The organism is Bradyrhizobium sp. WSM1417 (assembly GCF_000515415.1).
In the GTDB taxonomy this organism is placed as follows: domain Bacteria; phylum Pseudomonadota; class Alphaproteobacteria; order Rhizobiales; family Xanthobacteraceae; genus Bradyrhizobium.
Window position 1 is genome coordinate 3441802 of sequence record NZ_KI911783.1, and the last position, 57207, is coordinate 3499008.

At 64.0% G+C, this 57207-nt stretch carries 52 protein-coding genes and 1 pseudogene (2 of these 53 cut by a window edge); 37 read left to right on the top strand and 16 right to left on the bottom strand.

Annotation, left to right across the window (positions count from 1 at the left end; genetic code table 11):
- The 5 genes from BRA1417_RS0116585 to BRA1417_RS0116605 all read left to right on the top strand — a co-directional run.
- On the top strand, window positions 1-718 hold the 3' portion of the coding sequence (locus BRA1417_RS0116585; RefSeq protein ID WP_371260021.1) for an ABC transporter ATP-binding protein. It extends 113 nt beyond the left edge of the window; the window shows 718 of its 831 coding nt (coding positions 114-831); its start codon lies beyond the left edge, outside the window; it ends in the stop codon at window positions 716-718.
- A 216-nt stretch (window positions 719-934) separates the two neighbouring features.
- A complete protein-coding gene (locus BRA1417_RS0116590; RefSeq protein WP_027516716.1) occupies window positions 935-2332 on the top strand; it encodes a hypothetical protein in 1398 nt (465 codons plus the stop codon).
- Window positions 2329-3480, top strand: a complete 1152-nt coding sequence (locus tag BRA1417_RS0116595; RefSeq protein ID WP_018457058.1) for a Gfo/Idh/MocA family protein — start codon at window positions 2329-2331, stop codon at window positions 3478-3480. The genes BRA1417_RS0116590 and BRA1417_RS0116595 overlap by 4 nt, the downstream gene beginning before the upstream one ends.
- Window positions 3481-3490: 10 nt before the next feature.
- Window positions 3491-4681, top strand: coding sequence for a dihydrodipicolinate synthase family protein (locus BRA1417_RS0116600; protein WP_027516717.1), 1191 nt, complete (start codon window positions 3491-3493; stop codon window positions 4679-4681).
- Window positions 4681-5544 carry a sugar phosphate isomerase/epimerase gene (locus BRA1417_RS0116605; protein ID WP_027516718.1) on the top strand — a complete coding sequence of 288 codons (864 nt, stop codon included), beginning with the start codon at window positions 4681-4683 and terminating at the stop codon, window positions 5542-5544. The genes BRA1417_RS0116600 and BRA1417_RS0116605 overlap by 1 nt, the downstream gene beginning before the upstream one ends.
- Before the next feature lie 137 nt (window positions 5545-5681).
- On the opposite strand, the gene BRA1417_RS0116610 is transcribed toward BRA1417_RS0116605, so the two are convergent.
- Window positions 5682-6902 carry a cytochrome P450 gene (locus BRA1417_RS0116610; RefSeq protein WP_027516719.1) on the bottom strand — a complete coding sequence of 407 codons (1221 nt, stop codon included), beginning with the start codon at window positions 6900-6902 and terminating at the stop codon, window positions 5682-5684.
- Window positions 6903-7009: 107 nt separating this feature from the next.
- Between BRA1417_RS0116610 and BRA1417_RS0116615 the strand changes: the two genes are divergently transcribed.
- The 9 genes from BRA1417_RS0116615 to BRA1417_RS0116655 all read left to right on the top strand — a co-directional run bounded on the left by BRA1417_RS0116615 (window position 7010) and on the right by BRA1417_RS0116655 (window position 17913).
- Entirely contained in the window at window positions 7010-7552 is a 543-nt protein-coding gene (locus BRA1417_RS0116615; RefSeq protein WP_027516720.1) for a phosphonopyruvate decarboxylase, read from the top strand.
- Window positions 7549-8139 (top strand): thiamine pyrophosphate-dependent enzyme, encoded by a 591-nt coding sequence (locus BRA1417_RS0116620; RefSeq protein ID WP_027516721.1) that lies wholly within the window; start codon window positions 7549-7551, stop codon window positions 8137-8139. Before BRA1417_RS0116615 ends, BRA1417_RS0116620 begins: the two co-directional genes overlap by 4 nt.
- A 134-nt stretch (window positions 8140-8273) precedes the next feature.
- On the top strand, window positions 8274-8975 hold the full coding sequence (locus BRA1417_RS0116625) for a TetR/AcrR family transcriptional regulator (RefSeq protein ID WP_084462253.1): 702 nt from the start codon (window positions 8274-8276) through the stop codon (window positions 8973-8975).
- Between the two features lies 1 nt (window position 8976).
- Window positions 8977-10170 carry an efflux RND transporter periplasmic adaptor subunit gene (locus tag BRA1417_RS0116630; protein WP_027516723.1) on the top strand — a complete coding sequence of 398 codons (1194 nt, stop codon included), beginning with the start codon at window positions 8977-8979 and terminating at the stop codon, window positions 10168-10170.
- Window positions 10171-10246: 76 nt separating this feature from the next.
- Window positions 10247-13342 carry a MexW/MexI family multidrug efflux RND transporter permease subunit gene (locus tag BRA1417_RS0116635; protein ID WP_027516724.1) on the top strand — a complete coding sequence of 1032 codons (3096 nt, stop codon included), beginning with the start codon at window positions 10247-10249 and terminating at the stop codon, window positions 13340-13342.
- 133 nt (window positions 13343-13475) lie between these two features.
- Window positions 13476-15524: a sensor histidine kinase gene (locus tag BRA1417_RS0116640; protein WP_027516725.1), complete on the top strand. Its 2049-nt coding sequence runs from the start codon at window positions 13476-13478 to the stop codon at window positions 15522-15524.
- Entirely contained in the window at window positions 15521-15910 is a 390-nt protein-coding gene (locus BRA1417_RS0116645) for a response regulator (RefSeq protein ID WP_027516726.1), read from the top strand. The genes BRA1417_RS0116640 and BRA1417_RS0116645 overlap by 4 nt, the downstream gene beginning before the upstream one ends.
- Window positions 15907-17157 carry an adenylate/guanylate cyclase domain-containing protein gene (locus BRA1417_RS0116650; protein ID WP_027516727.1) on the top strand — a complete coding sequence of 417 codons (1251 nt, stop codon included), beginning with the start codon at window positions 15907-15909 and terminating at the stop codon, window positions 17155-17157. The genes BRA1417_RS0116645 and BRA1417_RS0116650 overlap by 4 nt, the downstream gene beginning before the upstream one ends.
- 9 nt (window positions 17158-17166) lie before the next feature.
- On the top strand, window positions 17167-17913 hold the full coding sequence (locus BRA1417_RS0116655) for a hypothetical protein (protein WP_027516728.1): 747 nt from the start codon (window positions 17167-17169) through the stop codon (window positions 17911-17913).
- Here the strand turns inward: BRA1417_RS0116655 and BRA1417_RS0116660 are convergent.
- From BRA1417_RS0116660 to BRA1417_RS0116715, 12 genes are all read right to left on the bottom strand, one after another.
- Complete coding sequence (locus BRA1417_RS0116660) at window positions 17910-18797, bottom strand: ABC transporter permease (RefSeq protein ID WP_027516729.1); 888 nt, start codon at window positions 18795-18797, stop codon at window positions 17910-17912. The genes BRA1417_RS0116655 and BRA1417_RS0116660 overlap by 4 nt on opposite strands.
- A gap of 4 nt (window positions 18798-18801) precedes the next feature.
- Window positions 18802-19743 (bottom strand): ABC transporter permease, encoded by a 942-nt coding sequence (locus BRA1417_RS0116665; RefSeq protein ID WP_027516730.1) that lies wholly within the window; start codon window positions 19741-19743, stop codon window positions 18802-18804.
- A 31-nt stretch (window positions 19744-19774) separates the two neighbouring features.
- Complete coding sequence (locus tag BRA1417_RS0116670) at window positions 19775-21298, bottom strand: ABC transporter substrate-binding protein (RefSeq protein WP_027516731.1); 1524 nt, start codon at window positions 21296-21298, stop codon at window positions 19775-19777.
- A gap of 23 nt (window positions 21299-21321) precedes the next feature.
- A complete protein-coding gene (locus tag BRA1417_RS0116675; RefSeq protein ID WP_035968597.1) occupies window positions 21322-22422 on the bottom strand; it encodes an ABC transporter ATP-binding protein in 1101 nt (366 codons plus the stop codon).
- A complete protein-coding gene (locus BRA1417_RS0116680) occupies window positions 22422-23411 on the bottom strand; it encodes an ABC transporter ATP-binding protein (protein ID WP_027516733.1) in 990 nt (329 codons plus the stop codon). Before BRA1417_RS0116680 ends, BRA1417_RS0116675 begins: the two co-directional genes overlap by 1 nt.
- Complete coding sequence (locus BRA1417_RS0116685) at window positions 23408-24118, bottom strand: DUF1028 domain-containing protein (protein ID WP_027516734.1); 711 nt, start codon at window positions 24116-24118, stop codon at window positions 23408-23410. Before BRA1417_RS0116685 ends, BRA1417_RS0116680 begins: the two co-directional genes overlap by 4 nt.
- 9 nt (window positions 24119-24127) lie before the next feature.
- Complete coding sequence (locus BRA1417_RS0116690; RefSeq protein WP_027516735.1) at window positions 24128-25933, bottom strand: gamma-glutamyltransferase family protein; 1806 nt, start codon at window positions 25931-25933, stop codon at window positions 24128-24130.
- Window positions 25934-26014: 81 nt separating this feature from the next.
- Window positions 26015-27004, bottom strand: coding sequence for an ABC transporter ATP-binding protein (locus BRA1417_RS0116695; RefSeq protein ID WP_027516736.1), 990 nt, complete (start codon window positions 27002-27004; stop codon window positions 26015-26017).
- Window positions 27001-27987 carry an ABC transporter ATP-binding protein gene (locus BRA1417_RS0116700; RefSeq protein WP_027516737.1) on the bottom strand — a complete coding sequence of 329 codons (987 nt, stop codon included), beginning with the start codon at window positions 27985-27987 and terminating at the stop codon, window positions 27001-27003. Before BRA1417_RS0116700 ends, BRA1417_RS0116695 begins: the two co-directional genes overlap by 4 nt.
- Window positions 27988-28045: 58 nt before the next feature.
- Window positions 28046-29017: an ABC transporter permease gene (locus BRA1417_RS0116705; RefSeq protein WP_027516738.1), complete on the bottom strand. Its 972-nt coding sequence runs from the start codon at window positions 29015-29017 to the stop codon at window positions 28046-28048.
- A gap of 10 nt (window positions 29018-29027) precedes the next feature.
- Window positions 29028-30008, bottom strand: coding sequence for an ABC transporter permease (locus BRA1417_RS0116710; protein ID WP_027516739.1), 981 nt, complete (start codon window positions 30006-30008; stop codon window positions 29028-29030).
- A 104-nt stretch (window positions 30009-30112) separates the two neighbouring features.
- The gene (locus BRA1417_RS0116715; RefSeq protein WP_027516740.1) at window positions 30113-31708 is read right to left on the bottom strand and encodes an ABC transporter substrate-binding protein; all 1596 of its coding nucleotides are present in this window, start codon (window positions 31706-31708) and stop codon (window positions 30113-30115) included.
- A gap of 305 nt (window positions 31709-32013) precedes the next feature.
- On the opposite strand from BRA1417_RS0116715, the gene BRA1417_RS0116720 reads away from it, so the two are divergent.
- Genes BRA1417_RS0116720 through BRA1417_RS0116745 form a run of 6 tightly spaced genes read left to right on the top strand, consistent with a single transcriptional unit; the run spans window position 32014 to window position 39657 of the window.
- Window positions 32014-32271, top strand: coding sequence for a DUF6489 family protein (locus tag BRA1417_RS0116720; protein WP_007593837.1), 258 nt, complete (start codon window positions 32014-32016; stop codon window positions 32269-32271).
- Window positions 32271-33071 (top strand): triacylglycerol lipase, encoded by an 801-nt coding sequence (locus BRA1417_RS0116725; RefSeq protein WP_027516741.1) that lies wholly within the window; start codon window positions 32271-32273, stop codon window positions 33069-33071. Before BRA1417_RS0116720 ends, BRA1417_RS0116725 begins: the two co-directional genes overlap by 1 nt.
- Before the next feature lie 45 nt (window positions 33072-33116).
- Entirely contained in the window at window positions 33117-34667 is a 1551-nt protein-coding gene (locus BRA1417_RS0116730) for a wax ester/triacylglycerol synthase family O-acyltransferase (protein WP_027516742.1), read from the top strand.
- Window positions 34668-34677: 10 nt separating this feature from the next.
- Window positions 34678-35673, top strand: coding sequence for an alpha/beta fold hydrolase (locus tag BRA1417_RS0116735; RefSeq protein WP_027516743.1), 996 nt, complete (start codon window positions 34678-34680; stop codon window positions 35671-35673).
- A gap of 45 nt (window positions 35674-35718) precedes the next feature.
- Window positions 35719-38952, top strand: coding sequence for a bifunctional cytochrome P450/NADPH--P450 reductase (locus BRA1417_RS0116740; protein WP_027516744.1), 3234 nt, complete (start codon window positions 35719-35721; stop codon window positions 38950-38952).
- Between the two features lie 30 nt (window positions 38953-38982).
- Entirely contained in the window at window positions 38983-39657 is a 675-nt protein-coding gene (locus tag BRA1417_RS0116745; protein WP_027516745.1) for a spermidine synthase, read from the top strand.
- A gap of 29 nt (window positions 39658-39686) precedes the next feature.
- On the opposite strand, the gene BRA1417_RS0116750 is transcribed toward BRA1417_RS0116745, so the two are convergent.
- Window positions 39687-40151: a nuclear transport factor 2 family protein gene (locus tag BRA1417_RS0116750; protein ID WP_027516746.1), complete on the bottom strand. Its 465-nt coding sequence runs from the start codon at window positions 40149-40151 to the stop codon at window positions 39687-39689.
- 145 nt (window positions 40152-40296) lie between these two features.
- Window positions 40297-41211 carry an alpha/beta fold hydrolase gene (locus BRA1417_RS0116755; RefSeq protein WP_027516747.1) on the bottom strand — a complete coding sequence of 305 codons (915 nt, stop codon included), beginning with the start codon at window positions 41209-41211 and terminating at the stop codon, window positions 40297-40299.
- Window positions 41212-41382: 171 nt separating this feature from the next.
- Here BRA1417_RS0116755 and BRA1417_RS0116760 point away from each other — a divergent pair, with 171 nt between their 5' ends.
- From BRA1417_RS0116760 to BRA1417_RS0116835, 16 genes are all read left to right on the top strand, one after another.
- Window positions 41383-41766: a hypothetical protein gene (locus BRA1417_RS0116760; protein WP_027516748.1), complete on the top strand. Its 384-nt coding sequence runs from the start codon at window positions 41383-41385 to the stop codon at window positions 41764-41766.
- The gene (locus BRA1417_RS0116765; protein ID WP_027516749.1) at window positions 41763-42845 is read left to right on the top strand and encodes an alpha/beta hydrolase; all 1083 of its coding nucleotides are present in this window, start codon (window positions 41763-41765) and stop codon (window positions 42843-42845) included. The genes BRA1417_RS0116760 and BRA1417_RS0116765 overlap by 4 nt, the downstream gene beginning before the upstream one ends.
- On the top strand, window positions 42842-43435 hold the full coding sequence (locus BRA1417_RS0116770) for a GNAT family N-acetyltransferase (RefSeq protein ID WP_007593821.1): 594 nt from the start codon (window positions 42842-42844) through the stop codon (window positions 43433-43435). The genes BRA1417_RS0116765 and BRA1417_RS0116770 overlap by 4 nt, the downstream gene beginning before the upstream one ends.
- A gap of 203 nt (window positions 43436-43638) precedes the next feature.
- Window positions 43639-44094, top strand: a complete 456-nt coding sequence (locus BRA1417_RS0116775) for a phasin (RefSeq protein WP_027516750.1) — start codon at window positions 43639-43641, stop codon at window positions 44092-44094.
- 199 nt (window positions 44095-44293) lie between these two features.
- The gene (locus BRA1417_RS0116780; RefSeq protein WP_027516751.1) at window positions 44294-45580 is read left to right on the top strand and encodes a DUF445 domain-containing protein; all 1287 of its coding nucleotides are present in this window, start codon (window positions 44294-44296) and stop codon (window positions 45578-45580) included.
- Between the two features lie 200 nt (window positions 45581-45780).
- Entirely contained in the window at window positions 45781-46551 is a 771-nt protein-coding gene (locus BRA1417_RS0116785) for a triacylglycerol lipase (RefSeq protein ID WP_027516752.1), read from the top strand.
- 132 nt (window positions 46552-46683) lie between these two features.
- A complete protein-coding gene (gene paaX, locus BRA1417_RS0116790; RefSeq protein ID WP_027516753.1) occupies window positions 46684-47550 on the top strand; it encodes a phenylacetic acid degradation operon negative regulatory protein PaaX in 867 nt (288 codons plus the stop codon).
- Window positions 47551-47625: 75 nt separating this feature from the next.
- Window positions 47626-48618 carry a 1,2-phenylacetyl-CoA epoxidase subunit PaaA gene (gene paaA / locus BRA1417_RS0116795; RefSeq protein ID WP_027516754.1) on the top strand — a complete coding sequence of 331 codons (993 nt, stop codon included), beginning with the start codon at window positions 47626-47628 and terminating at the stop codon, window positions 48616-48618.
- A 9-nt stretch (window positions 48619-48627) separates the two neighbouring features.
- Window positions 48628-48915 carry a 1,2-phenylacetyl-CoA epoxidase subunit PaaB gene (paaB, locus tag BRA1417_RS0116800; RefSeq protein WP_008136594.1) on the top strand — a complete coding sequence of 96 codons (288 nt, stop codon included), beginning with the start codon at window positions 48628-48630 and terminating at the stop codon, window positions 48913-48915.
- Window positions 48915-49691, top strand: coding sequence for a 1,2-phenylacetyl-CoA epoxidase subunit PaaC (gene paaC / locus BRA1417_RS0116805; RefSeq protein ID WP_027516755.1), 777 nt, complete (start codon window positions 48915-48917; stop codon window positions 49689-49691). The genes paaB and paaC overlap by 1 nt, the downstream gene beginning before the upstream one ends.
- A complete protein-coding gene (gene paaD, locus BRA1417_RS0116810) occupies window positions 49685-50188 on the top strand; it encodes a 1,2-phenylacetyl-CoA epoxidase subunit PaaD (protein ID WP_027516756.1) in 504 nt (167 codons plus the stop codon). Before paaC ends, paaD begins: the two co-directional genes overlap by 7 nt.
- 2 nt (window positions 50189-50190) lie before the next feature.
- The gene (gene paaE / locus BRA1417_RS0116815; protein WP_027516757.1) at window positions 50191-51273 is read left to right on the top strand and encodes a 1,2-phenylacetyl-CoA epoxidase subunit PaaE; all 1083 of its coding nucleotides are present in this window, start codon (window positions 50191-50193) and stop codon (window positions 51271-51273) included.
- 55 nt (window positions 51274-51328) lie between these two features.
- On the top strand, window positions 51329-51778 hold the full coding sequence (paaI, locus tag BRA1417_RS0116820; protein WP_027516758.1) for a hydroxyphenylacetyl-CoA thioesterase PaaI: 450 nt from the start codon (window positions 51329-51331) through the stop codon (window positions 51776-51778).
- Window positions 51779-51805: 27 nt separating this feature from the next.
- A complete protein-coding gene (gene paaK, locus BRA1417_RS0116825; RefSeq protein WP_027516759.1) occupies window positions 51806-53137 on the top strand; it encodes a phenylacetate--CoA ligase PaaK in 1332 nt (443 codons plus the stop codon).
- 64 nt (window positions 53138-53201) lie between these two features.
- Window positions 53202-54206 carry a zinc-binding alcohol dehydrogenase family protein gene (locus tag BRA1417_RS0116830; RefSeq protein ID WP_027516760.1) on the top strand — a complete coding sequence of 335 codons (1005 nt, stop codon included), beginning with the start codon at window positions 53202-53204 and terminating at the stop codon, window positions 54204-54206.
- A gap of 2 nt (window positions 54207-54208) precedes the next feature.
- The gene (locus BRA1417_RS0116835) at window positions 54209-55267 is read left to right on the top strand and encodes a YeeE/YedE family protein (protein WP_027516761.1); all 1059 of its coding nucleotides are present in this window, start codon (window positions 54209-54211) and stop codon (window positions 55265-55267) included.
- Here the strand turns inward: BRA1417_RS0116835 and BRA1417_RS0116840 are convergent.
- The gene (locus BRA1417_RS0116840) at window positions 55246-56160 is read right to left on the bottom strand and encodes a DMT family transporter (RefSeq protein ID WP_027516762.1); all 915 of its coding nucleotides are present in this window, start codon (window positions 56158-56160) and stop codon (window positions 55246-55248) included. The genes BRA1417_RS0116835 and BRA1417_RS0116840 overlap by 22 nt on opposite strands.
- Window positions 56161-56260: 100 nt before the next feature.
- Between BRA1417_RS0116840 and BRA1417_RS40545 the strand changes: the two are divergent.
- A pseudogene (locus BRA1417_RS40545) lies at window positions 56261-57207 on the top strand (PLP-dependent aminotransferase family protein); it runs 485 nt beyond the window's last position.

Here is a 57207-nt window from a genome sequence, read left to right on the forward strand (position 1 = left end):
CGGCGATGTGCCATCGTTGCGGCCGCTCGACTTCCACATCAATGACGGTGAGTTCTTCGTCGTGGTCGGCCCGTCCGGCTGCGGCAAGTCCACGCTGCTCAAGCTGATCTCGGGACTGCTGCCGCCGACCACGGGCGAGACCCTGGTCGAGGGCGAGAAGGTGACGGCGCCGCATGGCAATGTCGGCATCGTGTTCCAGAACGCGCTGCTGCTGCCATGGCGCAACATCCTGTCCAACGTGATGCTGCCGATCGACATGAAGCGGCTGCCGCGGCAGACATATCTCGACCGCGCCAAGGCACTGTTGAAGCTGGTTGGGCTCGAAGGTTTCGAGAAGAAGCTGCCGTGGCAGCTCTCCGGCGGTATGCAGCAGCGCGCCTCGATTTGCCGCGCCCTGGTGCATGATCCCCGGATCATGCTGATGGACGAGCCGTTCGGCGCGCTCGACGCGTTGACGCGCGAGCGCATGAATGTCGAGCTGATGCGGATCCAGCGCGAGACCAGGAAGACGGTCCTGCTGATCACGCATTCGATCCCCGAGGCCGTGTTCCTCGCCGATCGCGTGCTGGTCATGACCGAGCGGCCCGGCGCGGTCGCCGCGATCTACGACGTGCCGCTGCCGCGGCCCCGTTCGCTGGACGTGATGGCGGACCCGGTTTTCACGGAGCTGGTGCAGCGGATCCGCAAGCACTTCTTCTCGCAAGGGGCGTTGGACTAAAGCAATGCGATTGGTTTCGGCTGCGACCCCGACGGCGCTGCGCTCCCTCCCCCGCCTGCGGGGGAGGGCTGGGGAGAGGGTATCTCAACAACGGGACACTCCCCCAGAGGAGAAAACCCTCACCCGGCGCGTAGCGCCGACCTCTCCCGCAAGCGGGAGAGGTGCACCGCCGGCGTGGCCAAATCGGTCTCCATCAAATTCACATGTGGACGCACCATGTCCCCGCGCCTGAAGCTGCGAGATATCGCGTTCTTCGAACGTCCCGTGCATTTCGCGCGGCCGTTCCGCTTCGGCGCGATCACCATCAATGCGACACCGCAGCTCTACGTGCGGGTCGAGATCGAGGTCGAGGGCAGGGGAAGTGCATTCGGGGCGAGCGCCGAGCTGCTGGTGCCGAAATGGTTCGACAAGCGGCCGGAGCTGTCGCCGGCGCAGACCGTCGATGATTTGCGCCGCTCGCTGGAGATCGCGCGGGGGCTTTATCTCGCGCGAACCGGATTTCTGACGGCATTCGATCTGCATGCATCGTGCGTCGGTGCCCAGGTCGCAACCTGTGCGAAAAAGAACATTCCGGCGCTTGCCGCGGCCTACGGCCCTGCGGAAATCGACAAAGCGATCCTCGACGCGCTGCTCCGTGCCGCCGAGACCAATTTTTTCGACGGCATGGCCGGCAACATCGCCGGCATCGATGCGCGGCTTTCGCCCGACCTGAAGGACACGGATCTCAAGGCGTTTCTATCCGGCCGGAAGCCGCTGGCGCGCGTTGCCATCAGGCATACCGTCGGTCTCGACGACACCGTTGAAGGCCAGGGCGGAGTTGCGGATCCCCACGAGAACTCCGGTGCAAGATACTTCAAGCTGAAGCTGTCGGGGGACCCCGTCGCCGATGCAGCGCGGCTGGCGCGCATTGGCAAGGAGCTCGATGCGCTGGACCGTGACTACAAGGTCACGCTCGATGCCAACGAGCAATATGCCGATTTAGCAGCCTTGCATGAACTCATCGGCCGGCTCGACCATGATCCCGCGCTGCGATCGATTTCATCCAGGCTGCTCTATATCGAGCAGCCGATGCCGCGCGATGTCACGAGGCAGTCGCCGCTCGGCTCGCTCGCGACGCGCGGCTTCATCATCGACGAAGCCGACGATTCCTACGACGCGTTTCCTGCGGCACGGGCGCTTGGGTATCACGGCATCTCCTCGAAATCCTGCAAAGGGCTTTACAAGTCCATCGTCAACGCGACGCGCGCGGCGAAATGGAGCGTGGCCGGCGAAAGATTCTTCGTGACCGGCGAGGACCTGACCTGCCAGGCGGGCCTCGCCGTGCAGCAGGACCTTGCGCTCGGTGCCTTCATCGGCATCACCCATGCCGAACGTAACGGCCACCATTACGTCGATGGCTTCGGTGATACGCCCGCCGCTGAAGCCCATGCCTTCGCGGCCGCGCATCCCGATCTCTATGCGGATGCAGGGCAGGGCATTCGTCTCTCCATTCACAGCGGCGATCTCCTGACGGGATCGCTTCACACGACAGGCTTTGCGACGTCGGTCCATCCGGATTGGTCGGCGCTTCGCCCGCTCGAACAGCCACAATCACTCTGGGAGCAATCGGCATGACCACCCAACGCCTCGGCCTCATCATGAACGGCGTCACCGGCCGCATGGGCCTCAACCAGCATCTGATCCGCTCGATCGTCGCGATTCGCGAGCAGGGCGGCGTCCGCTTGAAGAACGGCGACCGCGTGATGCCGGACCCGATCCTGGTCGGCCGCAGCGCCGAGAAGGTCGAGGGGCTCGCCAAGCGCTACAACATCACGCGCTGGACCACGGATCTCGACGCCGCCCTCGCTGACAAGAACGACACCATGTTCTTCGATGCCGCAACCACGCAGGCGCGCCCCGGGCTGCTGACCCAGGCCATCAATGCCGGCAAGCACGTCTATTGCGAGAAGCCGATCGCGACGAACTTCGAGGCGGCGCTCGAGGTCGTCAAGCTCGCCAATTCCAAGGGCATCAAGCACGGCACGGTGCAGGACAAGCTGTTCCTGCCCGGCCTGAAGAAGATTGCCTTCCTGCGCGACTCCGGCTTCTTCGGCCGCATCCTCTCGGTGCGCGGCGAGTTCGGCTATTGGGTGTTCGAAGGTGGCTGGCAGGAGGCGCAGCGGCCGTCATGGAATTATCGCGACGAGGACGGCGGCGGCATCATCCTCGACATGGTTTGCCACTGGCGCTACGTGCTCGACAATCTCTTCGGCGAGGTCGAGAGCGTGAGCTGCATCGGCAACACCGACATCCCGGAGCGTTTCGACGAGCAGGGCAAGAAGTACAAGGCGACCGCGGACGACTCCGCCTATGCCACGTTCCAGCTCAAGGGCGGCGCCATCGCCCACATCAATATGTCCTGGGTGACGCGCGTCTATCGCGACGATCTCGTCACCTTCCAGGTTGACGGCACACTCGGCTCGGCCGTCGCCGGCCTTTCCGACTGCATGATCCAGGCGCGGCAGGCGACGCCCCGGCCGGTGTGGAATCCCGACGAGAAGCGGCTGCACGATTTCTACGGCGACTGGCAGAAACTGCCTGACAACGTCACCTACGACAACGGCTTCAAGGAGCAGTGGGAGATGTTCATCCGCCACGTCTATGAAGATGCGCCCTACAAGTTCACGCTGCTCGAAGGCGTCAAGGGCGTGCAGCTCGCCGAATGCGCGCTCAAGAGCTGGAAGGAGCGGCGCTGGATCGATGTCGCGCCGATCAAGGTCTGAGGAGGGAATAATGAACAAGCCCGTCCTGTCGATGTCGTCCCTGTCGCTCAAACTGCCGAAGGCCGATCGCTCGATCGAGACCTACCGGCTCGCGGCCTCGCGAAGCTTTCCCGCAAAGCTTGAGGGCCCGCTGAACCGCATCGCGTTCTCGGCCGTCCATACCGTGACCGATCCCTTCGCCGACAACGACCCGTGGCTCTCCGCTGCCGTCGACTGGGACAAGACCATCGCCTTCCGCGAGCACGTCTGGGACCTCGGGCTCGGCGTTGCGGAAGCCATGGACACTGCGCAGCGTGGTATGGGATTGGACTGGCCGACCTCGCTGGAGTTGATCACGCGCTCGGTGTCTGCCGCCAAGCGACGCAACGCGTTGGTGTTCTCCGGCGCTGGCACGGACCATCTCGCGGTCGAGGACGCCAAAAATCTCGACGACGTGATCCGCGCCTATGAGGAGCAGATATCGGCTGTCGAGAAGGTCGGCGGCCGCATCATTTTGATGGCGTCACGCGCGCTGGCGAAGCTGGGCCGTAATGCCGACGATTACGCAAGGGTCTATGACCGCGTGCTGTCGCAGGTTCGCGAGCCCGTGATCATCCACTGGCTCGGCGACATGTTCGATCCGGCGCTAACGGGCTATTGGGGCACCAGCGATCTCGACAAGGCGATGGATATTGCGGTCGCCATCATCAACGGCAACGCCGCCAAGGTCGACGGTGTCAAGGTTTCGCTGCTCGACAAGCAGCGCGAGATCGACATGCGCCGTCGTCTCGACAAGCGCATCAAGATGTACACGGGCGACGACTTCAATTACGCGGAGCTGATCGCCGGCGACGAACAGGGCTTTTCGCACGCGCTGCTCGGCATTTTTGACGCGATCGCGCCGGCGGCGTCCTACGCCTTGTCGCGGTTGGCTGCTGGTGACGAAGCGGGCTTCCACGACGTGCTGGGGCCGACGGTGCCGCTGTCGCGGCACATCTTCAAAGCGCCGACGCGGTTCTACAAGACCGGCGTGGTGTTCATGGCCTATCTCAACGGCCACCAGGACCACTTCACCATGGTCGGCGGGCAGGAGAGCACGCGCTCGACGCTGCATCTGGCCGAGCTGTTCCGACTGGCCGACAAGGCCGGGCTGCTCGCCGATCCGGAGCTGGCGACGCTGCGGATGAAGGCGGTGCTCTCAACGCACGGAATCGAATCCTGATGCGTGATTTCGCGTCCGACCATCGCTGGTTGTCGCTCAACACGGCGACGATCCGCAAGCAGGGTGACCTCGTCGAGATCGTCGAGGCCTGTGCCAGGCACGGCATCCGCGCCATCGATCCCTGGCGCGACCAGGTCGCAGCCGTCGGCCTCGATCGCGCCGCGCGCGCGGTGCGCGAGGCCGGCCTCGATCTCTCAGGCTATTGCCGTGGCGGTATGTTCACCTCCGACGCATCGCGGCGGGTCGAGGTGCGCGACGATAACCGGCGCTGCGTTGATGAAGCCAAGGCGCTGGGAGCACCCTGCATCGTTCTCGTCGTCGGCGGCCTGCCGCAATATTCGCGGCCTGGCAGCGAGGCGTCGAAGGACATTGCCGGCGCGCGGACGCAGGTCGAGGAGGCGCTCGCCGAAATGCTCGACTACGCCAAACAGGCCAAGCTGCCGCTGGCGATCGAGCCGCTGCATCCGGCCTATGCGGCGGACCGCGCCTGCGTCAACACGACGAAGCAGGCGCTCGACATCTGCGACCGGCTTGATCCTGGTCGCAGCGGCATGCTCGGCGTCGCGCTCGACGTCTATCACATCTGGTGGGATCCCGAACTGATGGGGCAGATCGCGCGCGCCAGCCGAGATCGCCTGCTGGCCTTCCATGTCTGCGACTGGCTGGTGCCGACCAGGGACATTCTCAACGACCGCGGCATGATGGGCGACGGCGTGATCGACATCAAATCGGTGCGCGAAGCGGTCGAAGCACAGGGCTTTGCCGGCTATTCGGAGATCGAAATCTTCTCCAACGAGTGGTGGAGTAAACCGATGGACGAGGTGCTGCAAACCTGTATCGCGCGGCACAAGACGGCGGTTTAGGCCTTCCAGGGTTTGTTGCGCGCGGCGGCGCCGATGGCCTGAGATGTCAAACGGTTGCGCGCAATCACCGGCGCATCCCGCGCCGGTAACCTTCTACTGTGCACGGGGTTGTTTTCGCGTTTTTTTGTTGTGAGGCCTCAGCCGATCGCGCAGGGCACGCTCAAGAAGCCGCGGAACCGCACCCGTCCGCCCCTGACCGGCTGTCCGCTCACGGCATAATTCGGGAAGCGCGCCAAGAAGCGTGAGACCGCGATGGCGCCTTCCAGCCGCGCCAGCGCCATGCCGGCGCATTGATGCGCGCCGGTGGCGAAGGCGAGATGCCGGTTCGGCGTGCGTGCGATGTCGAAGCTCTCGGGGTGCGGAAACTGCGCGGGATCGCGGTTGGCCGCGCCGATGCACAGCGTGATCGACGTGCCGGCATCGAGCATGACGCCGCCAAGCTCGGCCCGCTCCGTGGTCATGCGGTTGCCGAGCTGGTTCGAGCTCTCGTAGCGCAGCATCTCTTCGACCGCAGTCTTGATCAGCTCGGGGTGGTCGATCAGCCGCCGCTTCTGATCCGGATTCCGGTCGAGCGCCACGAGGCCGTTGCCGATCAGGTTGGTGGTGGTCTCGTGGCCCGCGTTGAGCAGGAAGATGCAGTTGTGCAGCAACTCTTTCTCGGTCAGCCGCTCGCCGTTGTCCTCGCCCTTGATCAGTCGCGTCAGCACGTCGCGTTCGGGGTTGCCAGGCTTCGCTCGTCGGCGTGCGACCAGCGTTTCGAGATAGGCGAGAAAATCCGTCACGGCCTTGTTGCCGCGGGCAGCGACTTCAGGCGCCACCACCGGTTCGAGGGCGCCCAGGATCGCCAGCGACCAGTCGCGCAGCGGCGCGCGCTCGTCATGGGGCACGTCGAGCAGATTGCCGATCACCTCGATGGGGATCGAGGCGGCGAAATCCTCGATCAGTTCGCAATCACCTTTGACGGCGATGGCGTCGAGCAGGTCGTCGACCAGCTTGACGATATCAGGCTCCATCCCCGTGATCGCGCGCGGCGACAGCGCGCCCATGATCAGGCGCCGCACGCGCGTATGCGCCGGCGGATCGTTGAAGACGAGGCTGGTGGTGTGGTGCTCGTAGAGCGGTGTGTCGCCGTATTTCGGCGCGAACTCGCGCTTCTTGTCCGAGCTGAACGATTTTGTGTTCTTGTAGGTCGTGACGAGGTCGTCATAGCGGGTCAGGAACACGGTGCCGTTGCGTAGGCGCTTGACCGGCTCGTTCTCCCGCAGTGCACGATAGGTCGGGTAGGGATCGTCGTAGAATTCCGGCGTCAGCTTCTCCAGATCGAAACTGGCCGCCAGTTCGTTCGCACTTGCGTTCATGCCGCCATACTCGCCGGTTGAGTCCGATATGCTGTATTCGCTCTTTTGAGCGGGTCGGTTCACCGTCTACAGTCGAGCCGTGATTTGCAAGCCGACCGGACACGAAAATGCTCGCCCGCGCTGACGCTGCCGACACGGCTCCTTCATGGCCAGACGATATCTTCGCGGCCCTGCAACGCTTCGACGTTCGGCAGGTGCCTTACGTGCCCGACGCCGGCCATTCGAGGCTGATCCAGCGCGTGCTGGCATCGTCCACGATGCGCGGCATTCCGCTGACGACGGAGGAGGAGGGCGTGGCGCTGCTCGCCGGCGCCTGGACGGGTGGCCAGCGCGGCGTGCTGTTGATGCAGTCGAGCGGGGTCGGCAATTGCATCAACATGCTGTCGCTGATCCCGATCCTGCGCTTTCCCTTCCTCACCCTGGTGACCATGCGTGGCGAGTGGGGCGAGTTTAATCCGTGGCAGGTGCCGATGGGATCGACCACGCAGGGCGTGTTCGAGCTCTCGGGCGTCAAGGTGCTGCGGGCGTCTAACGCAGCCGAGGTGCCGGCAGTGTTAGAGGCGGCGGCCGCGCAGGCCTACCACGCGCTCACGCCCACCGCCGTCCTGCTGTCGCAGCGCCTGATCGGCGCCAAGGTTTTCACCAAATGAGCAAGGCCAATCTCCTCGACCGCCGTCAGGTGGTGTCCACGCTTCTCGCGGACCGCAAGGATGTGGTTGCGATCGGCGGCCTCGGCGCCTCCACCAACGACATGTGCGCGGCCGGCGACCATGCACGGAATTTCTACCTCTGGGGCGGCATGGGCGGGGCGGCGATGATCGGCCTGGGCCTCGCTTTGGCGCAGCCAAAATTGCCGGTGCTGGTCATCACCGGCGACGGCGAGATGCTGATGGGCCTGGGCAGCCTTGCCACCATCGGCCTGCAAAAGCCGTCCAATCTTTCGATCGCGGTGCTCGACAATGAGGCCTATGGCGAAACCGGGGGCCAGACCAGCCACACGGCCGCGGCCGCCGATCTGGTCGGCGTCGCCAAGGCCTGCGGCATCGGGGATAGCCGGTCTGTGACGACCATGGCCGAGGTCGAGGCCTTCGCCAAAGCCGTCCACGACGTTACGGCCGGGCCGCGCTTTGCCAATGTGAAGATCGACAGCGCCAATCTGGAGCGGATCTTGCCGAGCCGGGATGGGACCTACATCCTGAACCGAATTCGCGGCGACCTCGGTTTTCAGCCAATCTAGGCGGGCCTTCTGGCGCTCCCGTCCTGCACGGGGACCGTGTAGGCGAGGTCAATTTCAATTGGAATTACAACGCACTCAGGTTGCGATGCAGCATAGTGCTTGACTTTTGCGTGGGTGAGTGCTTACTCACTAGCATGAGCTCATTGCGTATGACGAGCGACCTGAGGCGTCAATTGATCCTCGGCGCCGCAAAGCGTTGCTTTGCCCGGCACGGCTATACCGGCACCACGACCAAGAGCGTGGCGGCCGCCGCTGCCATTTCCGAGGCGCTGTTGTTCAAGCATTTCCCGTCCAAGGCCGCGCTGTACGCCGAAATTCTCAGCGACGAATGCGAGGCGGACCCGGCGCTGATGGAGCTGCTCGAACGTGAGCCGTCGACCGCCACGTTGGTCGAACTGATCCGCGGCATGGTGGGGCATTTCATGCACGTCGCCGACGGGCCCGACCAGGAAGAGGCCCAGCGCCTGCGACTGATGACCACGAGTCATTTGGATGATGGCGAATTTGCCCGTTTGCTATATGCCAAGATCGAAACGCTGATCGGGGCGGCCTTCGTCGCCTCGCTTAAGCGTGCGGTTGCCGCGGGGGACGCGCGGCCATACAACGGCGAACCGCTCAACCTGTTCTGGTTTGCGCATCACACCGTGATGACGGCTGCGCTGACCAGGCTGCCGGTCACGCCGTGTCTCGCTTACGGCAAGGCGAACGACCTCGAGCGGCAGCTCTGTGAGTTTCTCCTGAGGGGTATCGGACTTAACGACGCCGCAATTGCTTCGCATTTAGGCCGCGATCAGGCCGCGTGTGCGAACAAGACGGCGATTGCAGAGAGTGCATGACATGAACATCGTCACCGAACACAAGATTTCGGGCGAACCGATCGACAACAAGGCTCCCAAGCGTCCGGTCCGGCCGGTGCTCTGGTTCATCATCGTCGGCGCGCTTCTCGCCGTGCTCGTCGGTGGCCTCGTCTGGTTCAATTATTTCCGCGGCCAGATGATCAAGCAGTTCTTCGCCAACAACAAGCCGCCGCCGGTCGCGGTCAGCGCCGCCGAGGCGAAGTCCGAGGTGGTGCCGAACCTGCTGACGGCCGTCGGCGGGCTGTCCGCCGTGCACCAGGTCGACGTCAGCGCCGACGTCAACGGCCGCGTCACCGAGATCAAGTTCGAGCCGGGCACGCATGTCGAGGCCGGCACGCCGCTGGTGCAGATGTTCGACGCGCCGGAGCAGGGCGACCTCGCCAATTACAAGGCGCAGTCCACCGTCGCGCAGCTGTCGCTTGACCGCGCCAAGCAACTGGCGTCGCGCCAGTTCGGCCCGCAGGCAACCGTCGATCAAGCGCAGGCTGCCTACGACCAGGCAATGGCCGGGATCGCCAAGACCGAAGCGTTGATCTCCCAGAAGCTGGTCCGCGCGCCGTTCGCCGGCGATCTCGGCGTCCGCAAGGTCGAGGTCGGCCAGTATCTGACCGCCGGCACGGCTATCGTTTCGCTGACGGATCTGTCGGAGCTGTGGGCCAACTTCACGGTGACGGAAAAGGACTCGGGCAACCTCAAGGTCGGTCAGCCGGTCCGGTTGAAGGTCGACGCCTATCCGGGCCGCACCTTCGACGCCAAGATCACCACGATCGAGCCGCAGATCTCGGCCGACACCCGCAATATCCGCGTGCAGGCGACCATCTCCAATCCGGAGAAGATCCTGAAGCCCGGTATGTTCGTGACCACCACGGTGGTGCTGCCGGACAAGCCGGCCGTGGTCACCGTGCCGGAGACGGCGGTCGACTACACGCTGTACGGCGACTCGGTGTTCGTGATCACCGAGAAGAAGGAAGCTGACGGCAAGACCAGCCTGAGTGCGGTGCGCACTTTCGTGCAGACCGGCAACCGGGTCGAAGGCCGCGTCGAAATCGTCAAGGGCGTGAAGCCGGGCGACAAGGTCGTCGCCGTCGGCCAGCTCAAGCTGCAATCGGGCGCGGCGGTGTCGATTTCGACCGACCCGGCTCCGCAGATCCCGGCGCAGCCGCCGCGCTACTGACATCGTACACGTTGCAGCATGATCCGGCACGGCCGGGTCATGCGCTTTGCAAGTCAAAGAAATCGAGATCGCCGCGATGCGCTTTACTGATATTTTCATCAAACGCCCGGTCCTGTCGGTCGTCGTCAGCCTGCTGATCCTGCTGATCGGCCTGCGCGCGGCGACGACGCTGCCGATCCGGCAATATCCGAAGCTGTCGAACACGGTCATCAACATCACGACCGTCTATCCGGGCGCGTCCGCGGACCTGATCCAGGGCTTCATCACCACACCGATCGAGCAGGCGGTCGCCTCGGCCGAAGGCGTCGACTACATCACCTCGTCCTCGGTGCTCGGCACCTCGACGATCCAGGTCTACATCAAGCTGAATTTCGATCCGAACCAGGCGCTGACCGAGGTTCTGGCCAAGACGAACTCGGTCAAATATCTGATCCCGAAGGAATCCAACGATCCGATCGTCACCAAGACCACGGGCCAGACCACGGCCGTGATGTATCTCGGATTCTCGTCAGAAGAGCTGTCGGGCTCGGCGATCTCCGACTATCTGACGCGCGTTGTGCAGCCGGTGCTGTCGACCGTCGACGGCGTGGCCTCCGCCGACATTCTCGGCGGCCAGACCTTTGCGATGCGGCTGTGGCTTGATCCCCTGAAGATGGCCGGCCGCAACGTGTCGCCTGCGGATGTCGCGACCGCGATCACAGCCAACAACTTCCAGTCCGCGGCGGGGCAGACCAAGGGCTATCTCATCGTCTCGAACGTCTCGACGAATACGGGCCTGACCGACGTCAACCAGTTCAAGAAGATGATCGTCAAGGCCAAGGACGGCGGCTTCGTGCGGATGGAGGACATTGCCACCGTTGAGCTTGCGGCCCAGAGCACGGACGCGAGCGTCGCCTTCAACGGCGAGCACGCCATCTTCATCGGTGTGCAGGCAACGCCGCAGGGCAACCCGCTGACGCTGGTCAAGGGCGTGCGGGCGCTGTTCCCCGAACTCGAGCGCAATCTGCCGCCGTCGATGAAGATGAAGGTCGCCTACGATTCGACCAAGTTCATCCAATCCTCGATCGACGAGGTCGAGAAGACGCTGGGTGAAGCCGTGATCATCGTGATCGTGGTGATCTTCCTGTTCCTGGCGTCGTTCCGTTCGGTGATCATTCCCGTCGTCACCATCCCGCTGTCGATGATCGGCGTCTGCACGCTGATGCTGGCGCTGGGCTTCAGCTTCAACCTGTTGACCCTGCTCGCGATGGTGCTCGCGATCGGCCTCGTGGTCGACGACGCCATCGTCGTGGTGGAAAACATCCATCGCCATCTGGAGGAAGGGAAAACGCCGGTCCAGGCGTCGCTGGAAGGCGCGCGCGAAATCGTGGGTCCCGTCGTCTCGATGACCATCACGCTCGCGGCCGTGTACGCGCCGATCGGTTTCCTCGGCGGCCTGACCGGCTCGCTGTTCCGCGAATTCGCCTTCACGCTTGCGGGCTCGGTGATCGTGTCCGGCGTGATCGCGCTGACGCTGTCGCCGATGATGTGCTCGGTGCTGCTGAAGAACACCGAAGAGGGACGCTTCGCCAAGCTCGTCAACAAGGTGTTTGGCGCGCTGACGCGGTGGTACGGGCGCAGGCTCGACCGCTCGCTCGACTACAAGGCCATCACCGGCCTGTTTGCGGTGACCATCCTCGGGCTCGTCGGCTTCCTCTACATGCACACGTCGAAGGAGCTGGCGCCTGAGGAAGACCAGGGCATCGTGTTCGCGGTGACCAAGGCGCCGAAATACGCCAACATCGACTACGTCGACTTTTACGGCGAGAAGCTCGACAAGGAATTCCAGAAATTCCCCGAGACCGATCTGCGCTTCGTGCTGAACGGCATCAACGGCCCGCAGGGCGGTATCGCCGGCATGCTGCTCAAGCCCTGGGAGGAGCGCAAGCGCTCGTCGATCCAGCTGAAGTCGCTGGTGCAGGCCGAGCTTTCCAAGATCGAGGGCGTGCAGGCGTTCGCGTTCAACCTGCCGCCGCTGCCGGGCGGCCCGGGCGGCCTCCCGGTGCAGATGGTGATCAACTCCACTGCCAGCTTCCAGACTGTCTACGAACAGATGGAGAAGCTGAAGGCTGCCGCCCGCAAGAGCGGAATGTTCATCGTCTCCGACAGCGACCTTGCCTACAACCAGCCGAACGTGAAGGTGACGATCAACCGCACCAAGGCGCAGGATCTCGGCGTCAGTATGCAGAACCTCGGCAGCTCGCTCGCGGTGCTGCTCGGCGGCAACTACATCAACCGCTTCAACCTCGAGGGCCGTTCCTATCAGGTCATCCCGCAAGTGCCGCGCGGCAAGCGGCTCTCGCCGGAATCGCTCGCCGGCTACTACGTGACGACCAACACCGGCCAGCAGCTTCCCCTGTCGACGGTGGTGTCGATCGAGACCAAGACCGAGCCGAATTCGCTGACCCATTACAATCAGCTCAACTCGGCGACCTTCTCGGCGGTGCCGATGCCCGGCGTGACGGTCGGTGCGGCGGTCGACTTCCTCGAGAGCGAGGCCAAAAACCTGCCGCAAGGTTTCAGCCATGATTATCTCGCTGACAGCAGGCAATATGTGCAGGAAGGCAACCAGCTCGCGATCACCTTCGGCTTCGCGCTAATCATCATCTTTCTGGTGCTGGCGGCACAGTTCGAGAGCTTGCGCGATCCGCTGGTCATCATGATCTCGGTGCCGATGGCGATCGTGGGCGCGTTGATCCCGCTGTTCTTCGGCGTGGCGACGATGAACATCTACACCCAGGTCGGCCTGCTGACCTTGGTGGGCCTGATCACCAAGCACGGCATCCTGATGGTGGAGTTCGCCAACGAGCTCCAGATCAACGAGCGGCTCGACCGCCGCTCGGCGATCGAAATGTCGGCCCGCATTCGTCTGCGGCCGATCCTGATGACCACGGCCGCGATGGTGACGGGCCTGATCCCGCTGCTGACCGCGACCGGCGCGGGCGCGGCCAGCCGCTTCTCGATCGGTCTGGTGGTCGTCGCCGGTATGTCGATCGGCACGCTGTTCACGCTGTTCGTGCTGCCGGCGGTCTACGTGGTGCTGGCGACCGACCATCGCGCGGCGGCCGATTCCGAGCGGAACAAGCAGGTCAACGACCTCGACCTCGGCTCCAAGGCGCTGCGGCCGACCTGAGGCCGCAAATCAAGGAACCCGAGGGCGGCAGCGGCCAATCCGCTGCCGCCCTTTTCTATTGCCTCCGGCGCGTCGGCTAGCCTTTCCCCGCTCGCGAGAGACAAGGTCCGGTCTTCTTGCTAGGTTCGGCGGGATGAGCCTTTCCCTCCACCCCGACACCCCGCAAGCCAGGACGCTGCCAAGCGCAGCGCCGGTTGCCGTCGCGTCCGGCACGACGCCAGGGCAGGGGATCAAGAGCCGGCTCTTCACCAAATATGTCGCGCTGTTCGTGGCTGTCGTCGCGATCGCGCTGCTGGCGAACGGGCTGTTCGAGGTCTTCTTCTATTATCGCGAGCACAAGGCCGCGCTGATCCGGGTTCAGCATGAACAGGCCGAGGCGGCCGCGGCCAAGATCGGCCAGTTCGTCAAGGAGATCGAGAGCCAGCTCGGCTGGACCACGCAGCTGCCGTGGTCGGCGGGCTCGATCGAGCAGCGCCGGTTCGATGCGCTGCGGCTGCTGCGCCAGGTCCCTGCGGTCACTGAGCTCGCCCAGGTCGATGCGACCGGCAGGGAGCGGCTGCGGGTCTCGCGGCTCGCTATGGACGCGATCGACAGCGGCATCGACCTGTCGGACGATCCGAAGTTCACCGAGGCGCTCGCGCACAAGGTTTTTTACGGGCCGGTCTATTTCCGCAGGGAGTCCGAGCCGTACATGACCCTGGCGCAGACGGGGTCGCGCAAGGATGCCGGCGTCAGCATCGCGGAGGTTAATCTCAAGCTAATCTGGGACGTTGTGTCCCAGATCAAGGTCGGCGAGCATGGACACGCCTACGTGGTCGGTCCGGAAGGACGTCTGATCGCGCACCCCGATATCAGCCTGGTCCTGCGCAACACCGACATGTCTGGTCTCACCCAGGTGCGCGCCGCACTTGCCGGAGGCAGCGCCGCGCTCGACGCGCTTTCCGAAGCGCGCAATCTCCAGGGACAGAAGGTGCTGACGGCGTCGGCCCCGATCGCGCCGCTGCACTGGACCATGTTCGTCGAGCTCCCGGTCGAGGAGGCCTATGCGGCGCTCTATGCCGCGTTGGAACGGCTTGCATTCGTGCTGCTCGCGGCGTCGATCTTCGCGGTGCTTGCCGGGATATTCCTCGCGCGCCGCATGGTCGGGCCGATCCAGGCGCTGCGGCGCGGCGCCGAGCGCATCGGCAGCGGCGATTTCTCCCAGCGCATCTCGATCAGGACCGGTGACGAGCTCGAAGGGCTCGCCGACCAGTTCAACCACATGGGCGAGCGCCTGCAGGAATCGTATACAGACCTCGAGAACAAGGTGGAGCAGCGGACCGCCGAACTCCGCCAGTCCCTCAACGATCTTCGCACCGCGCAGGACCGCCTGATCCAGACCGAGAAGCTCGCGTCCCTCGGCCAGCTCACGGCGGGGATCGCACACGAGATCAAGAACCCGCTCAATTTCGTCAACAATTTCTCGGCGGTGTCGACCGAGCTGATCGACGAGCTCAACGAGGCCTTGCAAGCGGCCTCGCTCGACGGCACGACAAAAGAGGAGGTCGACGAGCTGACCGGCATGCTCAAGAGCAACCTCGAAAAAGTGGTGCAGCATGGCAAGCGCGCCGATTCCATCGTCAGGAACATGCTGCTGCATTCGCGCGAGGGCTCCGGCGAGCATCGCCCCAGCGATATCAACGCGATCCTGGAGGAGAGCCTTAATCTCGCCTACCACGGCGCACGTGCCGAACGGCCCGGCTTCAACGTCACGATCGAGCGCGGCTTCGACCCGGCCGCAGGCATGGTCGATGTCTATCCGCAGGAGATTACGCGCGTCTTCCTCAATCTGATCTCGAACGGCTTCTACGCCACTGCTCAGCGGAAGGAGAGCGCCGCAGACGCCTTCGAGCCCACCCTGCGCGCGGCAACCAGAACTTTCGGCGACAGGGTCGAGATCCGCATTCGCGACAACGGCACCGGCATCCCGTCCGAGGTGAAGGAGAAGATGTTCAATCCCTTCTTCACCACCAAGCCGGCCGGCGAGGGCACCGGGCTCGGCCTTTCCATGAGCCATGACATCGTCGTGAATCAACACGGCGGCACGATTGACGTGAACACCGAGCCCGGTGTGTTCACCGAATTCATCATCACCCTGCCGCGCATGATGGCGGCGGGCGACACTTCCGGAGGCAAGAGTTGAACGTTTACATCCTGGTCGTCGATGACGAGCCCGACGTCGAGGCGCTGTTCCGGCAGCAGTTCCGGCGCGATTTGCGTGCCGGCCGCTTCCAGATGGAATTCGCGCCGTCCGCACCCGATGCGCTGAAGCTCGCCGCCGAGGTTCGCGATCCCTCGTTGATCCTGATCCTGTCCGACATCAACATGCCCGGCATGAGCGGGCTCGACATGCTGCCGAAGGTGCGTGATGCGCATCCGGACGTTCCCGTCATCATGATCACCGCCTACGGCGACGCCGAGACGCGCCGGAAGGCGATCGAGCGCGGCGCAGTCGGACTTCTCACCAAGCCGATCGATTTCGCGCTGCTGCGGCAGGAAATCGACACGAGGCTCGGGCAAGCTGCATGACCGCGACCATCCTTTTCGTCGACGACGAGCCGGATCTCGAGGCGTTGGTCCTGCAAAAATTCCGCAGGCAGATTCGCGACGGGTCGGTGACGATCATGTTCGCGCGCGACGGCCTCGAAGCGCTGCAGTCGCTCGAGCAGAACCCGCATGTCGACATGGTGGTCTCCGACATCAACATGCCCAGGATGGACGGGCTGTCGCTGCTGGCGAAGCTCCAGGAAGCCGAAGACAAGAAGTCCACCATCATCGTCTCGGCCTATGGCGACATGAGTAATATCCGCACGGCGATGAACCGCGGTGCATTCGACTTCCTGACCAAACCGATCGATTTTGCGGACCTGGAGATGACGATCCAGAAGACCATCCGCCACATCGAAATGCTTCGTGAGGTGCGAGGCCGCCAGGCGGAGGCGGAGCGCGCCCATGCCGCGCTCTCGCGTCATTTCTCGCCCGAGCTCGCCAAGCGTCTGGCGGCCAGCGGTGAGAGCGAGGGGATCGAAGTGCAGTGGCGCGATGTCGCGACCATCTTCACGGACATTACCGGCTTTACCTCGCTGGTCGAGAGTGCGCCGCCGGAGACGCTGGGCGCGCTTCTCAACGAATATGTCGGCGGCATGACAGAAATCGTCTTCGCGCACGAGGGGACTGTTGCAAAGATCATCGGCGATGCAATCCAGGTGCTCTTCAACGCGCCCGGGGATCAGCCGGACTATGCAACGCGCGCAGTCGCCTGCGCTCACGATCTCGACGCCTGGGCGGAGGACTTTTCCGCGCGTTGGAAGCCGAGGGGCGTGAATTTCGGCACCACCCGCATCGGCATTCACGCCGGGCCGGCGCTGGTCGGAAATTTCGGCGGCAACCGGTTTTTCGACTACACCGCTTATGGCGACTCCATCAACATCGCGGCGCGACTGGAAGCCGCGAACAAACATCTAGGCACGCGGATTTGCGTCAGTGCCAGCATCGCCGAGGCGGCTGAGAATTTTCGGGGGCGTCCCGTCGGGGAGCTGATACTGCGCGGACGCAGCGAACCGTTGCGCGCGTTCGAGCCGCTGACGCCGGCCCAATTCGCTGCGCCGGAAACGGCGCTGTATTCCGAGGCTTTTGCCAAGATGGAGGCCGGTGATGCCGCGGCCATGCCGGCCTTCGCCGCGCTGGTCGGCATGCATGCCGACGATTCCCTGGCCGGCTTTCACCTGAAGCGCCTGCTCAACGGCGCCAAGGGCATTCGCATGCAACTGGAATAGGAGTCCGAGATGATTGGTGAATTCTCCGCCGGCAACTACCGTTTCATTCCATCCGTATTCCAGTATTCGGCCGGTGCGGCCGCAGATGATGGCTATGAGATCGAGCGCGTCCGCTTCGACCGGCTGGTGCCGCTCGCGGAAGGCTTTGCGCTTGCCGCGAAGTATATTCAGGAGGCGGGGCGGCCGCTGACGGCGTTCTGCGCCTGCGAACTGCGCTCGCCCGCGGCTTTCAGCGAGGAAGGCTTTCGCGCGTTCAACCTGCACTATGTAAAGACGCTGTCCGAATGGGGCATCTTCGACGGCACCACCAATCCGGTGGCGCGCAGCAATGTCTGTCCCGAGATCGATCCGCCGGCCGAGCCGTCGTTCTATGCGTTCTCCTTCACGCGGCCGACGAGCTCGAAGACGCCGAGCTTTGTGATTGCCGGCGGCGCCGAGGCGCGCGAGGGCGGTGGGACCTATGTCGAGCGCACCGTGCGCTACCGCGACCTCAGCCCGGAGGGCCTTCGCGAGAAGGTGCGCTTCACGACGACGTCCCAGATGGAGAACAGGATGACGGCCTTCGGCTTCGGCTGGAAGGACACGACCGGCGTGCAGGCCTATTCCGTGCACGATTTCCACCACGCGCTGGTCGACGAGCTCGTCCGCCGCGGGGCGTTGCGGTCCGGCCTGACTTGGCACTATGCCCGGCCGCCGGTGGTCGATCTCGAATACGAGATGGATTGCCGCCGCGTGATGCGGGAGACCGTGATCTAGCGCTGGCGCGGATCGAGCGCGTCGCGCAGGCCGTCGCCGAGCAGGTTCAGCGACAGCACCACGAGGAAGATCGCTAGCCCCGGCCAGATCGCCATCCAGGGCGCCTGGGTCAGGAAGCGCTGCGCTGCGTTGAGCATGCTGCCCCAGGATGGCGCCGGCGGCTGCTGGCCGAGACCCAGGAAGGACAGCGCGGCTTCGGCGATGATGGCGGCCGCGATCGACAGCGTCGCCTGCACCAGCAGCGCCGGCAGGATGTTCGGCAGGATGTGCGCGAACGCGATCCGCCACGGCGGATTTCCGAGCGCGCGTGCCGCCTCGACATAATCCTCGGCCTTGACGTTCAACACCTGGCCACGGGTCAGGCGGATGAAGATCGGGGTTGCCGAGATGCCGATCGCGATCATGGCGTTGCCGAGGCTCGGGCCGAGGAAGGCGGCGAGCGCGATCGCCAGGATCAGGAACGGGCAGGCCAGCATCGCGTCGGTGATCCGGCTGATCAGCGCATCGACGAAGCCGCCGCGATAGCCGGCAAGCAGGCCGAGCGGAACGCCGACGCCGAGCGCGATTGCGACCGAGATGAGGCCCGCGAGCAGCGACGCGCGGGCGCCGTAGACGACGCGGCTCAGGATGTCGCGACCGAGTTCGTCAGTGCCGAACCAGTGCGCCGCAGTGGGCGGCTTGCGGACCAGGCTCCAGCTCGTCGCGATGGGATCGTAGGGCACGACGAGCGGCGCGAGCAGCGCGATCCCAACGAACAACGTGATCATCACAAGTCCGAACACTGCGGCCTTGCGTTTGAACAAGCGGCGCCGGGCGCGACGCGCCGGGCTGTCCAGCTCGTCAGCCTGCGCGATGGGAGCGGCGGGCAGGGCGGCATCGGTCATGAGTCTATCCTCGTAGCCGCGGATTGACGAGGATGTAGGCGACATCGGCAACCAGGTTCAGTGTGATGTAGACCGTCGCCGTCACCAGCACGACGCCCTGTACGACGGCGTAGTCGCGGTTGAACACGGCATCCACGATCAGTTTGCCGAAGCCGGGAATGGAGAAGATCTGCTCGGTCAGAACCGCCCCCGACAACAGCGTGCCGAGCTCGAGCGCGCCGAGCGTGATGATCGGCGTGAGTGCGTTGCGCATGGCGTGCTTGAGGATGACCGAGCGTTCGGACAATCCCTTGGCGCGCGCGGTGCGGACATAGTCGCTTTCCAGCACCTGCAGCATGGCGCTCCGGGTGTGCCGCATCAGGACCGCGGAAATCGCGTTGCCGAGCACGAAGGCCGGCATGATGGTGGCGGCGAGGCTCCCACGCCAATTCTCGGTCAGCGGCACGTAGCCGGACGCCGGCAGCCAGCCGAGTTCGATCGAGAACAGGAAGATGAGCATGATGCCGAGCCAGAAATTCGGCGTCGAGATGCCCCACAGCGCGAACAAATTGGCGCCATAGTCCCAGACGGTACCCCTTTTCACGGCGGAGACGATGCCAGCGGGAATGCCGATCAGGAGCGCGATCAACATTGCCATCGAGCCGAGCTGGAGCGTCACCGGCAGCTTCTGCGCGATCAGCTCGCGCACCGGCATCTTGTTGCGGAGCGATTCACCGAAATTGCCGGTCAGGACTCCCTTGAGCCAGTAGACGTACTGCACGGGAATCGGTTGATCGAGCCGGTATTGCTGGCGGATCTGCTCGATCACGGCGGGATCGCGCTCCTCGCCGGCCATCACCAGCGCCGGATCGCCGGGCAACAATTGCTGCAGCGAGAAGATCAGCACCGACACGAAGAACAGTGTCGGCACGATCTGCACAATGCGGCGGGCGAGAAAGTTCAGCATAGTCGCACGCCTGTCCCGGGCGCTGTCGCCGTCACTTGAACTTCAGCCCGACCACGCGCACCAGCCCATCGGGCATCTGCCTATAGCCCTGGAGCTTGGTCGTGTGCGCGATCAGAAGCGTGCGGTGGTAGATGTATATGATCGGCAAATCGTCGAGCAGGATCTTGGCCATCTTTTCGTAGATCGCTTTGCGCTCCACGACATTGGCGGTCAGCCTTCCTTCTTCCAGCAGCTTATCGGTCTCCGGATTCGAATAGACGCCATCGTTCTGCGGTGCCTTGCTGCGCATGAAGATGTAGGAGTTGCCGTCGGGGTCGATGCGGCCGCTCCAGTTGATCTGGAAGATCTGGAACTCGCCGGCCTGGGCCTGCTTGAAGGTGGTCGCGAATTCGACCGCGCGGATCTTGATGTCGAAGCCCGCTTCCGCGGCCATCGACTGGATCACCTGGGCAACCGCTTCGTTCTCCGCGCCTTTGGGAATCATGTAATCGACGGTCACCCGCGAAGTGATTCCGGCTTCCTTCAGAAGCGCCTTGGCCTTCGCGATGTCGCGGCCACGAACCGGAAATGCCTTCTGGTAGTAGGGATGGGTAGGGCTGACCCATTGATTGCCCGGGGTGAATTCGCCGTTGAAAACGACCTGGTTGAGAGCCTCGCGATCGATCGACAGATCGAGCGCCTGCCGGACTTTCGCCGATTGGCTCAGCGGCCCCTTGCTCTTGTCGTTGCCGATATTGACCGTGAGGCCGAGATAGCCGAGCTCCGGTGCCGTCGACAGCACGAGCCGCGAATCGGCGCGCACGTCCTTGATGTCGGTGGCGAGCACGCGCTCGATCAGGTCGAGCCCGCCGGACTTCAGGTTGGCAAGGCGCACCGTGGCATCGACGATCGGCAGGAACACCACGCGGTCGATATGGATGTTGTCCTTGTTCCAATAGTCGGCGAATCTCTCGAACACCATGCGGTCCTGCTGCACGCGCTCGACGAACTTGTAGGGACCGGCGCAGACCGGATGCAGGCCGAACTTGTCGCCGGCTTCCTTGGCGGCCTTCGGCGACACCATCATGCCGGAGCGGTCGGTCAGCTGCGCGATCAACGGGGAGTAAGGCGTCTTGAGCACCAGCTTGATGGTCAGGGGATCGACGACCTCGACATGGTCGACGCTGGCGAGCTCGGACTTGCGGAACGAGGTCGGCAGCGTCATGTGACGCTCGATCGAGAATTTTGCTGCTTCCGCATCGAGCGGTTCGCCGTCGTGGAATTTCACGTTGGGCCGGAGCTTGATCGTCATCTCCTTGCCGTCGGGCGAGGTCTCATGGGACAACGCGAGCTGCGGCACGATGTTGAGCTTCTCGTCGATGTCGAACAGCTTGTCGCAGAAGGCGGAGAACACGATGCGGCCGACATAGGTGCGGCCGATGCTGGGATCAAGGATGTCAGGATCCTCGGCGATGCCGATGCGAAGCGTGGTCTGGGCTTGGGCCTGGGTTTGGGCCGCGCTCACGAGCGACGTCAGCAATGCCGACGCCAGGAGTGCCAAACGCATAGGTCTCATCGCTCTCAACCTCTGTTTTGCGGCTATGCCGGGTTCGTCCCCAATGAACTAACCCCGCTGCCGCGGACTGCTTCCGGGCCGCCGCTGAAGGCGGCGACCAATTTTTCGAGAACCGGGGAGAAGCCGCCGTCCGTTGGGACGATCGCCTCGGACGACGGCAGTTCCGAGGCCCGGTGGCATGCCGTTGCATGTCCGATGCCATCCGGCACGAGCTGAGGCATTTCGCTGCGGCAACGGTCGACCACGTAAGGGCAGCGGGTGTGGAAGCGGCATCCCGGCGGCGGATTGAGCGCGCTGGGGATCTCTCCCTGCAGCACAATCCGGCTGCGCTTTGCCCGCGGTTTAGGCACGGGAATCGCGGACAGCAGGGCCCGGCTATAGGGATGGCGGGGTGCCGCAAACAGTGCATCCGCCGCCGCCGTTTCGACGATCTGGCCGAGATTCATCACCGCCACGTGGTCGGCGATGTGCTTGACCACCGCGAGGTCGTGCGAGACGAAAATGTAGGCCAGCCCAAGCCGGTCCTGGAGCTCGCGCAGCAGATTGAGGATCTGCGAGCGGATCGAGACGTCGAGCGCCGAGACCGGCTCATCGCAGATGATCAGTTTCGGCTCGACCGCGAGTGCGCGGGCGATGGCGATGCGCTGGCGCTGGCCGCCGGAGAATTCGTGCGGGTAACGCCGCGCCAGCCGCGCCTCCAGCCCGACCAGCCGCAGGATCTCCTCGACCCGTTCGCGCCGCCGGGCGGGCGGCACCAGATTGTGCAGCGCCAGCGGCTCGGTCAGGATCTGGCCGACGGTCATGCGCGGATTGAGCGAGGCGTAGGGGTCCTGGAAGATGATCTGGGCCTCGCGGCGAAAGGCGCGCAGCGCGCCGGCGTCGAGCGAGAGCAGATCGCGGCCTTCGAACCGGATTTGGCCTGCATCCGGCTCGATCAGCCGCAGCACCAGCCGGCTGACGGTGGATTTGCCACAGCCGGATTCACCGACCAGCGCCAGCGTCTTGCCGGCATCGAGCGAAAAGGAAACGCCATCAACGGCTTTGACATGCGCCAGCGCCCGGCCGAACAGCGAACGCTCGGCGACGAAATGCTTGACCAGGCCATCGACCTCGAGCAGCGCCATCACGACACCAGACGTTCGAGCGGCGCGCGGAGGCAGCGCGAGAGGTGGCCGGGGCTGACTTCGACCAGCGGCGGCGGCGTCTTGGTGCAGGCGTCCAGCACGAAGGGGCAGCGCGCGGCGAAGCGGCATCCTGCGGGCGGCTGCATCATGTTCGGAACCATGCCCTCGATCGTGGCGAGCTGTTCGGCGCGATGGTCGAGCCGCGGGATCGAGCCGAGCAGGCCGACGGTGTAGGGATGTTGCGGCGCCGAGAACAGCTCGTCCACCGCCGCGCGCTCGACGATCTCGCCGGCATACATTACCGCGACCTCGTCGCAGACTTCGGCGACCACGCCGAGATCATGGGTGATCAGGATGATGGCGGCGCCGCTCGCCGCCTTCAACTCGCGCATCAGCTCCAGGATCTGCGCCTGCAGGGTGACATCGAGGGCAGTGGTCGGCTCGTCCGCGATCAGCAGCCGCGGGTCGCAGGCGAGCGCCATCGCGATCATGACGCGCTGGCGCATGCCGCCGGAGAGCTTGTGCGGATATTCGTCGATCCGCCGCTCGGGCGACGGGATGTGGACGCGACGCAGCAGATCGATCGCCCGCTCGCGCGCACTCCTGCGCGAGCCGCCGCGGTGGCGCAAAATCGTCTCGACGATCTGGTCGCCGATGGTGAAGCTCGGATTGAGCGAGGTCATCGGCTCCTGAAAGATCATCGCGAGCCGGTTGCCGCGAAGGTCGCGCAGGGTCTGGTCCGACGTCTTAAGCAGGTCGAAACCGTCGAAGCGGATCGCGCCGGAGATCTCCGCGCTCTGCTTCGGCAGCAGGCCCATGATCGCCAGCGACGTCACGCTCTTGCCGCAGCCGGATTCGCCGACGAGGCCGAGCGTCGCGCCATTGGCAACGCTGAGATCGACGCCGTCGACCGCATGGGTGACGCGGCCGTCGTCGCCGTGAAAACGAATACGCAGATCGCTGATCTCGATGAGGGGGCTCGGGTTCATGAGCGTTTTGCGCGCGCTGCGGCAATGCTAGCGTCGATGACGCTGCGATCGGTGTTGCCGGCCGGGTTCTGCCGCGTCGGCATGGAAGCGCGGAAGTGGACCCAGAGCTCATGGCTGACGCGCTCGAGCCGCTCGAGCTCGCCGAGCGGATCGGGATGATCGTCGGCGCGGATGTCCAGCGTCGGCCATTCCTCCTCGCCGTGGATCAGGAGCGCGGCGGACTGCTTGCCGCGCTTGTCGCCGCCGGCGGCTTCGCCCGCGCGCATCGCGGCGAGCAGGCGGCGCGGGAACGGCAGGCTGTCATTGGCGATATAGGTCTTTGCGGTCTCGTCGAGCACATCGGCGCCCGCGAGCATGTTGCCGGCGATCGAGAAGCCGCTGCCTGCGATGTGTCCGCACCAATCGATGCAGTCGCGCCCAGTATGCGCGGCAATCGCGCCACTGGCGTCCATGATGTGGATCTGGCGGCTCTCGCGGCCATCGTCGGTCGCGAGCAGGGCGGCCAGCGCGTCGTGCGCGTTGAGACCCTGACGCAGCAGCTTGACGCCGTCGATGCCGTAATAAGGATTGACGAAGGCCTGCGTCGCGATGGCGCCAAGGCCCGCAGCGATGTAGGGCACTCGCGCGCCAACGGCGAAGAAGCGCGTGGCTACGGCGATGCCGAACTGGCCGGTAGCAGAATCGCGCGCGATGATCGACCAGGTCATGTGCTGCCTTTAGCGCCCTGCGGCGTAACCCTGCATGCCGCGCGGATTGGCGGCGGCGCGGCGACGCGGACCGACGCGCGAGGCCGCGGTGAGGCGGCCTTCCGACCAATCCGGTCCGACCTCGACGATATGTCCGCGTTCGCGAAGATTTTCGATCGTCGCCTTCGGCACGCGGTTCTCGACTACGAGCACGCCGGGGCGCGCGGTGCGGGGCCAGAACGAGATCGGGAAATGCTCGGAGTGCCAGGCCGGTGCGTCGATCGCCTCCTGGAGATTGAGGTTGCAATGGACGTGTCGCAGGAAGAACTGCGTGATCCACTGATCCTGCTGGTCGCCGCCGGGCGAGCCCCAGGCGAGATAAGGCTCGCCGTCCCGCAATGCCATGGTGGGGGACAGCGTGGTGCGCGGCCGCTTGCCGGGCGCGAGCGAACTCGGTTGGTTCTCCTCCAGATCGAACATCTGCGCGCGGCTGCCGAGGCAGAAGCCGAGCTCGGGAATGATCGGAGAGGATTGCAGCCAGCCGCCGGATGGCGTCGAGGACACCATGTTGCCGGCCTTGTCGATGATGTCGAAATGCACGGTGTCGCCGCGCACCTCGCCGAAGCGGCCCACCGTCGGTTCACCGGCGCCGAGCGCGCCGACAGCCTCGCGCTGGCCCTCGGCGCGGCGCAGCTTGACCACGCCGCCAAAGCCCTCGATCGCACCGGGCCGGAGATCGAGCGAGGCCTTGTCGGTGACGAGCTTGCGGCGCTCGTTGTTGTAGGCATCCGACAGCAGCGTTCCGATCGGGATCTCGCTGAACTCGGGATCGCCGTAGAATTTTTCGCGGTCGGCGAAGGCGAGCTTGGCGCATTCGATCTGGAGATGGATGAATTCCGGCCCCGTGGGGTCGAGCCCATCGAGCGCAAAGCCCTTCAGCAGCGCGAGCTGCTGCAGCGTCACCGGACCCTGGCTCCAGACCCCGGCCTTGCAGACGGTGTAGCGGCCATAATCGTAGGTGAGTGGGGCCTCGACCGTCGGCTGCCAGCGCGCCATGTCATCGGCCGACAGTACGCCGCGATGCGGCGAGCCGCTGACGTCCATCACGTCCTGCGTTCGGCAGAATTTGTCGATGGCTTCCGCGACGAAGCCCTGCGACCACGCCTTGCGTGCGCGCTCGATCTCGGCGTCGCGACCGCCGCCGCCGCTTTCGGCTTCGCTCAGGATTCGTGCGTAGGTCGCCGCAAGCGTCTTGTTGGTAAAGAGCGTGCCGGGTGTTGGCACTTCGCCGTTCGGGAGATAGACGGCGGCTGATGTGGGCCAGTGCTTGCGGAATAATTGCTCGACAGTCTGGATCGTGGCGCAGGCGCGCTCGACCAGCGGATAGCCGTCGCGCGCATAGGAGATCGCGGGCTCCAGCACGTCGCGCACGCGCATCGTGCCGTAGTCACGCAGCAGCATCATCCAGGATTCGAAGGTGCCGGGGACGCAGGCCGCGAGCAGGCCGGTGCCAGGCACCATGTCGAGGCCTTCGCTCTTGTAGTGCGCGATGGTGGCGCGGGCTGGTGCCGGTCCCTGGCCGCAGATCACCTCGGTGCGGCCGCGCTTCACGTCGTGCACGATGATCGGAACGTCGCCGCCGGGGCCGTTCAGATGCGGCTCGACCACCTGGAGCGTGAAAGCGGTGGCGACGCCAGCGTCAAAGGCGTTGCCGCCCTTTTCCAGGATGGCCATGCCGATAGCGGTCGCGATCCAGTGCGTGGTCGCGACGACGCCGAAGGTGCCTTCGATCTCGGGGCGTGTCGTGAATGGATCGGGATTGACGATGGTGGCCATGGACTACCTCATTTGCGGCGCGCGCAATTGATCACAGGGCCAGGCCGCCGCCAAATGCGCAGGCTGCATGGCACGCGCGCGTCACGCCGGTACCGGCTCGGCGTTGACCGCATGGCAGGCGACGCCGTCGATCAATTCAGGTGCTTCCTTGCGGCAGAGATCGAACGCCAGCGGGCAGCGCGGATTGAAGGCGCACCCAGGCGGCGGATTGATCGGGTTCGGGATCTCGCCTTTCACGGGGATACGCTGGCGGCCGCTCATGGCAAGATCGGGCACGGCGCCGAGCAGCATCTTGGTGTAGGGCATGCGAGGACGAGCAAACAGCTCACGTCCTTCCGCGATCTCGACGATGCGGCCGAGATACATCACGCCGACGCGGCTCGCCATGTGGCGGACCACGGCGAGGTTGTGGCTGATGAACATGTAGGTCAGGCCGAACTTGTCCTGGAGGTCGCGCATCAGGTTCAGGATTTGCGCCTGCACGGAGACGTCGAGCGCGGAGGTCGGCTCGTCGCAAACAATGAACTCTGCGTCGGAGGCGAGCGCGCGAGCGATCGCGATGCGCTGACGCTGGCCGCCCGAGAATTCGTGCGGAAATTTCAACCTGTCGTCTGGATGCAGGCCGACAAGGCTGAGAAGTTCGCCGACGCGCGCCTGGATGTCGCGCTCGCCCTCGATCAGGTCGAAAGCGCGGATCGGCTCGGAGATGATGGCGTCGACCCGGAAGCGTGGGTTCAGGCTCGCATAGGGATCCTGGAAGATCATCTGGATGCGGCGGCGCAGCTTTCGGCGTGCCGGTGCCTGCCGTGGGTCGGTCATCGAGACGCCGTCGATCAGGACGTCGCCGGAGCTCGGCGGCAGCAGGCCGACGACCATCCGCGCGACCGTGGTCTTGCCCGAGCCGGATTCTCCGACCAGCGCAAAAGTCTCGCCCTTCCTGATGTCGAAGGTGACGCCGTCGACAGCTTTGAGATATTCGAGATGGCCGCCCTCGAGCACGCGGTTGAGCCAGGGTTTCGAAACGTCGAAGACGCGCCGCAGATTTGTGGCCTGGACGAAGGAAGTGCTCATGCCGCGCTCTCCGCCGGCACGCTGTCATAGAGGTGGCAGGCGACGGATTGCGTGCCGCGCGGCAGCGGCTCTGGCCTCTCTACGCGGCATCGGTCGAATGCGAATGCGCAGCGCGGATTGAACGAACAGCCGCGCGGGATCGCCGACAGGCGCGGCATGGAGCCGGGGATCTGCACAAGGCGCTTGTCGTCGCCGGCAAGGGTCGGGATCGCGCCCATTAGGCCCTTGGCATAAGGGTGCAGCGGGTTCCTGACGACGTCCTGCACCGGACCGATCTCGGCGACGCGGCCGGCATACATCACCGCGACGCGGTCGGATGCCTCCGCGATGACGCCCATGTCGTGGGTCACCAGCATCACGGCGGTGCCGTGGTCGCGTCCGAGCCGCTTGATCAGCGAGATGATCTGGGCCTGCACGGAGACGTCGAGCGCGGTGGTCGGCTCGTCCGCGATGATCAGCTCCGGCTCGGCACAAATCGCGAGCGCAATGACCACGCGCTGGCGCATGCCACCGGAGAATTCGTGGGGATAGCCGTCGATGCGCTTTTCGGGTGCGGGGATTCCGACTTCGGCGAGCAGGTCGATGGCGCGGCGGCGCGCGGCGGTCTCGGACAGGTTCAGATGAGTTCTGATCGTCTCGATCAGCTGATCGCCGACGCGGTAGAGCGGATTGAGCGATGTCAGGGGATCCTGGAAGATCATGCCGATCCGTTTTCCCCGGATACGGCGCAGCTCCTCCGCCGGAAAATTGTCGATGCGCAGGCCCGCAAGACGAATCTCGCCGCCGGCGATGCGGCCGGGCGGATCGATCAGGCCGATCACGGCCAAGCCCGTGACGGACTTGCCGGCGCCGGATTCGCCGACCACGCCGAGTACCTCGCCCTTGGCGATGTCGAAGGAGACGCCATCGATGGCGCGTAGGGTGCCGCGGCGGGAGGCGAACTCGACCTGAAGATTGCGTACGGAGAGGATGGAGTCGGTCATGAGCGAGACGCTCGCATCCGAATTTTGCTTATGCAAGATTTGCTCATCGAAAGTTTGCTCATCGGAGCTTCGGGTTGAGCGCGTCGCGCAGCCAGTCGCCGAGCAGGTTGATCGACAGGATCAAGGCAGCGAGCGCGATACCGGGAAAGGCCACAATCCACCATTCGCCCGCGAACAGGTAGTTGTTGCCGATGCGAATCAATGTGCCGAGCGAGGGCATTGTGTCGGGCAGGCCGACGCCAAGGAAGGACAGCGTCGCCTCGGTGATGATCGCGAGCGCGAGGTTGATCGTGGCGATGACCAGGATCGGACCCATTGTGTTTGGCAGCACGTGGCGGAACATGATCTTTGGTGCGGGAAGGCCGATCAGTTGCGCGGCGGCCACGTAGTCCTTGTTCTTCTCGACCATCACGGAGCCGCGTACCGTCCGGGCATACCCAACCCAGAAACTCAGGCCGATCGAGATCACCAGCACGATCAGCATGCTGGTTGCATCCAGCCGGTTGCCGAGGATCGATTTCGCGATGCCGTTGACCAGCAGCGCGATCAGAATAGCGGGGAAAGTGAGTTGCACGTCTGCAATCCGCATGATCACGCCGTCCACCGCGCCGCCGAAATAGCCGGCGACCAGGCCAAGCGCGATGCCGAGCGCGCCCGCGAAGATCACCCCCGCCACGCCGACAGCGAGCGAGATGCGCAGCCCGTAGAGAATGGCGGAGAACACGTCGCGGCCCTGCTCGTCGGTGCCGAGCAGGAACGGGCTCTGCCCCTCAGCAGTCCACAGCGGTGAGATCCTGGAATTCATCAATTGGAGCTGTGCTGGATCGAAAGGGTCCTGCACCGCGAGCGCGGAGGCAAAGATCGCAAGCAGGAAGAACAGCACCGTAATGGTTGCCGCCACCATGGTCAGCTTGGATCGGCGAAACGAATAGAAGACGTCGCTGTCGAGTGCGCGGCTGAACCAGCCGCGGGCGGCATGCGTCGGCAGCGTGCTCGGCTTGTCGGGATTGGAGGCGACCACTTCGGACATGCAGGCTGCCTTATGTGGCGCGGCCGACGGTCGCGCGCAGGCGCGGATCGACGACGGTGTAGAGGATGTCGACCACCAGATTGATGGTGACGAAAATCAGTGAGACCATCAGCAGGTAGGCGGCCATAATCGGGATATCGACGTTTTGCACGGCCTGCACGAACAGAAGTCCCATGCCGGGCCATTGGAACACGGTTTCGGTGATGATCGAAAATGCAATAACCGAGCCAAACTGCAGTCCGGCCACCGTGATCACGGGAATCAGCGTGTTCTTCAGTGCGTGGCCGAAATGAATGGCACGGGTTGTCAGCCCACGGGCGCGGGCAAAGCGGATATAATCGGTCCGAAGCACTTCCAGCATCTCCGCGCGCACCAGCCGCATGATCAGGGTCATCTGGAACAGGCCGAGCGTGATCGAGGGCATGATCAGCGCCTTCAGGCCCGACAATGTGAGCAGGCCCGTGGTCCACCAGCCGAGCTTGACGACCTCGCCGCGGCCGAACGAGGGCAACCAGCCCAACGTCACCGCGAACAGGTAGATCAGAAGGATGCCGATCAGGAAAGTCGGCAGCGAGATGCCGATCAGCGAAACCGCCTGGAATAATTTGGCGAGCAGGGTGTCGCGCCTGAGCGCCGAATAGACGCCCATCAGGATGCCGGACACCATTGCAAATACGGTCGCGCAGATCGCAAGTTCCAGCGTTGCGGGCATACGTTCCATCAACAGCGTCGAGACCGGCTGGCGGAATTGATAGGAGACGCCGAACTTGAATTGCGCGGCATCGGCGAAATAGCGCACGAACTGCACCGGCACGGGATCATCGAGGCCCAGCGACTTGCGCACGGCGGCGCGTTCGGCCGCCGGCGTATCGAGCGAGACGATCTGGTTGATGGGGTCGCCGGCGAAGCGGAACATCGAGAACGCGATGATGCCGACGGCGAACAAGACGCCGATAGCCTGAACGGCCCGGCGAAGAGTGAAAGCGAGCATGCCTTCCACTTTCCTTGAGTGAGCGTCTGGCCGACGTCTTTGTCAGCCGAAAAAAGAAAGGTCCCGGTAGCCTGACGCTGCCGGGACCTTGTGTTCAACTGACGCTATTCCTTCTTGGTCGCCCAGTGGAACATGACCAGATTGTCGGCGCGCTGCGGCAGGTTGACCTTTTTCGATACGCCCCAGGCCAGCGCCTGCTGGTGCAGCGGAATATAAGCCCAGTCCTTGATGCTGATCTCATACGCCTGCTTGATCAGCTGATTGCGCTTGGCCGTGTCGGTTTCGACCAGCACCTTGTCGGTGATGGCGTCGAATTCCTTGTTGCAATAGCCGCCGAGATTGGCTTCGCCCCGCGAGGATTTCGCGTCGTCACGGCACCCCATGATGTCGTAGAGCACGTTATGGGAGTCCATCGTGCTCGGCGTCCAGCCCAGCATGTAGAACGAGGTCTGATAGCCGCCCTGCTTCAACACCTTGGCGAAGTATTGCGCCTTGGGCTGCGCCAGCAGATTGATCTTGACGCCGATGCGGGCAAGCATGCCCACGACGGCCTGGCAGATCGCGGCGTCGTTGACGTACCGATCGTTCGGGCAATCCATGGTGACCTCGAAGCCTTCGGGGTACCCGGCCTCCACCAGGAGCTTCTTGGCACCATCTGGATCGAACTTCGGCCGGGTGAACTCCTTGGACAGCACGAACAATTCCGGAGCGATCATCAGCGCCGAGGGCGTCGACAGCCCGCGCATCACCCGCGTCTTGATCAGCTCGATGTCGATCGCTTTGTAGAAGGCTTCGCGGACCTTGGCGTCCTTGAACGGGTTCTTGCCCTTGATGTTGGAGTAGAGCAGCTCGTCACGCGTCTGATCGAATCCGATGAAGATGGTGCGCAACTCAGGGGCCTTCAGCACCTGGGCATTCGGGCTCGCATCGACGCGGGAGATGTCCTGGATCGGCACCGGCTCGATCACGTCCACTTCACCCGAGAGCAGCGCGGCGACGCGGGTGGCATCGGACGAGATCGGGGTGAAGATGATCTCCTTCAGGTTACCTTCCATCTTGCCCCAGTAGTCGGGGTTGGCCTTGAACACGGTCTTCACACCGGGCTGATGGCTCTCGATGATGAAGGGACCGGTGCCGTTCTCGTGAAGCGAGGCATAGCTCGGAGACGTCGCGGATACCGGCGTCGGCTCGACCGCTTTGTTCTCCTCAGCCCATTTCTTGTCCATGATGTACCAGACATCCCACGACGAATGCAGGATGGGATTGGGCGAGGGAAGGACGAAATCGACGGTGTAGTCGTCGACCTTGACGACCTTGACGTTGGGCGCCAGGCGGGTCTGCATGTTCGAGTTCTTGTTGCGGACACGGTCGGCGGAGAACAGCACGTCGTCGGCGGTGAAGGGGTCGCCGTTGTGGAATTTGACGCCCTTGCGCAAATGGAAGCGCCAGCGGGTCGGCTCCGGTGTCTCCCAGCTCTCAGCCAGCGCCGGGATGATCTTCAGGTCCTTGTCGCGCGCGGTGAGGCCCTGATAGACGTGACCGAGATGAGCGTGGGTGGTGGACTCGTTCAGCGAGTAAGGATCAAGCGACTTCAGGTCGCCTTGGTTGGCATAGCGCAGCGTCTGGCTCGACGCCGGCGAGACCGCCAACGCAAGCATACTGGCGAGCGTCGCCGCAAACAGACTTCGTCCGACTGACATTCTTGACCTCTCCACTCGCCCGCACCGTCATTTTTGATTGTTCGGCGGGGCTGATCGAACCATGTTGCCCAGAGTTCTCGACCCGTGCAAGCGCCATTCCAGCAAGGAACGCGCCAAGTTGCGCCGCTGTGCAGCAATGCTGACCGGCATTGACGGGCCGATGGGCGAGGGCGCCGGCGTTTTTGATTGACCATATCCGCCGATCGCGGAAGCCGGAGCGCCGCGACCGGCCTCAGGTCGCTTGCGTTGCACACCGTCTCGCGGCGATACTGCGGCCGGGCGCTCGAATCTCATCTGGAGGGGACATGAAGGTTAATATTGAAATCGACTGCACCCCCCTCGAAGCCCGTCAGTTCATCGGATTGCCCGATCTGGCACCGATGCAGACGGCGGTGATGGACAAGCTGCAGCAGCAGGTCTTGAGCAACATCGACAAGGTCTCGCCGGAGTCGCTGATCCAGAGCTGGTTCACCTTCGATCCCAAGCTTGCCGAGCGGTTTCAGGACATGTTCGTCACCATGGCCGGCCTCGGCGGCACGCGCAGCGGCGACAAGAAGAAATAATGCCGCCCGGTCCGGACGGGCCGCAGACCCCAGGCCGGCTTCGTCCGCCCGGCCTTGCTTTGCTGCTCGCCGAAGCCCGTGGGTTGCTCGAACTCAACGCCAGCCTGCTGCTGTCGCCGGTCCTGATGCGGGCGCCCAAAGGCGATGGCCATCCGGTGCTGGCACTGCCTGGCTTCCTCGCCAGCGACCTCTCGATGGCGCCGATGCGGCGCTATCTCAGCGAGCTCGGCTATGAGGCACATGCCTGGCGGATGGGCCGCAATTTCGGCGGGTTCGGACGGATGCGGGATTCATTGCGCGCCCGTCTCGCCGAAATCCATGCTGCGAGCGGACGCAAGGTCAGCCTGGTCGGCTGGAGCCTCGGCGGTGTCTATGCACGCGATCTCGCGCTGCAGGCGCCCGACTTGGTCCGCAATGTCATCACGCTCGGCAGCCCTTTTGCCAATGACATAAGAGCGACCAATGCGACGCGGCTCTACGAGATGATGTCCGGCGAGCGTGTCGAGGATTTCGCCGAGCTGCGTGAGGCGATCGCCGGCGATCTTCCGGTGCCGACGACGTCGATCTATTCGCGCGCCGACGGCATCGTGAACTGGCGGACCTGCCTGCTGCGTCCCTCCGACCGCGCCGAGAACATCGAGGTGCACCTGGCAAGCCATATCGGGCTTGGGGTGAATCCCGCAGCGCTGTGGGCCGTGGCGGACCGCCTTGCGCAACCGGAGGGGGAGTTCTGGCCATTTGACAGGGCAGGGCCGTTTGCCATTGCATATGCCCCGCCGGAACAGGCAGTATCGGCCTGACGAGAAGCGCCGCCAAGGCGCCCGTCAAATACTCGGGAGGGAACTATGGCTGACGGTAAGAAACTGTCGTCGCTGGACGCGGCGTTTCTCTATCTGGAAACGCCGGAAATGCCGATGCATGTCGGGAGCATGGCGATCTTTCGCCTGCCGGACGACTACAAGGGCGACTTCTTCGAAGATTTCAAGGCAATGATCGTCTCGCGCCTGCACATCGCGCCGATCCTCAAGGCGCGGCTGGAGAAGGCGCCGCTCGACATCGATCATCCCTCCTGGGTCGAGGACGATCAGTTCGACATCGACCGTCACATCTTCCGCGCCAGCCTGCCGCAGCCGCGCGACCGCGCCACGCTCGAACGCATCGTGGGCTGGATGCACGCCAAGCTCTTGAACCGCGCCCGCCCGCTCTGGGAGTTCTACGTGTTCGAGGGCATGAAGAACAACGAGGTCGGGCTTTATTCGAAGATGCATCATGCCGCCATCGACGGCGGCGCCGGTGCGGCGCTGACCAACATGATCTACGATATCTCGCCGATCCCGCGGAAGGTCGATGCGCCGACCGCGGGAGCGAAGCCCGGGCAGGAGCCGCGCGACATCGCAGCGAACCTGGTCGATTCCTACCAGCAGCTCTTTACCCAGCCGCTCGATGCATCGGCCGCCGCGAAGAACCTGCAGCTGCCGCGCACCGGCAAGAGCGACATTGGCTCGATCCTGTTCGACAATGCGATGTACCAGATCGAGAGCGCGGTGCGCTTTGCCGGCAACATCCCGACCATGGTCAAGAGCGTCTCGGACGTGCTCGGCAAGATATCCGATCCAAAATCGCGCGAGAGCCTTGCCAGCATGGTGTCGCCGCCGACCATGCTCAACAAATCGATCTCGTCCGAGCGCAGCTTCGCCGGCGTCTCGATTTCGCTGTCGCGATCCAAGGCGCTGGCCAAGCAGGCCGGCGGCAAGCTCAACGACGTCGTGCTGGCGCTCGCCTCCGGCGTGGTCCGGCGCTACCTCCAGCAACACGGAACGCTGCCGGCGAAGTCCCTGACCGCTGCCGTGCCGATCTCGCTGCGTGAGGAAGGCAATACCGAAGCCAACAACCAGGTGTTCGGCATGATCTGCTCGATCGCGACCAACATCGACGATCCCAAGGCACGCCTGGAAGCCATTATCGCGCAATCGACCAAGTCCAAGGAGATGTCGCATCCGCTGCGGGCGCTGATGCCGCAGATCTCCAATATCTCGATGCTGGGCGCGCCGATCGTCGTGCAGATCATGGCGCTGCTCTACAGCCGCTCCGATTTGTCGAATGTGCTGCCGCCGGCTGCGAACATCACGGTGTCCAACGTGCCGGGGCCGCGGCAGACGCTGTACGCCGCGGGCGCGGAGCTGCTGCACATCTTCCCGGTGTCGATCTCGACGCACGGACAGGCGCTCAACATCACCGTGCAGAGCTATCGCGACCAGCTCGATTTCGGCTTCATTGTCGGCGCCAACATCATTCCGCACGTGCAGGTGATGTGCGACATGCTGCCGGAAGAATTCGCCGCGCTGGAGGCGGCCTATGCTTTGCCCGCTGCGGACATCAAGGGCGCCGCTGAGTAGGAATGTTCCGATGATTGAAATGCCGCCGCTCAAGTTCGTGCAGACGAACGGAATCCGCATGGGCTACTACGAGGCGGGCCCGGTCACAGACAAGCCGCCGATCGTGCTGTGCCATGGCTGGCCCGAACTCGCATTTTCCTGGCGCCACCAGATCAAGGCGCTGAGCGAGGCCGGCATCCGGGTGATTGCGCCGGACCAGCGCGGCTACGGCGCGACCGACCGGCCCGAGCCGGTCGAGGACTACGACATGGAGCATTTGACCGGCGATCTGGTCGGGCTGCTCGATCATCTCGGGATCGACAAGGCGATCTTCGTCGGCCACGACTGGGGCGGATTCGTCGTCTGGCAGATGCCGCTGCGACATCCTTCGCGCGTTGCCGGTGTGGTCGGCGTCAACACGCCGCATTGGGACCGCGCACCGATCGATCCGATCGCCCTGTTCCGCCAGCGCTTCGGCGATCAGATGTACATCGTCCAGTTTCAGGATCCCGCGCGTGAGCCGGACAGGATCTTCGGCAGCCGCGTCGAGCAGACGTTCGACGCCTTCATGCGCAAGCCGCTGGCGCGGCCGGCGGAGAAACCGGAGGGGCCGCCGATCGCGGGTGTCGGCGCCTCGTCGAAGACCAATCTGGCATTCCCGCAGATGATCGCAGCCTACGATGCAAAGCACGATCCGCGTACGCCGATCCTGTCGGCCGACGAGAAGAAGGTGTTCGTCGATGCGTTCACGAAAACCGGCTTCACCGGTGGCATCAACTGGTATCGCAACTTCACTCGCAATTGGGAGCGCGCGAAAGGCCTGGACCATCACGTGCACGTGCCGTCATTGATGATCATGGCCGAGAACGATGCTGTGCTGCCGCCGTCGGCGGCCGACGGCATGGAGACGCTGATATCTGATCTGGAGAAACATCTTGTGAAGGACAGCGGCCATTGGACGCAGCAGGAGAAGCCAGAGGAGGTCAGCGCCAAGCTGATCGAATGGCGTAGAAGGCGGTTTGGCTAGCTCGCAACGACGGCGTTGAATACCGAGGCAGGGGAAGCACTTTTAATGTCATCGAAGAACCGTCTGGACCCGATCCCGCAGCCGCCGACCAAGCCGGTGGTCGGCAACATGCTGTCGCTGGATTCGGCTGCGCCGGTGCAGCATCTGACCCGGCTTGCCAAGGAGCTGGGGCCGATCTTCTGGCTCGACATGATGGGCTCCCCGATCGTGGTCGTCTCCGGCCACGATCTTGTCGACGAGCTCTCGGACGAGAAGCGCTTCGACAAGACGGTGCGCGGTGCGCTGCGGCGGGTGCGCGCGGTCGGTGGCGACGGCCTGTTCACGGCCGACACCAGGGAGCCGAACTGGAGCAAGGCGCACAACATCCTGCTCCAGCCCTTCGGCAACCGCGCCATGCAGTCCTATCACCCGAGCATGGTCGACATTGCCGAGCAGCTCGTCGGTAAATGGGAACGGCTCAACGCCGATGACGAGATCGACGTCGTCCACGACATGACGGCACTGACGCTGGATACGATCGGGCTATGCGGCTTCGACTACCGCTTCAATTCGTTCTACCGGCGCGACTACCATCCTTTCGTCGAGTCGCTGGTGCGCTCGCTCGAAACCATCATGATGACGCGCGGGCTGCCGTTCGAGCAGCTCTGGATGCAGAAGCGGCGCAAGACGATGGCTGAAGACGTCGACTTCATGAACAGGATGGTCGACGAGATCATTGCGGAGCGCCGCAAGGGAGGCGATGCGACCGACGACAAGAAGGATATGCTTGCGGCGATGATGACGGGCGTCGATCGCTCGACCGGCGAACAGCTCGACGACGTCAACATCCGCTATCAGATCAACACGTTCCTGATCGCAGGCCACGAGACCACCAGCGGCCTGTTGTCCTGCACGCTGTATGCGCTGCTCAAGCACCCCGAGATTCTCAAGAAGGCCTATGACGAGGTCGACCGCGTCTTCGGTCCCAATGTCGACGTGCGGCCAACCTATCAGCAGGTGACGCAGCTCACCTACATCACGCAGATCCTGAAGGAGGCGCTGCGGCTATGGCCGCCGGCGCCGGCCTATGGCATCTCGCCGCTGAACGACGAGACCATCGGCGGCGGCAAGTACAAGCTCAGGAAGGGTACGTTCACCACCATCCTGGTGACCGCGCTGCATCGTGACCCTACCGTCTGGGGTCCGAACCCGGACGCGTTCGATCCGGAGAATTTCAACCGGGAGGCGGAAGCCAAGCGGCCGATCAATGCCTGGAAGCCGTTCGGCAACGGCCAGCGCGCCTGCATCGGCCGCGGCTTCGCCATGCACGAGGCTGCGCTCGCGCTCGGCATGATCCTCCAGCGCTTCAAGCTGATCGACCACCAGCGCTACCAGATGCATCTGAAGGAAACGCTGACGATGAAGCCGGAAGGCTTCAAGATCAAGGTCCGTCCGCGCGCCGATCGCGAGCGCGGTGCCTATGGCGGACCTGTCGCGGTGTCGTCGGCGCCGAAGGCCCCGCGTCAGCCCACCGCACGTCCCGGCCACAACACGCCGATGCTGGTCCTTTACGGCTCCAATCTCGGCACCGCCGAGGAGCTGGCGACTCGGATGGCCGACCTTGCCGAGATCAACGGCTTTGCCGTGCATCTGGGGCCGCTCGACGGTTACGTCGGCAAGCTGCCGCGGGAGGGCGGCGTGCTGATCATCTGTGCTTCCTATAACGGCGCGCCGCCGGACAATGCGACGCAATTTGTCAAATGGCTCGGCGACGAGCTGCCAAAGGATGCGTTTGCCGATGTGCGCTACGCCGTGTTCGGCTGCGGTAACAGCGACTGGGCCGCGACCTATCAATCGGTGCCGCGCTTCATCGATGAGCAATTGTCGGCGCATGGCGGGCGCGCGGTCTATCCGCGCGGCGAAGGCGATGCGCGCAGCGATCTCGACGGCCAGTTTCAGAAATGGTTCCCGGCGGCCGCCCAGGTCGCGACCAAGGAATTCGGCATCGACTGGAATTTCACCCGTACCGCGGAGGACGATCCGCTCTACGCGATCGAGCCGGTGGCGGTGACCGCCGTCAACACCATCGTCGCCCAGGGCGGCGCAGTGGCCATGAAGGTGCTGGTCAACGACGAGCTTCAGAACAAGAGCGGGGCCAATCCGTCGGAGCGCTCGACGCGCCACATCGAGGTGCAGCTGCCCTCCAACATCACGTACCGCGTCGGCGATCATCTGAGCGTGGTCCCGCGCAACGATCCGACGCTGGTGGACTCGGTTGCCCGTCGCTTCGGCTTCCTGCCGGCTGACCAGATCAGGCTTCAGGTCGCTGAAGGCCGCCGCGCGCAATTGCCGGTCGGCGATGCCGTGTCGGTCGGCCGTCTGCTCAGCGAGTTCGTCGAGCTCCAGCAGGTCGCGACGCGGAACCAGATTAAGATCATGGCCGAGCACACCCGCTGCCCGGTGACCAAGCCGAAGCTGCTGGGCTTTGTCGGGGAGGAGGCTGAGCCGCTGGAGCGCTATCGCGGCGAGATTCTCGCCAGGCGAAAATCGGTGTTCGATCTGCTGCTCGAATATCCGGCCTGTGAATTGCCGTTCCACGTCTATCTGGAAATGCTCTCGCTGCTGGCGCCGCGTTATTATTCGATCTCGTCTTCGCCGTCGCTGGACCCGGTTCGTTGCAGCGTCACGGTCGGCGTGGTTGAAGGACCGGCCGCCTCGGGCCGCGGCACCTACAAGGGTATCTGCTCGAACTATCTCGCCAATCGGCGCGCGGGCGACGTGATCCATGCAACCGTGCGTGAGACCAAGGCCGGCTTCCGGCTCCCGGACGATCCGTCCGTGCCGATCGTCATGATCGGCCCGGGCACGGGACTGGCACCCTTCCGCGGCTTCCTCCAGGAGCGCGCCGCGCGAAAGTCCAAGGGCACCGCGCTCGGTCCGGCCATGCTGTTTTTCGGCTGCCGTCATCCCGATCAGGATTTTCTCTACGCGGAAGAGCTGAAGGCGCTGGTGGCGAGCGGCATCACCGAGCTGTTCACGGCGTTCTCGCGCGCGGAGGGCCCCAAGACCTATGTTCAGCACGTCCTCGCCGCGCAGAAGGACAAGGTCTGGCCGCTGATCGAGCAGGGCGCGATCGTTTATGTCTGTGGCGACGGCAGCAAGATGGAGCCCGACGTGAAGGCGGCGCTGGTCGCGATCCATCGCGAGAAGAGCGGCAGCGATGCCGCCACGGCTGCGCGCTGGATCGAGGAGATGGGCGCCAGGAATCGGTATGTGCTGGACGTCTGGGCGGGTGGATAATCCGGCGGCCGATCGTGCTAAAGCTCTCGCATGATTCCCTGGGAAAAGATCGATACCGCCAAAATCCCCGGCTCCGATGAAGAGCTTCGCCTGATGCGGCGAGGCAAGGAGTTCTCCATCAAGCTCGGCACCAACGAGCTGATGAACAACCGCTTGTCAGGCTCGGAAGCCGCGCTCGCCACGCTCGCGGCGAAGCAGATCGAGATGGTCGCAAAGCCTGTCGTCCTCATCGGCGGTCTGGGCATGGGTTTCACGCTGCGTGCGGCGCTGACCGTGCTGGGAGGCAAGGCGAAGATCGTGGTTTGCGAACTCGTGCCGGCGGTCGTCGCCTGGGCGCGGGGCCCGATGGCGCAGGTGTTCGGTGACAGTCTCGATGACGTCAGGGTGAGCATCCGGGAAACCGACGTTGGCGAAATCATCCGGGCGCGGCGGTCGGCCTTCGACGCCATTCTCCTCGACGTCGACAACGGGCCGGAAGGGCTGACCCGGAAGGGCAACGATGCGCTCTACAATGCGGGTGGGTTGAAGGCGGCGAAGACGGCGCTGCGGCCGGGAGGCGTGCTCGCGGTCTGGTCCTCGGGACCCAATCCGGCCTTCACCAAGCGGCTCGGGAATGCTGGCTTCGACGTCAACGAAGTCAACATTCGCGCCACCGGAAGAGGCGGTGGCGCGCGCCACGTGATCTGGATGGCCAGGAAGGGCTAGGCCGCCTGCCCAGCAACCGGTTCAGTCCGTCAGAACATCGTGTTGTTGTTCGCCGGATTTTCCGGGATCGGTTGCACGACGTCCCAGTGTTCGACCACCTTGCCGTTCTCCAGCTTGAAGATGTCGATGATCGCGTTGCCCCTGCTGCCGGGCTCGCGAACCGCGTGAACGTGCAGGATGACGTAGTCGCCATCCACGAAGCTGCGCTTGATCTCGCTGTGCGAGTTTGGGAATTTCTCGCGCAGGAAGCCGATGAACTTTCGGAAGCCGTCCGGACCATCGGCCGCGTTTGGATTGTGCTGGACGTAACGGTCGCCGACATGGGCGAGGGCTGCATCGGCATCCTTTTGGTTGAGCCCCTTCTCGTAGAACGCAAGCACAGTTTTGCGATTGGCTTCTTCTTGCGCGCTACCCGCCATCGCGGCGCCGCTGGCGAGGGACAGCGTGAGGACTGAAGCGGCGACGATTGCGGCTGACCGGACGATGGGATGCATGTGAACTCCGAGAGGCCGCAGCCTCTTTCTTGCGGATTGAGGTTCTTGGCGATTGAGGAAAGGCTGTATAGCTTCCGTGCCGGCTTGCGTTAAGAGAGTAATCGGCAGCTCACATGGTCACCGTGAGGAGACCTTCTGCGTCGGTTTACGCCGCACGCGCCGCCGCGCCATGTGCGTGCTGGGCGATGGCGCCGATGATCTCCGGCCAGAACCGCATCGGCAGCGCGTGGCCCATGCCTTCGATCATCAACAGCTTGGCGCCCGGAATTGACTCTGCCGTGTCCCTGCCGCCCTCGGGACGGACCAGGGGATCGACGGTACCGTGGATGACCAGCGTCGGCGTCTTCACGCCATGCAGTCGCTCCTTGCGGCTGCCGGAGGCAAGCACCGCGCGGAGCTGCCGGCCGACACCGGCCGGATTGAGCCCGCGCGCGAACACGCGTTCGGCACGACCGGGATCAAGCGCCTCTTCTTCCGGAAAGGACCCGGCCCGCAACACGTTCCAGGTCTGGCCGTAACGGGCGATAAACTCCTCCTTGCTGCGCGGCGGCGGCGCCATCAGCATCGCGGCGGCCTCACGTGTCGGGGGCGGCACGCGCGGATTGCCGGTCGTCGACATGATCGAGGTCAGCGAGCGCACGCGCTCGGGAAACGACAACGTCACTTCCTGCGCAATCATGCCGCCCATGGACGCCCCGACCAGATGCGCCGACTTGATGCCGAGTGCGTCCATCAGCCCGATCGTGTCTTTCGCCATGTCGATCAGCTTGTAGGTTGCGGCGACGGGAATCCTGAGAAACCGAAGCTTCAACAACTCAAGCGGCGTCAGACGCTTGCCGCCGGTGAGATGGCTCGACTTTCCGATGTCGCGATTGTCGAACCGAACGACGCGAAAGCCGTGCGCGGCAAGCTGCTCGCAGAACGCATCGTCCCAGTGGATCATCTGGGCGCCTAACCCCATGATCAGCAGCAGCGGCTCGGCATTGTCGTTGCCGAAAATCTCGTAACAGATGTCGATGCCGTTGGCGTGGACGGTTTGCGGCGGATGATAGGCGTTCACGGGTGCGTTCCCTCGGCTTTTGATCAATGCTGTATCGCACGGTTTCCCCTCGCAATGAAGCCGCGTTCGCGACACCGGACCCGTTGCTTGCCGGTTGACCGGCACCGCGCAACGGTGTGGTATGGCGAAAAAGGGAAGGGCATCGAAGCTCTCGAATTCAGGAGGACGCCGATGACCGGCAAGAGCAACGACCCCATTGCCATGTGGCAGAAGATGGTTGGCGAGATGGAGAAGGGGTTCAATTCCTTCGCCGATCAGGCCATGTCGTCGCCCGAGTTTTCGCAAGCCGTGAACCGGGCCGGCGGCGTTGCTGCAGGTGCTCAGAAGCAGCTCGGCGACCTCATGGAGAAATATCTGGTCTCCATGAATCTACCGAGCCGGGACCAGGTCACCGGTCTTGCGGAGCGGCTGCAGTCCATCGAAGGACAGATCGGTGAGATCAAGTCGATGCTGAGCCAGATGGCGGCAAGTTCCGGCATTTCTCAGGGCTCCGATACTGCATTGCGCCCGCCGCGCACCAAGCGCCCACCATCTGAAGGCGGAGAGCAGACATGAATGCACCCGCCGGATTAGACTTCGCAGGGATCCCGGAGCGGATCCAGTCCGAGGTGCAACGCGCCATCCAGCGCAGCATCAAGGGCGTCGAATATTTTTCGACGTCCGGTCCCACGCTCGGCTCGACGCCGAAGGACGTGCTGCATTCGCGCGGCACGATGAGCCTCTACCATTATCGGCCGATGTCCGACGAGATCTATCGAATTCCGATCTTGATCGTGATGGCGACCACCAATCGCGGTTACATTCTCGACCTCGTGCCCGGCCAGAGTTTTATCGAGTTCCTGTTGAAGCGCGGTTACGACGTCTACATGCTCGACTGGAGCGCGCCGCGGCCGGAGGAGAAGAGCCTCCGCATGGAGGACTATGTCCTCGACTTCATCCCGGATTGCATCCGCCGCGTGCAGCAGGATTCCGGCGAACAGGACGTCTCCGTCATCGGCTATTGCTTCGGCGGCGTGCTGTCGCTGCTCTACGGCTCGATCCACAAGGACGGGCCGATGAAGAATTTGATCTGCTTCACCACGCCGATCGACTTTCGCGAGATGAAGCTGTTCTCGAACTTTTCCGACCGTCGCTATTTCGACGTCGATCGCCTCGTCGACAGCATCGGCAACGTGCCACCGGAGATGATCCTGTCGTCGTTCGAGATGCTGCGCCCGGCCTCCCGCACCGTCAGCCAGATTCAGCTCTGGGAAAACATCTGGAACGACGAGTTCGTCAAATCCTACCGGATGTTCGACCGCTGGGCGACCGACACGCTGCCGCTGGCCGGCGAATATTTCCGCACCATCACCAAGGACCTGATGTGGGACAACAAGCTGTTCAACGACACCATGTCGGTCGGCGGCCGTGCTGCGAAGCTCGAGGACATCAAGGTGCCGTTCCTGCATGCGGTTGCCGAGCATGACCACATCGTGCCGTATGAGGCGGCAAAGCACCTGATCGCCAAGATTGGATCGGAGGACAAGGAGGAGGTGATGCTGAAGGGCGGTCACGTCTCGCTCGTCGCCGGCGCCAATGCGGTGAAGCGACTGTGGCCGAAACTGGATTCCTGGCTGGGGAAGAGATCGACATGAGTGAGCAGCGTTCCTATCCGCGTCATGTGAAGACGGACGCCGGCGATATCGAGATCCGCCTGATGTCGCCCGCGGACGAAGCCGCGGTGCTCGCGTTCGGCAAAGGCCTGCCGACCCACGACCTGTTGTTCCTGCCGCGCAACATCAGTGAGCCGAAGGTGCTCTCCGCCTGGGTCAAGGAGATCGAGCGCGGCGCGATCACGAGCCTGCTCGCGGTCAGGGGCGGCACGGTGGTCGGCTGCGGCACGCTGGTGCGCGATCCGCACTCCTGGTCGCCCCATGTCGGCGAGATCCGGATGGTGGTTTCGCTCGACGTGCGCGGGAAGGGGGTGGGGCGAACACTGTCGCAGGAGACCTTCGCCCTCGCGCTCGGCGCCGGCCTCGAAAAGCTCTCGGTCCAGATGACAGTCGACCAGCAGGCGGCGATCACGCTGTTCGAGAGCCTCGGCTTCAAGGCCGAGGCACTGCTGCGCGATCATGTCCGGGACGTCGACGGCAAGACTCACGACATCGTCGTGCTCGGGCACAATATCGCGCAGGTCCAGGCCCAGATGGAGGCCTATGGGCTGCCTGGCGCCGTCCAGCATTGAGAACCGTTGGACGGGTGTTCGGGAACCCGGATGGTCAGGGAGGCGCCAGATTGCTCCCCGTTAAGGCTATTCACGGCTTCGTGATATCGCACTGCAATATGAATATTGCATCGCACAATTAACTATGCCATATAAGCCGTGCCCCGGGCCAAAACCGGACGGGGTGAGCCCATAGCTCAACCAATGAGGATGGAGAGACCCCAATGACCACCGAAACCAACACCGCTTTCGAAGGCTTCAAGGACGCGTTCAAGAACATCCAGAACCTGGAAGTTCCCGAGGCTGCCCGCGAGTTCGTCAAGAAGTCCGCCAATACCGCCAAGGACCGTGCTGCCGAAGTGTTCGCTGGCTCCGAGCGCGTGACCGCCGCCGTCGAGAACGCGGTGACCGAGTCCGTCACCGAAGTCGGCAAGATCAGCCGCAACATCCAGCAGGCGATCTACGAGGACGCCGAGGCGTTCTTCGCGGGCATCGACAAGCTCGCGTCCGCCAAGTCGTTCAGCGAAGCTGTCGAGATCCAGTCCGGCCTGCTCCGCGCCCGCGGCGAAGCGTTCGTCTCGCGCGCCAAGGCGACCACCGACTATTTCGGCAAGCTCGCCGCCAACGGTGCGAAGTCCGCTCAGGACAATTTTGCCAAGGTCTACAACAAGACCGCCTGATACGGCGCCTGAGTAAAAACTGAATTTGAGGCCCGCTTCGGCGGGCCTTTTGTTTTCCGCCGCAGCCGTCATTGCGAGCCAACGGGTCCGCGCAAAGCGCGGCCCGATGACAGGCTCCGCGAAGCAATCCAGTCTGCCTCCTTGCAAAGACTCTGGATTGCTTCGCTTCGCTCGCAATGACGGATAGGGTGATGCTGTGATGACTCCATCAGGCACCTTCTCTTTCGACTCCCCCGGCGACGCGGAACGCGCGGCCGAATTGCGTCGCGTCAAAGCGCTGGCGACGCTGGTGCTGGGCTCGACGCTTGTCCTGTTCGTCGTCGCGAAATGGCTGCTGCCCGTGCATCCCGTGTTCGGATTCATCGCGGCCTTCGCCGAAGCCGCGACCATCGGCGGGCTCGCCGACTGGTATGCGGTGGTCGCGCTGTTCAAGCGTCCACTCGGCCTGCCGATCCCGCACACCGCGATCATCCAGAGCAACCAGGCGCGTATCGCCGACAAGCTCGGCGAATTCATCCAGGTGCATTTCCTCGAGGCTGCTCCCGTCGAGGCCAAGCTGAAGGAGATCGATTTCGGCTCCTTCGTCGCCGACTGGCTGCGCGATCGCAAGCGCAGCGATGATCTCGCGCGCTTCGCGCTGCGCCTGCTGCCGGAGGCTGTCTCCGCGACGGAAAGCTCCGGTCTGATGACCTTCATCATCCGCCGCATGTCCTCGCAGCTCCAGGCGATCGACCTAGCGCCGCTCGCGGCCGGCACGTTGCGCGGTTTCGTCGCGGAAGGGCGGCACCAGATCCTGTTCGACGATCTCCTGCGCGTGATGCACGAAACGCTCAACCAGACCGAGACGATGGCGATGATCCGCGAGAAGGTGCGTGCGGAGTTGCCGACCTTGCTCAGGCTCTATCGGGCCGACAAATTTCTGGTGAACAAGATCGTGGACTCCGCCACCGCGTTCTTCAATGAGGTGCGCAGCGATCCCAAACATCCGTTCCGCGACGAGTTCGATCGCATGGTGCTGAGCTTCGTCGACCGGCTCGGCACCGACCAGGGCTATATCGACCGCATCGACGGCTTGAAGCGCGATCTGCTCGCGCGTCCCGAGCTTGCCGATCTTGCCCGCACCGTGTGGGCCAACACGCGGTCCTTCATCGAGCGTAGCGCAAGCGGCGAGACGCAGGTGCTGCAGCATCATCTCGCCGGAATGTGTGTCGCGGCGGGCGAAGCGCTTGCCGGCGATTCCGAGCTGCGCGGCGAGATCAACAAGGGCCTGGTCGCGGTGCTGCGCAGTTTCGTCGCGGACCAGAAGAGCGGCGTTTCAACCTTCATCTCCGACCAGGTCAAGTCGTGGGACATGGCGCAGCTGATTTCGCTGATCGAAATCAACATTGGCCGCGACCTGCAATACATCCGCTTCAACGGCTCGCTGATCGGCGGGCTGGCGGGCCTTGCGCTTTACTCCGTAGAATTCCTGCTTCGATGGTTGTGACTTTTGCGTCACGGACGTCAGCATTAACGCGCGGGCCTATTGTGGCTCGGTGTGTCTCCCGCTTGAATGTCGGGAACCCGCTGCCTAGCTGATTCATGTTGCGTTGCGGAACGATCAAGAAGCCGGCGTGTTGGAATCCCATACCCATTGCCGGCAAACAACCGGTGGCCTTTTCAGCAATTCTCCCAAGGGGACCATTGATGACCGCTACTGCCCAGACGCTGAGCCCGCCGTCCCGCACCCTGATGTTCCTGGAAGGGCGAGCGATCCACGAGTTCGGCGCATTCCTCGGCGCGCTGCCGCTGCTCAGCCTGGCGCCGCGCGGCGATGGGCATCCGGTGCTGGTTCTGCCGGGCCTCGTGGCTTCCGATGGGTCCACGCGTGCACTGCGCACCTTTCTGTCCGGTAAGGGCTATGCGGTGAGCGGCTGGCGCCAGGGCCGCAATTACGGCCTGCGCGAGGGCGTGCAGCACGCGATGGTGGATCTGGTTCAGGAGCTCAGCGACAGGCATGGCCGCAAGATTAGCCTGGTCGGCTGGAGCCTCGGTGGTCTCTATGCGCGCCAGCTCGCCAAGATGATGCCCGACCGCGTACGCCAGGTGATCACGCTCGGCAGCCCCTTTGCCGGCGATCCCCATTCGACCAATGCCTGGCGCGTCTATGAATGGGCGAGCGGGCGGAAGTCCGATGAGGTCGATCCGCAGTTCGGCGGCGATCTCGCCGTTCCGCCGCCGGTGCCGACCACGGCGATCTTCAGCCGCACCGACGGTGTCTGCGCCTGGCAGGGCTGTATGGAGAAGAGGGGCGCGCAGACCGAGAGCATCGAGATCGAGAGCAGCCATTGCGGCATGGGCCATCACCCGGCCGCTGTCTTCGCGGTGGCTGATCGCCTTGCGCAGAAGGAAGGCAGCTGGCGGCCCTTCGACCGCAGCGGCTGGCGCAGCGTGGTCTATCCCGATCCGCATCGGTAGTTCTTTGCCTCTCCCCGCTCATGTCCGCCGAAGCTTTAGCGAAGGCGGATGCGGGGGAAGGAAAGAAGGCATTCGCGAGACCGTCGCACCCGTCCATTGTCGCGCCCGCACCAAACGCGCTATGCCTCGCGCATGGCGCATCCGTTGTCCCGCATCATCGATCAGCTCAAGCGCGAGCCGTCGCGCACCGGCTCTATCGTCATCACCGTGTTCGGCGATGCCATCGTGCCGCGTGGCGGTTCGGTATGGCTCGGCACGCTGCTGGAATTCTTCGAGAGCCTGGACATCGACAGCGGCGTGGTGCGTACCGCGATGTCGCGGCTTGCCGCCGATGGCTGGCTGACGCGGGAAAAGGTCGGCCGCAATAGCTTCTACCGCTTGGCCGACAAGGGTCGCCGGATCTTCGAGGCCGCGACACGCCATATCTACGATCCGCCGCCGTCCGACTGGACCGGGCGGTTCGAGCTGCTTCTGATCGGCAATGGCGAGGATCGCGATGCCTCGCGCGAGGCGCTCCGCAATGCCGGCTTCGGCAGTCCGCTGCCGGGCGTGTGGGTCGCGCCGTCAGGCGTGCCAGTGCCGGGCGAGGCCGCGGGCGCCATCCGTCTGGAAGTCTCGGCCGAGGATGACAGCGGCCGCCGGCTGCTCAGCGCGAGCTGGCCGCTGGACCGCACCGCGGACGCCTATCTCAAGTTCATGAAGACGTTCGAGCCGCTGCGCGCCGCGATCGCGCGCGGCACGGACTTGTCCGAGACCGACGCCTTCACCGCGCGCATCCTCCTGATCCACCATTACCGCCGCGTCGTGCTGCGCGATCCGCTGCTGCCCGAAAGTCTGCTTCCGGCCGACTGGCCGGGCAGGGCCGCCCGCGCGCTGTGCGGCGACATCTATCGCGCGCTGCTTGCTCCATCGGAACAATGGCTTGATGGACACGGAACCAATGAGAAGGGGCCGTTGCCGCCGGCGCGAAAACTCTTGGAACGGAGATTCGAGGCTTGATCGTTATGTTACAGAAATATCTTGCATGAGATAATTCTTGTTATATATTGCCTCCCAATAAAACGGGAGGAGCGCATGTATACCCAGGCGCTGAACACGGCCGAGACAGATGATCGCGGTCTTGAGGACACGGCCAAGGCTGCGCAGTTTCAGGCCCGCATCGATGCCGAGGAGCGCATCGAACCGAACGACTGGATGCCGGCGGCCTATCGCAAGACGCTGACCCGCCAGATCTCCCAGCACGCACATTCCGAAATCGTCGGCATGCTGCCCGAAGGCAACTGGATCACGCGTGCGCCGTCCCTGCGCCGCAAGGCGGCGCTGCTCGCCAAGGTGCAGGACGAGTGCGGCCATGGGCTTTATCTCTATGCCGCGGCCGAGACGCTCGGCACGTCGCGCGAAGAGCTGGTCGATGCCATGCTCGCGGGCAAGGCGAAATATTCCTCGATATTCAACTACCCGACGTTGACCTGGGCCGATATCGGCACCATCGGCTGGCTGGTCGACGGCGCCGCGATCATGAACCAGATCCCGCTGTGCCGCTGCTCCTACGGTCCCTATGCACGCGCGATGATCCGCGTCTGCAAGGAGGAGTCGTTCCACCAGCGCCAGGGCTATGAGATCATGCTGACGCTGTGCCGTGGCTCCGACGAGCAGAAGGCGATGGCGCAGGATGCCTTGAACAGGTGGTGGTGGCCGGTGTTGATGATGTTCGGCCCGCCCGATGCCACCAGCCAGCACAGCGACACCTCGACGAAATGGAAGATCAAGCGCTTCTCCAATGACGAGCTGCGCCAGAAGTTCGTCGACGCGACCGTGCCGCAGGCGCAATATCTCGGCCTCGCCATTCCCGATCCCGGCATGATTCAGGACGCGGACGGGCACTGGCGCTACAGCGAGATCGACTGGACCGAATTCAAGCAGGTGCTCGCCGGCAACGGACCGTGCAACCGTGACCGGATGACTGCGCGCCGCAAGGCGCATGACGAAGGCGCCTGGGTGCGCGAGGCGGCAGCTAGCTATGCCGCAAAGCGCGCGCAGCGTCGAACTGCACAAGCGGCCGAGTAGGAGATCATGATGGCCACGCCGAACACGCCGCTGTGGGAAGTCTTCATTCGCAGCCGCAACGGGCTCGCGCACAAGCATGTGGGATCGCTGCATGCGAGCGACGCCACCATGGCCTTGCAGGCCGCACGCGATATCTACACCCGTCGCGGCGAGGGCCTTTCGATCTGGGTCGTGCCGTCGACGGCGATCACCGCAAGCGATCCCGCGGAGAAGGGCATGATGTTCGAGCCGGCGGAATCGAAGATCTACCGGCACCCGACGTTTTATGAAGTGCCTGAGGAAGTGGGGCACATGTGATGCCCGTCGCGAACATCCAGGTCTCAGAGACGCCGCTGGTGCTCTACGCATTGCGCCGCGCCGACGATGCGCTGATCCTCGGCCACAGGCTGTCGGAATGGTGCGGGCACGCGCCGATGCTCGAAGAGGACATGGCGCTCTCCAATATCGCACTCGACCTCATCGGCCAGGCCCGCGAGCTCTACACCTACGCAGCCAAGGCCGAAGGCAAGGACAACGACGAGGACAAGCTCGCCTACCTGCGCGACGTCAGGCAGTATCGCAATTTGCTGCTCCTCGAGCAGCCGAACGGCGACTTTGCCCAGACGCTGGTGCGGCAGTTCTTCTATTCCGCCTTCGCTGATCTCTACTGGCGCGCCATGATGATCTCGCGCGATACGACGCTCGCTGCGATTGCCGCGAAGTCGGAGAAGGAGAGTGCCTATCATTTGCGGCATTCCTCGGAGTGGATCATCCGGCTCGGCGACGGCACCGACGAGAGCCATGCCCGCGCGCAGGCTGCGATCGATCATCTCTGGGCGTTCACCGGCGAGATGTTTGCCGTCGACGACGGCGAGCGCGCCTTGATCCATGCCGGTATCGCCGTAGATCCAGGGATCTTGCGGGGTCGCTGGCTGACGATACTCTCGGATGTGATCGCCGAAGCAACGCTCAAGCTGCCGCAGAACGACTGGATGCAGCAGGGCGGCCGCGTGGGCCGGCACAGCGAGCATCTCGGCCATCTTCTCTCAGAGCTGCAATCGACACAGCGTACCTTTCCGGGGCAGACATGGTGACGGTGCTGGAGCCCCATAGCGAACTGCGCCAACGAGCCTGGGATGCCGCGGCGAGCGTGGTCGATCCCGAAATTCCGGTTTTGACCATCGCCGATCTCGGCGTGCTCCGTGACATCGTCGTCGACGGCGATCACGTCGAGGTCGCGATCACTCCGACCTATTCGGGCTGCCCGGCCATGAACATGATCGCGCTGGAAATCGAGGTCGCGCTGGAGCGCGCAGGTTTCCGCAGTCCAAAGGTCCGCACCGTGCTGTCGCCGGCCTGGACCACGGACTGGATGAGCGAAGAGGGCCGCCGGAAGCTTCACGCCTACGGCATCGCGCCGCCGCAGGATTCGAATTCACGCCGCGCGCTGTTCGGTGAGCAAGCTGTTACGTGCCCGCAATGCGGCTCGGCGAATACCGAGCTGCTGTCCGAATTCGGCTCCACCTCCTGCAAGGCGCTCTGGCGCTGCAGGGCCTGCCGCGAACCCTTCGATTATTTCAAGTGTCATTGACCATGTCAGCAGCCGCACCACGCTTTCATCGCCTGGCCGTCAACGACCTCCGCCGCGAGGCGTCGGACGCCGTATCGCTGACATTCGCGATCCCGGCGGAGCTTGCGACCGACTACGCCTTCACGCCCGGCCAATACCTCACACTCCGCACCACGCTGGATGGCGAGGAAGTGCGCCGCTCCTATTCGATCTGCTCCGGGCCCGATGACGGCGAGATACGCATCGCCGTAAAGAAGATCGATGGTGGCGCGTTTTCGAGCTGGGCAGCGGACGATTTGAAGTGTGGCGACGCGCTGGATGTGATGACGCCCACGGGACGTTTCGGCGTGATCCCGCCGGCCGGCGCCGGCCGCATCCATGTCGGCTTTGCCGCTGGCTCCGGCATCACGCCGATCCTGTCGATCGTCAAGGGCACGCTTGCGCGCCAACCGGACAGCCAGTTCTTCCTGTTCTACGGCAATCGCACCACTGACAACATCATGTTCCTCGAGGCGCTCGAAGAGCTCAAGGATCGCTTCATCGACCGCCTCTCGATCTTCCACGTCATCTCCGGCGAGGAACAGGACATTCCGATCTTGCACGGCCGGCTCGACGGCGACAAGGTGAGGGTGCTGCTGCGCTCGCTGGTACCGGCGGAAAGCGTCGATCACGTCTTCATCTGCGGTCCGTCCGGCATGAGCGAAGACATCGAGGCGACCTGCCGAGGGCTCGGCATCGCGGACGAGCGTATCCATGTCGAGCGCTTCGTCTCCGAATTCGGCGGCAAGCCGCGACCGAAGAAGATCGTTGCGCCGGACGCGCCGCCGAAAGCGATCGCGTCGCTGATCATCGACGGCAAGCGCCGCGACGTGCCGGTGGCCGAGGACGAGGCGATCCTCGATGCCGCGCTACGCGCCGGTGTCGATCTGCCCTTCGCCTGCAAGGGCGGCATGTGCTCGACCTGCCGTGCAAAACTGGTTGAGGGCGAGGCGCCGATGGACATCAACTACTCGCTGGAACCCTGGGAGCTGAAGGCCGGCTTTGTCCTGACTTGTCAGGCCAAGCCATCGTCGAAGCGGGTTGTAGTCGATTACGACCACGTTTGACAGTTTTAGCCAGGCAGCAGAACATCGTGTCCAAACAATTGGACGGGAGAAGCGCGTGAACGTCAAAGCCGCCTTGTCGCCCGAGGATGTTGCCCGCGCCTGCGCCGATGCGATGTGGGCGGAGGACGATGCCTCCAAAGGGCTCGGCATGGACATCGTCGAGATCGGCCCGGGCTATGCGACGCTCGCTATGACTGTACGGCCGGACATGGTCAACGGCCAGCGCATCGCCCATGGCGGCTTCATCTTCACGCTCGCCGATTCCGCGTTCGCTTTCGCGTGCAACTCGCACAACGACCGCGTCGTGGCGGCGCAGGGACAGATCACCTTCATCAAGCCGGGCAAGCTCGGCGATCGCCTCGTCGCAAAGGCCCGCGAGGTCACGCGCGGCGGTCGCTCCGGCATCTATGACGTGCGCGTCACCGCCGGCGATACAGTCATCGCCGAATTCCGCGGGCATTCGCGGGTCATTCCCGGCAATTGGCTGCCGGCGCAGGATCAATAAAGAAAAACAATGATACGGGAAACGAGGATGGCTCTGTCGAGGCTCAAGGAAGGTGGTAGCACCTATCGCGCCGAAATGGATGCGCATGAGCGCGCATCGCGCGACGAGATCATGGCACTCCAGACGGAGCGACTGGCCTGGTCGCTGAAGCACGCCTACGACAACGTGGCGCATTATCGCAAGGTATTCGACGCGGCCGGCGTGCATCCGTCAGACTTTCGAGAGCTCTCGGATCTTGCGAAATTCCCGTTCACGGTGAAGACGGACCTGCGCGACAATTATCCCTTCAACATGTTTGCCGTGCCCCGTGAAAAGCTGGTGCGCGTGCATGCGTCCTCCGGCACGACGGGCAAGCCGATCGTGGTGGGCTATACGCAACGCGACATCGACACATGGTCGGACGTGATGGCGCGCTCGATCCGCGCCGCCGGCGGCCGCACCGGCATGATCATCCACAATGCCTATGGCTACGGTCTCTTCACCGGCGGGTTAGGGGTGCACTATGGCGCCGAAAAACTCGGCTGCACCGTGGTGCCGATCTCCGGGGGCATGACCGAGCGGCAGGTGCAGCTCATCAACGATTTCCGGCCCGACATCATCACGGTGACGCCGAGCTACATGCTGGCGATCCTCGACGAGTTCAAGCGTCAGAAGCTCGATCCGCGTCAATGCTCGCTCAAGGTCGGCATCTTCGGCGCGGAGCCGTGGACCAATGCGATGCGCGGCGAGATCGAAGACGCCTTCGACATGGACGCGACCGACATCTATGGTTTGTCCGAGGTGATCGGCCCCGGTGTCGCCCAGGAATGCATCGAGACCAAGGACGGCCTGCATATCTGGGAGGATCATTTTTATCCCGAAGTCATCGACCCCGACACCGGTGCGGTGCTGCCCGACGGGAAGAAGGGCGAACTGGTGTTTACCTCGCTCACCAAGGAAGCCTTTCCGGTGATCCGCTATCGCACCCGCGACCTGACGCGGCTGTTGCCGGGCACGGCGCGGCCGGGCATGCGGCGGATGGAGAAGGTCACGGGCCGTTCCGACGACATGATCATCCTGCGCGGCGTCAATCTGTTCCCGACCCAGATCGAGGAGGTTCTGCTCGCGACCGACTGGTGCGGCGGGCATTTCATTCTGGAACTGACCCGCGAAGGCCGCATGGACGAACTGACCATCATTGCCGAGGCGCGGCCCGAGAGCTGGGATGGCCGGGGCCTCCTCGACCATGCCGATCGGATCTCAACGCACATCAAGAACACCATCGGGATCAGCTCCAGGGTGAGCGTGGTTGCGCCGGCGACGCTGGAACGCTCGCTTGGCAAGGCCAAGCGCCTCTACGACAAGCGGCCCAAGGATTGAGTTGACGGATTGACTCGACCGTCCTCAAAGGCGACAAGGCCCGCGAGAAATCGCGGGTTTTTCCATGTCAACAGCCGATCCCAATGCCGTCGACGCGCGCTGCGTGCGCCTCAATGCCAAGGCCGAGAACGCGGCTGTGGTCGCGCCGGCGGTCGAGCGCCAGACGCTTGCTCGCGGTCCGAATGATCTGCTGATCGAGGTCAAGGCCGCTGCAGTCAATCCGTCCGACGTCAAGGCCGCGACCGGTCTGATGCCGTATGCCATCTTCCCGCGCACGCCGGGCCGCGATTACGCCGGTGTGGTGATCGACGGGCCCGCCGGTACGATCGGCCGCGAGGTGTTCGGCTCCTCCGGCGATCTCGGCATCCGTCGCGACGGCACTCACGCCAGCCATCTCGTCGTTGAATCCGACGCGGTGGTCGATAAGCCCAAGACCGTGTCCTGGGAGGAGGCCGCCGGCATCGGGGTGCCCTTTGTCACCGCGATGGAGGGTTTTCGCCGCGCCGGCATTCCAAAGCCCGGGGAAACGGTGCTGGTGTTCGGCGTCAATGGCAAGGTCGGCCAAGCGGCGGTACAGATCGCGACCTGGCAGGGCGCGCGCGTCATCGGCGTGGTGCGCAAGGCGGAAGCTTATGAGGGCCATGCCAACGCATCCATCGAGGTGATCGACGCTTCCGCGACCGACGTCGCCACACGCGTGCGCGAGTTGACCGGGAGTAAAGGTGCCGACATCGTTTTCAACACGGTCGGCGATCCCTATTTCCAGGCGGCGCACAAGTCGCTCGCGCTTCGCGGCCGCCAGATCCTGATCGCCGCGATCGATCGCATCGTGCAGTTCAACATCCTGGAATTCTATCGCGGGCAACACACCTATGTCGGCATCGACACGCTCGGCCTCTCGTCGATCGCGACAGGCGCAGTGCTGCGTGACCTCGGCCCGGGCTTCGCGAGCGGGCACCTGAAGCCGTTCCCGATCAAGGCGAACGCGGTCTATCCGCTCGAACGCGCGAAGGAGGCCTATGTCGCCGTTGCAGGCTCGTCGCGTGATCGCGTGATCCTGAAGCCTTGATGATGGAATCGTCCACCCAACTCGTCATCCTCGCGGGCCTCGTCATTGGCCTGGTTTACGGCGCTGTCGGCCTGCTCAGCGGCTTCTGCCTGATGAGCAGCATGCGCGGCTGGCTGGCGAAGGGGGATGGGCGGTTGGTACGAACCTATGCATTGGCGATCGCGGTTGCGACCGCAGCGAGCCAATTTCTCGCCGGGAACGGCATGGTCGATCTCGGCAAGTCGATCTACCTGCAACAGTCCTTTTCGGCGCCGGTGCTGTTTCTCGGCGGACTTCTGTTCGGCTACGGCATGGTGCTGTCGAACGGCTGCGGCTCGCGCGCGCTGGTGCTGCTCGGTCGCGGCAACCTCCGCTCCTTCGTCGTGGTGGTCGTGCTCGCCATCGCCGCGCAGATGACGCTCAAGGGCCTGATCGCGCCGGCGCGCATCGCGCTGGTCCAGGCATCGCAAACCACGGTCAGCGTGAATTCGCTGCCGTCATTGTTGGCCATGTTCGGTCCGGCTGAAGCGCTTTCGCGCGCGATGGCTGCTGCTGTCATCGTCGTTGCGCTGATCCTGTTTGCTTTCGCGCACCCAGCGTTCCGGCGTTCCCCCGGCCAGATCGCGGCCGGTGTCATCGTCGGTCTCCTCGTCGCCGGCGGCTGGTTCGTCACTGGCTATCTCGGCGCGGATGACTTCAACCCGGTGCCGGTGACCTCGCTCACCTTCGTCGCGCCGATCGCGGACGGCCTGCAATATGCCATGCTCTCGACCGGTCTGACGCCGAATTTCGGCGTTGCGACGGTTGCCGGCGTCTTCGCTGGCAGTCTGGCCACCGCGCTTGCGACGGGCCGTTTCCATCTTGAAGGCTATTCCTCGCCACGCCACATGCTGCGATCGGCGGGTGGCGCCGCGCTGATGGGCATCGGCGGCGTGATGGCGTTCGGTTGTTCGATCGGGCAAGGGCTTACAGGCGTGTCGACGCTCGCGCTGGGCTCCTTCGTCGCCGTCGCCGGCATCCTGCTCGGCACGACGGCGGGCTTGCGCGGGATGCTGCGCGTTCAGCCGCTCGCAGTGGCCTGACTGCGCAGCAACCGGTCGCCCAGGGTCGCAAAGCCGATGCCGGCGATGATCAGTCCGGCCGCAACGGCAAGACTAGTATCAATAGGCTCGCCCAGCAGGATCGCAGCGCAGGCCATCCCGACGAGCGGCGTTCCGGTGGTGCCGAGCGCCGTCGTCAGAGCCGAGATGCTCTTGTTGACCATCGACATGGCCCAATAAGCCAGCGCTGTCCCGATCAGACCGGAGTACAGGAACAGCAGGACGAGTTTCCATGACCATTCCGCGTGCGGCAGTCCCTCCACGATCATCGCAGCCGCTGACAGCACGATCGTGGCAACGAGCACCTGCCAGATTAGGAGCTGAAGTGGCGATGCGATCCAGCGATGGGCCCGAATATAGATGATGTTCGCAGCCCATGAGATCGCGGCCAGGATCACCATGCCGGCGCCAAGCACGACGTTGGCATTCGTCCAGTCGATCGAGGTGGGATTCAGGATCACGGCAAGACCAATCAGCCCGAGCAGGGCGCCGGCCAGTTTTGGCGCAGTCAGCGTATCCTGCCCCAGCAGGGGCGCTGCGATCGCGACCCAGAGCGGGGTGGTGTAGCCGAGCACAATAGCCTTGCTCGCGGGCAGGAAGCGCACACCGGCCGCCACCAGGACAGAGAATATCGTCATGTGCAGCAGCGCGACACTCAGGACCACCGGAATGTCGCGCCGCTTGGGGATCACCAGATTGTTGCTGAGCCCCAGGATCACGAACAATGCTGCCAAAGCGATCCAGCTGCGGATCGCCGAGGTCCAGAGCGGCGGAAGGAATTGCACGAGCTGCTTCGTCACCGACCAGTTTACGCCCCAGGCCAGCACGACGATGAGGAATAGGCCGACGGCGGCGCGGGGCGAGAGGGAGTTCATCGCAAAATCCTTGAAGCAGTTCTATCCGGCGGATAGCATTCCGCCTGGCACCTAAAAAAGTGCCAGATCAGAAAGGATCAAGGTGCCAGTTTCGGAAAGCATGATCTCCGCCCTGATCGACCTGAACCGGGCCGACGACGAGGGGCTGGTGGCTCAACTGACGAGTCAGCTCCGAAGCTTGATCGCGACCGGCCGTCTCGTCAAAGGCCGCACGCTGCCGTCGAGCCGCCGGCTTGCGAGCGATCTTGGCGTCTCGCGCAACACCGTCACCTATGCGTTCGAGCAGCTCGCCGCCGAGGGATATCTCGAGGCCTCGCACGGCCGCCGTCCGATGATCACGGTCGAGGGCGGCGAGCGCATTGCAGAGGCGGGCGCCGTCGCATCTCGCATGCGCCTTGGCAAGCCGCGGCTTTCGCCTTGGGCTTCGAGCCTCACGCAGACCGACTGGCCGATGTCTTATCAGGCGCGACTGAGACCCTTGCGTCCCGGGCACGGCGATTTCCGGGAGTTTCCGAACAAGGTCTGGGCGCGCTGCCTGCGCCGCAGCGCTGTGCACGCGGCCAGGCGTGAGCTCGGACCGGTCAACCGGACGCGCCTGCGCGAGGCACTGGCGCATTATCTCGCGACCAGCAGGGGCGTGCGCGCGACGGCGGATCAGATCCTGATTCTGCCGAGCGCGCAGGCTGCGCTGACCTTGATTGCGGCCGCCGTCATCACCCCCGGCGACGACGTCTGGGTCGAGGATCCCGGCTACCCCGGCGCCGCAGCCGCCTTCCGCGCGTCCGGTGCGCGCGTGACCGGGATCAGGTTGGACGAGCAGGGCATGCAGCGGATTCCGGGGATGGCGACCCCGACATTGATCTTCATGACGCCGTCGCACCAGCACCCGACCGGTCGCCTGATGTCGCTCTCGCGCCGCACGGAGTTTCTTGGCCTGAGCAGGCCCGGCAAGACCTGGATCGTAGAGGACGATTACGACGGCGAATTCCACTATGACAGCCGGCCGGTGCCGGCCTTGCAGGGACTCGATGCCCATGGCCGCGTGTT

Bases quoted from the DNA above. Each gene is read 5' to 3' on its own strand.
- BRA1417_RS0116590 (WP_027516716.1), top strand. From the start codon at position 935: ATGTCCCCGCGCCTGAAGCTGCGAGATATCGCGTTCTTCGAACGTCCC.
- BRA1417_RS0116595 (WP_018457058.1), top strand. From the start codon at position 2,329: ATGACCACCCAACGCCTCGGCCTCATCATGAACGGCGTCACCGGCCGC.
- BRA1417_RS0116600 (WP_027516717.1), top strand. From the start codon at position 3,491: ATGAACAAGCCCGTCCTGTCGATGTCGTCCCTGTCGCTCAAACTGCCG.
- BRA1417_RS0116605 (WP_027516718.1), top strand. From the start codon at position 4,681: ATGCGTGATTTCGCGTCCGACCATCGCTGGTTGTCGCTCAACACGGCG.
- BRA1417_RS0116610 (WP_027516719.1), bottom strand. From the start codon at position 6,902: ATGAACGCAAGTGCGAACGAACTGGCGGCCAGTTTCGATCTGGAGAAG.
- BRA1417_RS0116615 (WP_027516720.1), top strand. From the start codon at position 7,010: ATGCTCGCCCGCGCTGACGCTGCCGACACGGCTCCTTCATGGCCAGAC.
- BRA1417_RS0116620 (WP_027516721.1), top strand. From the start codon at position 7,549: ATGAGCAAGGCCAATCTCCTCGACCGCCGTCAGGTGGTGTCCACGCTT.
- BRA1417_RS0116625 (WP_084462253.1), top strand. From the start codon at position 8,274: ATGAGCTCATTGCGTATGACGAGCGACCTGAGGCGTCAATTGATCCTC.
- BRA1417_RS0116630 (WP_027516723.1), top strand. From the start codon at position 8,977: ATGAACATCGTCACCGAACACAAGATTTCGGGCGAACCGATCGACAAC.
- BRA1417_RS0116635 (WP_027516724.1), top strand. From the start codon at position 10,247: ATGCGCTTTACTGATATTTTCATCAAACGCCCGGTCCTGTCGGTCGTC.
- BRA1417_RS0116640 (WP_027516725.1), top strand. From the start codon at position 13,476: ATGAGCCTTTCCCTCCACCCCGACACCCCGCAAGCCAGGACGCTGCCA.
- BRA1417_RS0116650 (WP_027516727.1), top strand. From the start codon at position 15,907: ATGACCGCGACCATCCTTTTCGTCGACGACGAGCCGGATCTCGAGGCG.
- BRA1417_RS0116655 (WP_027516728.1), top strand. From the start codon at position 17,167: ATGATTGGTGAATTCTCCGCCGGCAACTACCGTTTCATTCCATCCGTA.
- BRA1417_RS0116660 (WP_027516729.1), bottom strand. From the start codon at position 18,797: ATGACCGATGCCGCCCTGCCCGCCGCTCCCATCGCGCAGGCTGACGAG.
- BRA1417_RS0116665 (WP_027516730.1), bottom strand. From the start codon at position 19,743: ATGCTGAACTTTCTCGCCCGCCGCATTGTGCAGATCGTGCCGACACTG.
- BRA1417_RS0116670 (WP_027516731.1), bottom strand. From the start codon at position 21,298: ATGAGACCTATGCGTTTGGCACTCCTGGCGTCGGCATTGCTGACGTCG.
- BRA1417_RS0116675 (WP_035968597.1), bottom strand. From the start codon at position 22,422: ATGGCGCTGCTCGAGGTCGATGGCCTGGTCAAGCATTTCGTCGCCGAG.
- BRA1417_RS0116680 (WP_027516733.1), bottom strand. From the start codon at position 23,411: ATGAACCCGAGCCCCCTCATCGAGATCAGCGATCTGCGTATTCGTTTT.
- BRA1417_RS0116685 (WP_027516734.1), bottom strand. From the start codon at position 24,118: ATGACCTGGTCGATCATCGCGCGCGATTCTGCTACCGGCCAGTTCGGC.
- BRA1417_RS0116690 (WP_027516735.1), bottom strand. From the start codon at position 25,933: ATGGCCACCATCGTCAATCCCGATCCATTCACGACACGCCCCGAGATC.
- BRA1417_RS0116695 (WP_027516736.1), bottom strand. From the start codon at position 27,004: ATGAGCACTTCCTTCGTCCAGGCCACAAATCTGCGGCGCGTCTTCGAC.
- BRA1417_RS0116700 (WP_027516737.1), bottom strand. From the start codon at position 27,987: ATGACCGACTCCATCCTCTCCGTACGCAATCTTCAGGTCGAGTTCGCC.
- BRA1417_RS0116705 (WP_027516738.1), bottom strand. From the start codon at position 29,017: ATGTCCGAAGTGGTCGCCTCCAATCCCGACAAGCCGAGCACGCTGCCG.
- BRA1417_RS0116710 (WP_027516739.1), bottom strand. From the start codon at position 30,008: ATGCTCGCTTTCACTCTTCGCCGGGCCGTTCAGGCTATCGGCGTCTTG.
- BRA1417_RS0116715 (WP_027516740.1), bottom strand. From the start codon at position 31,708: ATGTCAGTCGGACGAAGTCTGTTTGCGGCGACGCTCGCCAGTATGCTT.
- BRA1417_RS0116720 (WP_007593837.1), top strand. From the start codon at position 32,014: ATGAAGGTTAATATTGAAATCGACTGCACCCCCCTCGAAGCCCGTCAG.
- BRA1417_RS0116725 (WP_027516741.1), top strand. From the start codon at position 32,271: ATGCCGCCCGGTCCGGACGGGCCGCAGACCCCAGGCCGGCTTCGTCCG.
- BRA1417_RS0116730 (WP_027516742.1), top strand. From the start codon at position 33,117: ATGGCTGACGGTAAGAAACTGTCGTCGCTGGACGCGGCGTTTCTCTAT.
- BRA1417_RS0116735 (WP_027516743.1), top strand. From the start codon at position 34,678: ATGATTGAAATGCCGCCGCTCAAGTTCGTGCAGACGAACGGAATCCGC.
- BRA1417_RS0116740 (WP_027516744.1), top strand. From the start codon at position 35,719: ATGTCATCGAAGAACCGTCTGGACCCGATCCCGCAGCCGCCGACCAAG.
- BRA1417_RS0116745 (WP_027516745.1), top strand. From the start codon at position 38,983: ATGATTCCCTGGGAAAAGATCGATACCGCCAAAATCCCCGGCTCCGAT.
- BRA1417_RS0116750 (WP_027516746.1), bottom strand. From the start codon at position 40,151: ATGCATCCCATCGTCCGGTCAGCCGCAATCGTCGCCGCTTCAGTCCTC.
- BRA1417_RS0116760 (WP_027516748.1), top strand. From the start codon at position 41,383: ATGACCGGCAAGAGCAACGACCCCATTGCCATGTGGCAGAAGATGGTT.
- BRA1417_RS0116765 (WP_027516749.1), top strand. From the start codon at position 41,763: ATGAATGCACCCGCCGGATTAGACTTCGCAGGGATCCCGGAGCGGATC.
- BRA1417_RS0116770 (WP_007593821.1), top strand. From the start codon at position 42,842: ATGAGTGAGCAGCGTTCCTATCCGCGTCATGTGAAGACGGACGCCGGC.
- BRA1417_RS0116775 (WP_027516750.1), top strand. From the start codon at position 43,639: ATGACCACCGAAACCAACACCGCTTTCGAAGGCTTCAAGGACGCGTTC.
- BRA1417_RS0116780 (WP_027516751.1), top strand. From the start codon at position 44,294: ATGACTCCATCAGGCACCTTCTCTTTCGACTCCCCCGGCGACGCGGAA.
- BRA1417_RS0116785 (WP_027516752.1), top strand. From the start codon at position 45,781: ATGACCGCTACTGCCCAGACGCTGAGCCCGCCGTCCCGCACCCTGATG.
- paaX (WP_027516753.1), top strand. From the start codon at position 46,684: ATGGCGCATCCGTTGTCCCGCATCATCGATCAGCTCAAGCGCGAGCCG.
- paaA (WP_027516754.1), top strand. From the start codon at position 47,626: ATGTATACCCAGGCGCTGAACACGGCCGAGACAGATGATCGCGGTCTT.
- paaB (WP_008136594.1), top strand. From the start codon at position 48,628: ATGGCCACGCCGAACACGCCGCTGTGGGAAGTCTTCATTCGCAGCCGC.
- paaC (WP_027516755.1), top strand. From the start codon at position 48,915: ATGCCCGTCGCGAACATCCAGGTCTCAGAGACGCCGCTGGTGCTCTAC.
- paaD (WP_027516756.1), top strand. From the start codon at position 49,685: ATGGTGACGGTGCTGGAGCCCCATAGCGAACTGCGCCAACGAGCCTGG.
- paaE (WP_027516757.1), top strand. From the start codon at position 50,191: ATGTCAGCAGCCGCACCACGCTTTCATCGCCTGGCCGTCAACGACCTC.
- paaK (WP_027516759.1), top strand. From the start codon at position 51,806: ATGGCTCTGTCGAGGCTCAAGGAAGGTGGTAGCACCTATCGCGCCGAA.
- BRA1417_RS0116830 (WP_027516760.1), top strand. From the start codon at position 53,202: ATGTCAACAGCCGATCCCAATGCCGTCGACGCGCGCTGCGTGCGCCTC.
- BRA1417_RS0116835 (WP_027516761.1), top strand. From the start codon at position 54,209: ATGGAATCGTCCACCCAACTCGTCATCCTCGCGGGCCTCGTCATTGGC.
- BRA1417_RS0116840 (WP_027516762.1), bottom strand. From the start codon at position 56,160: ATGAACTCCCTCTCGCCCCGCGCCGCCGTCGGCCTATTCCTCATCGTC.